Below are 56,585 nucleotides of genomic sequence, written 5' to 3'. Positions count from 1 at the left end.
GTGCGGGTGTCGGGCGACCGTTTCGTGTTCGAGACCGACGTGCTGTTCAGTTCCGGCTCGGCCGAACTGTCGGAAGAAGGCCGTACGGCGCTGACGCCCATCGCCGATGCGATTTTGCAGCTGATCGGCGAATTGCCGTCCGATCTCGACTGGGTCCTGCGTGTGGACGGCCACACCGACCGGGTGCCGCTGGGGCCCAACGCGCCCTTCCGGTCGAACTGGGAGCTGTCCACAGCGCGCGCCCTGTCGGTGATCAATTATCTGGAATCGCGCGGTGTGCCGTCGCGGCGTCTGCTGGCGGCCGGCTTTGGCGAACACCACCCCATCGCCCAGGGCCGGACCGCCGAAGCCTATGCGCGCAATCGCCGTATCGAGTTGAAACTGGACGCGCGCTGAGGCGCAAACTCGTCCGAATGCGGATATCCACAGGAAGTTTTTTCGCCCCGTTTGGCTAAGTCCTTGAGCGGCCACACGGCGCCTTTTGTGGGTTGAAGTGCGCGTGCGCCGGGTATATACACGGCCGCTCAATTTCGGCAGGATTGCAATGGCAAGGTTAATCGCCTTGCAAGCAGAACGGTCCGAAGAGTTCGACACAGAAAATCATGGCGACAGCCTTCGGGTGTCGCGGATCACAGGGGCCGGAGCGGCGCAATGAAACAGGATATTCACCCCGACTACCACTTCATCGAGGTGGTGATGACGGACGGAACCCGCTTCAAGACCCGTTCCACCTACGGCAAGGAAGGCGATGTCCTCAATCTGGACATCGACCCGCGCACCCACCCGGCCTGGACCGGCGGGTCGCAAACCCTGGTGGACCGCGCCGGCCGCGTGTCGCGCTTCAAGGACAAGTTCAAAGGCTTTGGTGTCTAAGCGTCCATCCCCCCTCGATCGGACGAGAGCTCAGCTCCATCAGGGTCTTTAGAAGAACGCCCGCAGCCTCCCCTCGGCTGCGGGCGTTTTCTTTTCCGGTGATCAGTGCGCTGCGCCTGCGGCGCCGTGGCGCTTTTCTGACGGCGGCGCTGCGTTATGCTTGTCTCCATGAGCAATCGTTTTTTCTCCGGCGATGTTGTGGTGTCCGGCGGCGGTCTGGCCGGGCTGACCCTGGCGCTGGCACTGCACCGGGCGGGCCTCAGCGTGGCGATCATCGATGCCATGGCCCTGGACGCGCGCACCGCGCCGGCCTTTGACGGGCGCGCCTCGGCGCTGGCCTATACCAGCTGGCGCATGCTCGAAGCCGTCGGCGCCGCCGCCCATCTCGAACCCCACGCCCAGCGCATCGAAGACATTCTGGTGGTGGATTCCCGGCCCCTCGACGGGCTCAAGCGCGGCGGGCCGGGACCCGACCAGCTGCATTTTGACCGGCGCGAAATTCATCCCGGCTCTCACGGCGAACCGCTGGGCTGGATGGCGGAGAACCGCCACACCCGGCTCGCTCTGGCGCGCGCGGCTGAAGAGGCGGGCCTGACCATGATCGCGCCGGCGCGCGTCACCGGCATGAGCGAGGCGCGCGGGCGCGCCATTGTCACGCTGGAAGACGGGCGCGAACTGGAAGCCGGCATCGTCGCCGCCTGCGACGGCAAGGCCTCGCCCCTGCGCGAACAGGCCGGCATCCGCAATTTCGGACACGCCTATGGCCAGTCGGCGCTGGTGCTGACGGTGGAACACGAGCGCGCCCATGAGGGCGTGGCCTATGAAGTTTTCATGCCGTCCGGCCCGTTCGCCATCCTGCCCCTGCCGGGCGACCGGTCGAGCCTGGTCTGGACCGAACGGACGCAGGCCGCGCAGGCGCTCCACGCCATGGACGATGCGGGCTTCCAGGAGGCGCTGGAGGCGCGGTTCGGCGATTTTCTGGGCGCCGTGCGTCCGGTGAGCCAGCGGTGGTGCTATCCGCTGGGGCTGGTGCTGGCCGAGCGCTTCACCGGGCCGCGCCTGGCGCTGGTGGGCGATTCCGCCCGGTCCATCCACCCCATCGCCGGTCAGGGCTTCAATCTGGGTGTGCGCGATGCAGCGGCTCTGGCCGAAGTGCTCATCGAGGCCAAGCGCGCCGGGCTGGATCTGGGCGCCGCCGCCACCCTGACGCGCTATGACCGCTGGCGGCGCACAGACTCAGCGGCGCTGGTGCTCGGCACCCATGGCGTCAATGCGCTGTTCTCCAATGATCATGCCCTGGTGCGCAGCGTGCGCGGCCTCGGCCTGTCGCTGGTGGACCAAATCCCCGCCGCGCGGCGCTTCTTCATGCGCACCGCCGGCGGCGAGATCGGCGATCTGCCCGCCTTCCTGCGCGGCGAAACGCTGAGCTTGTAAACCTTTAAGTCGGATCGGATTCGGCCGGCTCCGGTTCGCGGCCCGTGCGGCGCGTTCCGCCCAGCCTGGCCGGCCCCAGAAACACCGCGCCGCCCTGCAGGCGGAAGGGCAGGGCGATGCCGTCCTGACGCGGCGGGGCCATCAGGGCCGCCAGACGCAGCGCCTGGCCCTGTTCTTCATTGACCAGACCCGCCGCCACCAGGGCGCTGGCGAGCCGCTCCGGGTTCGACACCACCACGCTGAGGCGCCCTTCCGGCATCAGGGTCTCGTCCAGCGTGAGCTGGCCGGACCCGCTGGCCTGCGCCGGGCCCCAGTCGAGCAGCGCCTGATTAACCTCCAGCGCCCCGCCGCTGCGGGTCCAGGCCAGCGGATCGGCGCTGCCGGCCAGCGCGCTCCACCCAGTCAGGTCGGCATGCAGGCGGACGGCTTCGGCGCGCGCGCCGAACGCGCCGAGGATCCGGCCTGGCAGGACGCCCGCGCCCGTCTCGGCGCCAGACAGATCGACGCGCAGGCGCAGAACGTCCGTGTCCGAGAGCAGGCCGGTCAGCGCCAGCCGCTCGATCCGGGCAAACACGGGCTCAGGCCCCTCCAGGGCTGTGACCACAAGGGCTTCGGCTTCGGCGCCCAGGCGCGTATTGGCGCCGTTCTCGCCGGTCAGGGACAGGCGCAGCGATGTGGCCTCAATCGCGTAGCGGGCGGGCCTGTCGTCGATGTCCGTCGCAAGCTCGCCTTGGCCGTCCAGCACCAGAATCCAGTGATTGAGATTGTAGAACTGCGCACTGGCCGCCACGCGGTCCCAGGCGATGGACCATCCGCCGGCCTCCGCCGGAGCGGCGAGGGCGGGCGCCACCGCCCGCACCGAAAAGCGGAACGGATAGCCCGAAACGGTGAGGCCCTCATGGGACACGGCATAGCCTGCCGCTTCCTGCTCGGCGATCCAGGCGTCCGCTGTCGTGCGGATCTGACCCGACATGAAAGCCCAGTAGGCGCCGTGCAGCGCGATGATCACCGCCAAAAGGGCGAACGGGGCCAGCAGCGTCAGGCGCGAGGGCGGTTTGCGGCTCATGGGTCTTCAGCGCTTTCCTGTTTCAGCCAGCAGGGCGCTGGAACCGGTCTCGATACGTGTTTCAAGTTCGGCCATGAAGGCGTCCCTTGGCAGGCCCGGTTCGATGGCAGGCAAGAACTCGACCACGATGGTTCCGGGCTGGCGCACCATGCCATGGGCTGGCCAGTAAAGGCCTGAATTGAGCGCCACGGGCACGCACGGGACCTTCATGGCGCTGTAGAGCCCCGCCACCCCCGGCTTGTAGGTGTCGGCCTCGCCCGGCTCAAGGCGGGTGCCCTGTGGGAAGATCACCACCTGGCGGTCTTCGCCGGCCCGGTCACGGGCCTGCTTGAGCATGTCGCGCAGCGCCTTGGCGCCCGCCGAGCGATCCACCTTGATGTTTTTGAGCTTCATGGCGTACCAGCCGAAGACCGGCAGGAAGGCGAGCTCCTTTTTCAGGATGATCGCCGGATCGGGCAGGATCGCCCAGAAGGCCAGCGTCTCGAACATGGACTGGTGCTTGGACGCGACGAGCGCCCCGCCCGTTGGCATGTGCTCGCGCCCGCGCACCTCGTAGCGGATGCCGCACAACACCTGCAGGCCGCCAAACACCAGAGCGAGATAGACGCGGAAGGCCCAGCGCGTCCAGCTGCGCGGACCCAGCAGGGTGGGGGCGAACAGGATGCCCAGCACTGCCATCAGGCCGTACATCCAGACGACAAACACGATTGAACCGATCCAGGCCATGGGGCGTCCTTGCGTGGGGTCAGGCGGGCGGGGCGTCAGCGGCCGCACGGTCTGCGCGGGTGCGCCCGGCCGCGCGTTCGCGTACGAACACCGCGATATATTTGAAGTATTCCTGCAGCCAGCGGCGCCCCTGACCCGGGCTGCTCAGCGGGCCGGGCGCACGCACGCCGTGGGCGATCAGCGCCAGCTCCGGCGCGGCGGCCTGCAGCTCCAGCAAGGCGCGCGGCATGTGATAATCGCTGGTCACCACCAGGATGGCGCCATAGCCGCGCTGGCGCGCCCAGGCGGTGATCTCCAACGCATTGCCGGCCGTGTTGGAGGCTTCCACGCCGATATCCACGCAGCATTCGAAAATACCGGCCGGCGCGCCTGCCGCGGCGGCGATATCGGCGGGCGGGCTGCCGGGATTGGAGCCGGAAATGAGCAGGCGCTCGGCCCGGCCGGCCTGCAAGAGCTCCACGCCCGTCGCTACGCGCCCGCCCCCGCCGGTGAGCACCACCACGCCCGCCGCCTCTGCCGCCGGGTCCGGGCCCAGGCTGCGCGCCTCGCGCACGAACAGGGCGAAGCCCGCCGCCAGCGTGAACAGCGCCACGAAGGCGAGAAAACGGGCCAGGCTCAGCACGCCGCTCATGGCCAGCGCGCCTTCAGCTCGCCCGTCACTGCCAGACGCGCGGCGCCCGCGGCGATCAGGGCGGACGCCAGAGCGGCCCCCGGCGCAATCGCCGCTGCGCTCCAGCCCAGCGCCGGGACCGGCAGAAAGAATACGGCGCCCGCCGCGCCCGCCCCGTGGGCGAGGCCATAACCGGCTAGCGCCGCGAGCCCTGCGCCCGCAAGGCCGGCCTTCAGGCCCAGGAAGAAGAACCGCCGCTGGAAAATCCCGGTGACGTACCGGTCCGGCGCGCCCACCAGGTGCAGGGCCTCGGCCACATCCCAGCGCGCCGCCAGCGAGGCGCGTGCGGCGAACGCGATGACGGCCGCAGCGGCCAGCGCCAGGATCGCCACCAGGCCCAGCGCGAAATACCGCACGGCGCCCGCCGTACGCTGCACCGCCGCTTCCCAGCGCGCGTGATCATCCACCACGACTTCGTAGGGGTTATCGCGCAGCAGCGCCTCAATGGCGCCGGGCGCGGGCGGGGCTTCGGGATCGACACGCACGGCGATAAGGCGCGGGACAGGCAGATCATCGGGCAGGCCCGCCCCGCCCAGCCAGGGCCGCAGCAGCGCCTCGGCGTCCGCCCGGCTGCGGGCGGTCGCCGAAATCACGCCGGGCAGGCGCGCGATCTGCGTCGCGGCGTCCACCGCGTCGGCATCGGCGTCGCGCGCGCCTTCGGCGATCAGTTGTACGGTGAGTTCGCTGGACAACTGGGCGGTCCAGCCCTCCGCGGCCTGCCAGGCCCCCGCCGCGCCGAAACCCGCCAGGCTCGCCAGAAACACCAGGATCGCCGCCACGGCGAACAGCGGCCGGTCCCGGGCGTGATCGGGCGGCAGCAGCGGCGCCGGGCGCCGGGGTTTATCAGGCTGGGTCATGCCGCCCTCGGCCGGCTGACCAGGCGCCCGTCCGCCAGCTCCAACACCGGCGCGTCCAGTGCGCGCACCAGGGTGATGTCATGGGTGGCGATGAGCACCGTGGCGCCCAGCCGGTTCAATTCGACGAACAGGCGCAGCAGGCGCCGGCCCATGGCCGGGTCCACATTGCCGGTGGGCTCGTCAGCGATCAGCAGTTCCGGCTTGGTGATCACTGCGCGGGCGATGGCGGCGCGCTGCTGTTCACCGCCGGACAGGCTCGCCGGGTGGGCATGCATGCGTTCGCCAAGGCCCACCCAGGCCAGAAGGTCGGCCACATCATCGGCATAGCTGGCGCGCGCCTGACCGGCGACGCGCAAGGGCAGGGCGACATTGTCGAAGACGCTAAGGTGCTCGAGCAAGCGGAAATCCTGGAACACTACACCGATCCGGCGGCGCAGACCCGGCAGCGCGTCCCGCGGCATCAGGGAGGTCTCCCGTCCGAACAGGCTGATCAGCCCGCGCGAGGGCTGGCGCGCGCGGTAGATAAGCCGCAGCAGCGAGCTTTTGCCGGCCCCGGACGGTCCGGTGAGGAAATGGAAACTTCCGCTTGGTAGATCAAAGCTGAGATCGCTGAGAATCTCCGGGCCCCGCCCATATCGAAGGCCCACCGAATCAAAGCGCACCGCCGCATCGCGGTCGTGCATCAGGTCCGGTGCGGGGCGGGGGTTCAGGGTCATCGCTCTGCGGTCCGGGAACAAGTCCGAGTGGCGGGATTCGCCATCAACTATGCAGGAAAAGCGAGCGCTGCGTCCATGATCGTCACCTGTCCCAGCTGTGATGCGAAATACCGCGTCGAGCCCGCCGCCCTCGAGGCGCGGGGCGGGCGGGTGCGCTGCGCATCCTGCGGTCATGGCTGGCAGGTGGAGGCCGAGGCGCTGACCCTGTCCGAACCCGCTGAGCACCCGGCGCCCGCCGCGCCTGAGCCTGTCCCGGCGCCCAGCCTGCGCGACAAGCCCGCCGCCGCCATCCGCGCCCGATCCGAAGCGCGCCGCCGCAAGGCCCGTGTGGCGGTTGAAGGCGCGGGCTGGATCGGCGTCGCTGCCGCCTTCGTGGTGGTGATCGGCGGCGCGGTGCTGATGCGCGCCGATATCGTATCGGCCTTCCCGCGCGCCTCCGGCGCCTATGCCGCGGTGGGGCTTGAAACCCATCCGCTGGGTCTCGCGGTGGAAGAGCTGGTGGCCAGTTTCGAGGATGCCGACGGCGCCCCGGCCCTGGTGGTCGAGGGTGTGGTGCGCAACACCACCGGACGCATGCGCCGCACTGCCCCGCTCAAGGCGATGGCGCTGGATCACGAGGGCCAGGTGCTTGCCGAATGGGTGGTCATGCTGGAATCGACCGCCCTGCCCGGCGGCGGGGCTGAACGCTTCCGCACGCTGATGACAGCGCCCCCCGACGCGGCGGTCCGCGTCGAGGTCGTGGTCGAGGGCTGACGCGTTCTTACTCGCTCTTGACGGGTTCCAGCGCGCCCGGCTTACCCGGACCGCGCGGACGCAGTCCTCCCTGACCGATCAGTCCCTGGGCGAACTCGCTGACAAGCGACGCGAACCGGTCGGCGCGCGCGGCGATATAGATCATCGGCCCGTCGGGATTGCGCCGGAAGTTGGAATCCACCGCCACCACATGCCAGCGCCCGTCTTCCTGGATCAGGAAGGGCGAACCGGAATCGCCGCGCGTGGTGTCGCAATCATGCGACATGGTGTTGTCGTCCACGGCGGCCAGGATGCGGCAGGCCTCATTGCCCGACAGGTTATTGCCGGTATCCCAGGAATAACCCGCCTGGCTCAGCTGGACCTCACGCGCGCGCGCCTCGCCGCGCGTGTCGACCAGCGCCAGCGGATGCAGATAGCCCAGCTCGTCGCCGAGCGGCGTGTCGATGCGCAAAAGCGCCCAGTCGGTGCCGTCCAGATCGTCGCCGGCGCTGAACTGGGCTTCGTCCCACTCGGGATCCAGCAATACGTCGACCACGCGCGCGGTGCGGGTGCCGCCGGGCAGGCCGTCGCCGGTCTCGAACAGGCCGGCGGGCCGTATGCGGCCTTCGTCGCTCACGCAATGCGCGGCGGTGGCCAGCACGTTGGGGGCCACCAGCGAGGCGGTGCACTGGCTGCCGGTTTCAAAGCGGACCCGGCCGACCACCGACCAGGGAAACACGCCGGTGTCCATCAGGACCCGGTCGTCATTGCCGAAGAAGTGATCATTGATGGTCAGCGGACGGGTGCGCCCGGCGCAGTCGGCGCGGTCGGTGCGCGCCTCGCAGCGGCCCGTGCCGATCTCCGGCTCGTCGCACACGCCGTCAAAGGCGCGGGTGCAGCTGTCGCTACGGAAGCGCAGCCCGGTCATGTCGCCGCAATCGGCACGGTCTGTGCCCTGGGTGCAGGCGCCGGTGCCGATGCCCGGCTCGTCGCATTCGCCGTCATTGGCCCACTGGCAGGAATCGTCCTCCAGCCCGGTGATGATGCGCCAGCAATCAGAATAGTCGGTTCCCGCCGAGCAGGCGCCGGTGCCGATGCCCGGCTCGTCGCACTCGCCGTCATTGGCCCAGCGGCAGCTGTCATTGCCGGCATGGGTCCCCAGGGGTCCCGTGGCGCTGGGCCGGCCAGCCGCGGCCGGGGCGGGTTTGGAGGGGCGCTGCACTGTCTGCAACAGGCGCGCATAGTCGCGCGATCCGGGCTGGCTGGAAAAGCCGGCCGGCAGGACCAGCGCGTCGGCGCTGGCGGGCGCTTCAGCCGTCAGCAGCGCGGCGGCGGCGATCGCCGCCAGGCCGCTCGCGAGCCCGGACAGGCGCAGGAAATGTCTCATGATGTTGGTCCCCCCTCAAACTGCGCGCCAAGCTAGCGCGTTCGCGGCGCTTGGCAAACGGGATTTGAAGGCGGTGAGGCGGATCAGGTCGGGCCGGGCCGTTCGCCATCCCGGGTCGCCAGACCCAGCTCCGGGACGGCGGCGCCGGCTTCGGCGATGAGCGGCAGGTGACAGGTTACCCGCGTGCCCTCGCCCGGTGCGCTTTCCAGCGCCACCCAGCCGCCATGCAGGCGGACGATGTCGTTGACCAGCGCCAGACCCAGGCCGGCGCCGCCGCCCTCCCCGCGCTCAAAGCGCTCGAACACATGGGCCTGACGCTCGGCGGCGATTCCGGCGCCATCGTCGGAGACCCACAGCGTGATCTCGCCATCCTCTACGCCCGCGCCGATCTCCACCTGACCGCCCGGCTCGATATGGTCGAGGGCATTGGTCAGCAGATTGTACAGCACCTGCTTGAGCCGCTTGGCGTCGGCGCGCGCCACGGGAAGGTCCTCGGGCGCGGCCTGGGTGATGCGCACGCCGGCATGTTCAGACCGGGTCAGGATCAGCTCGGCGGTTTCCGAAATCAGCGCGTCCAGGCGCACATCGCCCAGCTCCAGCTCCAGCTGGCCTGCATCGATGGCCGCGATGTCGAGAATATCGTCAATCAGCTTGCCCAGCTGGCCTGAAGCCTGCTGGATCGCCGACATGTGTTCGGCCTGACGCTCGGACAGGGGCCCGGCGAACCCGCCGGCCAACAGATCGGCATAGCCGTGGATCGTGGTGAGCGGCGTACGCAGCTGATAGCTCACATGCTCCACAAAGCCGGTCTTGATCTTTTCCGATTCCTGCAAAGCCTCGGCCCGGTCGCGCAGGGCGGCCTCCACCCGGCGGCTGTCGGTGATGTCGTCCCAGGCGATCAGCGTGGCGCCGTCGGGCAAAGGCCGGGTCAGCCAGGTCAGGGTGGACTGGTCGGTGCGCCGGATCTCGCCCGCCACCGGCGTGCGTGCATCGGGGCTCGGATCGGTGATGCGCGCTTTGAGCGCCCGCCAGGCGTCCGCATTGGGATAAAGCCCCATGCAGGTCTCGGCCACCACGTCGAAGGGCGCATCGTCCAGACTGCCGGGGTCCAGCGCCCACAGGGTCTCAAACGCGGCGTTGCGCAGTTTCAGCCTGCCGTCGGAGCCGAACACCGCCACCGCCTCGTGCAGCTTGTCGAGCGTGGCGCGCTGGACCTTGATCAGCGTGTTATAGCGCGCCTGCAGGGCCAGCTGGTCGGTCATGTCCTCGAAGATGACCAGCAAGCCCCCCATCAGATGACGCTGGCGCGCCACGCGCAGCATGCGCCCGTCGGGCAGGGCCCAGAGCTCGTCGGGCATGTCGGCGTCGGGCGCGGCCTCGTACAGGGCCAGCTCGGCGGCTTTCCAGCGGCCATAATCCTCTTGCTCGGGCAGGCGCCGCTTTTCGCGCAGCCGGTCGAGAAGGGCCGAATGGGCGGGACGCTCGTTGAGCATCGCCTCTTCCAGCGCGAACAGGCGCACAAAGGCCTGATTATAGAATACCAGCCGCTTGGCCCGGTCGAAGATCGCCACCGCCTCGGCCATGTGGTTGAGCGTCTGGTCGTGAGCCTGACGGAAGCGTTTGAGCGCCGCGCGCGCCTCTTCGGCCTCGGTGACGTCCACGGCGAAACCGGCCGCGCCCCCGCTGACCGGATAGACATGAAAGGCCATGATGCGCCGCTGGCCGCCGGCCACGGCGCCGCGCACGCTCAGGCGCGGGGACCCGGAGCGCAGCGCATCCAGCGTCTGCTCGGCCAGGGTCGGCTCCAGCAGCACCTGCTCATCCACCGCGTCGGCGGGGCTTTGCGCCTCGACGGCGCGGGCATAGGCCTCATTGACCCAGATCAGGCGTCCGGCGGCGTTCATGCGCCAGGCCGGGGCCGGGTTGCGCGCCGCCATGTCGTGACTGGCGGCGGGATCGGAATCCACCAGCTTGCGGGTTTCCGCCACCCGCCCTGTCGCGCCGGCGTCCTCCATCTGGCGGATGGACGCATCGGTCAGCCACACCGCCAGCTGGCGGCCCGCCGCGCGTCCGTCGACTTCCAGCGTGCGCCCCGAAGGACCGGCGATGGTCAGCGAAAAGGCCTGTCCGGTGTCCATCAGGCGGCGCAGGCGCTGGCGCAGCGTGGTGGCATCGCCGCGCGCGCTGCGCGCTTCGAAATCGGCGATGCCGTCAAGAATCTCGCGCCCTGCGTCCCCGCTGGCCGCCGCGCCCTGACCCAGATCGGCGAACTGCACCATGGCGGCGAGCGCTGCGGGCGAGCCGAAAATGCCCGGCTGGCCCCAGTCTCTGGAATCGGGATCAGGCGGGGTTTCCCAGACGAGGATGAGGCCGGGATGGGCGCCCAGCACGCCGCCCGCGCGCTCCAGCCGGTCTTCCAGCTGCGCCATGCGGGCGCGCCAGTCGGCCCGCGCGGCCCGTGCCCCGGCGGTCATGCGATAGGCCCACACGCCTGCGGACAGGGCGAAGGCCACCGCGCCTCCGGTGACGATCAGTGTGGCGAGCTGGATCGGCCCGGCATCCGTCATGCGGTCTTGCGCCCCGACATCTGGCCAGCCCTGCGCCCATCGCGGGCGAGGCTTTGCGAATCACATCTTACCGGAAGGCGAATCGCGACGCGACACGCCACGCTCCGAGCCCGTCAGGGTTCGCACCCGGCTACGCTGGAGCGAAGCCCCGGCTTCGCCGAGGCGACAGCGCGCCCGCAGCGTCAGCGAGGATCGCGAAGCCCCTGACGGGGCTGAGGACCAAGGGGACCTCCCCTTACCTCACCCGCACCAGACCTTGCGTGAACTCAAACAGCACCACGCATCCGGTCAGCCTTGCGCCCGGCTCCAGCTGGGCGAAGCGCCAGCCGCGCACGGCCCTTTCGGCCTCTGTGTCGAAGCTGCCTCCCGGTACGCCGCGCGCCACGCGGACCTGGTCGGTCGCGCCCGCTTCGGTCACGTCGAACTGCACCACAGTCCAACCCTGCAAACCGCGCGACCAGCCCCGGGCGGGATAGTCGGGCAGGCGCGCTTCCACGGCGCTGAGCTGCGCGCCCGAACAGCCCGAGGCGTCGGCGGCCCGCTCCACATTGGGCGGCGTGGGCATGTCGGACAGAACCCGAAATGGCTGATCGCGCGGATCGGACAGCGGATTGACCGAGCCGCAGGCGCTCAAGGACAGCGCGGCGAGCAGGGCGGGCGTGAGGCGGAGCGCGTTCATGGCCGGACTGTGCCGTCCGATGCGCCGCGCTTCAAGCGGACACGGCGCCCGCGCGCGAAAGATGCTGAGATTGTCATGTGCCAATAGCGCGCCGAGCCACTACTTTACTTCGCATGACCCGCGCCGAGCGCCGCCTCGCGGCCCAGATTGTCCGTGCCCGCGCCGCGCTCCTGTGGGAGCGTGCGGCGCCGGTGATGGCGCCGGCTCTGGCGGCCTTGGCCGTGTATCTGATGCTGGCCTTGTTCGGCGTGTTCGAGCGCTTTGGCGATCCGTGGCGGCTCATCGCGCTCCTGACGCTGGCCCTGGCCGGCGGCTGGGGCGTGGTGCGGGCGCTGGCTGGCTGGCGCGCGCCGTCGCGCAGCGAGGCCGAACGGCGGGTGGAGGATGATTCCGGTCTGGTTGGGCGGCCGTTCGAGGCCCTGCGCGACGCGCCGGCCTCGGGCTCGGGCGACTGGTGGGCGGCGCACCGGGCGCGCATGGCGGCCCGGTTGACAGGCGCCCGCGCCCGCCGCCCCAAAGCCGCCTGGGCGGCGATGGACCCGCTGGGCCTGCGCGTCTTCGCCCTGATCGTAATCGCCTGCGGCGCCTTTCTGGCGGGCGATCTGGCCGCGCCGCGCCTGGGCGACGCCTTCGCGCCGCGCCTGATGGCGGGCGGGTCTGTGGCCGGGACCAGCGTCGAGATGTGGGTCGAGCCGCCGGCCTATACCGGGCGGCCCGTAATCTATCTGCGCGACCGGCGTGAGGCGCGGGCGCCCGCCGGCTCGGTGCTGGCGGTGCGGCTGGCCGGAACCGGGCGGACGCCGTCGGTCCATGGCGCGCGTGCCGAGATCGAGACCCTGCCGGGCGATGTGCGCCTCCTGCGAATCGCCCCCGAAGCCGATGGCGAGATCCTGATCCGCGCAGGCGGCTGGCGTGAGCGGGTGACTCTCGAGCTGATTGAAGACCAGCCGCCGCAAGTGCGCCTGGCGGCCGAACCGTCCGGCGACGCGCAAGGACGCCTCGTGCTGGAGCTCTATGCCGAGGATGATTATGGGGTTGAAGCGCTGGTGTTCGCCTTCGCGGCGGAAGCGGGCGGCGCGGACGAAGAGATCGAAATCCCTGCCGGCTCGGTCACCTTGGCGGGCGAGGACGGGTTGCAGACCGTGCGTCTGGACCTGTCGCGCCACCGGCTGGCGGGCGATCGGGTTGAGGCGCGCCTCATCGCCGTGGACGCGCTGGGCCAGCGCGGCGCCTCGGGCGACATCGCGCTGACCCTGCCCCAGCGCGTGTTTCTGGATCCGCTGGCGCGCGCCGTGGCGTCAGAGCGCCGGCGCTTTCTGACCGACGAGGCGGAGTACGCGCCCATGCCCGATCTCGCCTCGGTGATCACGCTGGCCGGGGCCTTTCTGGACGATGAACCCGAGCGCCGGATCGAGCGCGCGCCGCCGGGCGTGCAGCGTCTGGCGCTGGCGCTGGATGCGGTCAGCGACGCGCCACACGGCTATTTCGATGACCCAGTGGTGTGGATGGGCCTGCGCACTGCGCTTCAACAGGTGCGCCGGGCGCGCGAGCGTGAGGCGCTGGGTCATCTGGACGAGGATCTATGGCAGATCGCCCTGCGCGCGGAGCTGGGCAGCCTGGCCGACGCCGAGGAAGCCCTGCGCGCCGCCGAGCAGGCGCTGATGGACGCGCTGGCGCGCGGCGCAGACCCTATCGAGCTGGCGGCCCTGTTCGATGCGTTCGAGCGCGCGGTGCAGGTTTATATGCAGGCGCTGGCCCGCGAGGCCGCCGAGGCCGGGCGCTTCGCAGAGGGCGGGCCGTCGGGCGGCGGCATGAGCGGCATGGACGCCGACGGGCTGCAGGCGCTGCTGGATGCGATCCGCGAGGCGGCCGAGCTGGGTGACGAGACCGGCTCGCGCCGGGCGCTGGCCCAGCTGACCGAGATGCTGCGCAATATGCAAATCACCCTGTCCCAAGGCGGGCGCGGCGAGGGTCAGGACAGCCCCATGGCGCGCGCCCTGCGCGAAGCCCTCGAAGAGCTCTCTGAAGCCATTGGCGAGCAGCGCGCCCTGACCGAGGACACGTTCAGTCGTGATCGCCAGTCCGGCGGCGGCGGCGGCGCGCCGCGCCCGCCGGGCGCCGACGCAATGCCCGGCGATGAAGAGGCGGGAGATGCGGACGAGGGCGAAGGTGCAGGCGGTGAGGAACAAGAGGACGCACAAGGCGCGGGTCCCGGCTTCCGCGACCTAGCCGAGCGCCAGCGGGCGCTGGAAGAGGGTCTGGATGCGGCGCAGAACGCTCTGGACGGCGCTGCGGCGGGCGGCGAAGCGCGCGCAGCGCTCGATGAAGCCCGGCGCGCCATGGAAGAGGCGGCGCGCGCCCTGGGCGAGGGAGATGGCGAAGGCGCGCTGAGCCAGCAGGATGACGCCCTGCGCGCCCTGCGCGAAGCGTCACGGGAAGCCGCCGAGGCGCTGGAGCGGGAAGCAGCGGGAGACGCCGAAGGAGCCGACCCGCTGGGCCGCGGCGCCGCCGGGGGCACGAATGGCGAGACGACCGTGCCCAGCGAGGCCGAACGTCAGCGCGCGCGTGAAATTCTGGAAGAATTGCGCCGCCGCGCCGCCGAACGCGGACGCCCCCAGGAAGAGCTCGACTATATCGACCGGCTGCTGGAGCGCTTCCGCCGGTAAGCCGGCAAGCCGTGAGCCCTCAGCGCACCGCCGCTTTCAGGATCGCGCCGACAATGGCCAGCGCAGCGCGGTATTGCTCCATGGTCTCGGGCTTGCGCACCGAAGAAACCACGTTGGGGAAGCTGGAGGAGGCGCGCTGCAGGCGCGCCACATCGCCTGAAAACACGATCACCGGAATGCGCGCCAGCGCCTCGTCGTCCAGCAGACGGTCCAGCAGCCAGAGCCCGTCCTCGCCGGTCAGGTTGAGGTCCAGCACAATGCAGTCGGGCGCCGGGCCGGACTGCAGCTGGGCCAGCGCCCCGGCGCCTTCCAGCGCCCGGTCGATGCGCGCTGCGCCGGCCTCCTCGCGCAGCATTTTGGAGAACAGAAACGCGTCCTGCTCGTCATCTTCGACCAGGAGCACGCGGGCTCCGGCTGCGTCCTTGGTCATGGCATGCCCATCACGTGTTGGCGTCGGGGCGCGATGCTAGGGCGTCACGCGGCGCGCGCAAAGGTGCAATTCCACTGTCCGCCGGGGCGGCGATCACGCGCCATCCGGCGAGGTCAGGCGATCTGCGCGCCCAGCCGGGCCATATCATCAAAGAAACCCGGATAGCTGGTGGCGATCATCGCCACATCATCCACCGTGACGGCTTCACGGGCGCCAAGGCCCATCACAAGCCCGCTCATGGCCAGGCGATGGTCGTGACGGGTCTCCACAAGGCCGCCGCCGGGCACGCCGTCTGCGCCGCAGCCATGGACCACCAGATAATCCTCGCCCAGCTCGAACTTGACGACATTGGCGGCGAGCAGGGCGGCGGACGCGGCGAGGCGGTCGCTTTCCTTGGCGCGCAGCTCGGCCAGCCCTTTCATCACCGTGACGCCTTCAGCGAAGGCGGCGATCACGGCCAGGATGGGATATTCGTCGATCATGGAGGGCGCGCGGCTCTCATCGATCTCGATGCCTGTCAGCATGCCCGAGCGCGCCGACATATCCACCAAGCGCTCCCCGGCGCACGCGCCGGCCGGCGTGATGGTCAGGTCTGCGCCCATGTCCTGCAGCACCGCGTAGAGGCCAGAACGCGCCGGATTATCCATGACGCCGGTAAGCGTCACCGCGCTGCCTTGGGTCACCAGCGCCGCCGCGATGGCGAAAGCAGCCGAGGACGGATCGCCCGGCACGGCCAGATCATGAGGCGTCAGCACCCGTCCCCCGCGCACCCGCACGGTCAGGCCGGCCCCGTTGCGGGCGGCGTCCATATCGGCCCCGTACAGTAGCCCCATGGTCTCGGTATGGCCGCGCGTGGCGTGGGCCTCGCGTACAATGGTCTCGCCGTGTGCGCCGAGCCCGGCCAGTAGGATGGCGCTCTTGACCTGGGCCGAGGCCACGGGCGGCGCGTAATCGATGGGTTTCAGCTGGCTGGAGCCGAACAGGCGCGCGGGCAGGCGGCCATTGTGTGATTCGCTGCGCGCCCCCATGGCCGCCAGCGGGTCCAGCACGCGGGCCATGGGCCGCGCTGACAGGCTGGCGTCTCCGGTGAACACCGCTTCCAGATCAAAGCGCGCCGCCGCGCCCATGAGCAGGCGCACGCCTGTGCCCGCATTGCCCAGATCCAGCGGCGCTTGCGGGCTGGACCAGCGGCCATGACCCGTGACCGTCCAGGCGCCGGGGCCGTCCTGGCGCACGTCTGCGCCGAGGGCGGCGACCGCGCGGGCTGTGGCCATGACGTCGGCGCTCTCCAGAAGGTTGGTGATGCGGCTGGTCCCGGCGGCCAGTGCGGAAAACATCAGTGCGCGGTGCGACACCGATTTGTCCGGCGCAGCGGACAGTTTTCCGGTCAAGCGCTTGGCGGGACGGGCGGTTCTCGGTCCGGCGGGAGGCGGGGAGGCGGCTGTCATGGGGGCGATTGCGGTCCGGGTGCGAAAAAAGCTCAATTCGGGTTTTGACAGCGCGCGTTTAACGTGGCAACTGGCGCGCCGATTTAAAGACGCCAACCAGCGCTGAAGGACAATGCCAGTGCCCAAAACCGATCTCGGCGTGAAGCGCACCTGCCCGGAGACAGGCAAGAAATTCTACGATCTGGGCAAGGACCCGATCGTATCGCCCTTCACCGGCAAGGAATATCCGGTGGCGTATTTCGAGGAGGTGATCGCCAAGACACCCCCGAAAAAGGCCGCCCGCCCGAAGCCTGAGCCCAAGGAAGAGGTTGAGGACGAAGACGAGGACGAGGACGTCGAAGACGCCGTCGAGGCTGATGAGGACGAAGACGAGGCCGAAGACGACGAGCCCGAGCTGGACGAGGAGCCCATTGATCTGGGCGAGGACGAGGAGGATGACGACGTCGCCGCCCCGGCCAAGAAGGCCAAGGCCGCGCCCGTGGACGAAGACCTGGACGGCTTCTCCGAAGGCGAGGCCGACCTGGACGACGAGGATGATGACGACACCGGCATCCTCCTGGACGATGACGATGATGATCTCGACGATGTGGTCGTCGGCGACGACGATGATGACGACGATCTCTAAAGCCTGATCTTCATGGCCGTATCCGGCCCGCCCGGGGGTGCTGCACAAGGCGCTGCAGAGGGCGGCGCCGGGCAGGCTTGATCGGCGTGCGGCGCGCGACTAATGTCCGCGCTCTCGATCCGGCGGGGGTCCCTCCCCGCCCGCCTTCACGGGCGTTTCGGGGCCATAGCTCAGTTGGTAGAGCGCTTGAATGGCATTCAAGAGGTCGGCGGTTCGATTCCGCCTGGCTCCACCATATCAAAACCCCCGCAGCCAGCCGGCGCGGGGGTTTTTTGTTTTGGGGCTCGCGCCTGATTCAGCTCAAGCAGGCGCGGGCGCCCCTGCGGCCGCGTGGATTTCCGCCACGAGCGATGCCTCCAGGCCCAGCCGCGCCGCCAGCAGTTTGAGATAGGCCGCTTCGGCGGGCGTCTCGCATTCGATGGCCACCAGCGAGGCGGCGTAGATTTCGGCGGCCATTTCCGGCGTGGCGGCGCCCGCGACGACGGCATTCAGGTCCAGCGGGGCGTTCAGCTCGTCAAAGACAAAGGCCTTGGCGTCGGAATCCAGCTGCATCGCCGACAGGCGTTCGAAAATGCGTGTCTTCTCGGCCGGATCGATCTTTCCGTCCGCCTTGGCCGCTGCGATCATGGCGCGCACCAAGGCCTGGCCCAGCGCCTCCTGAGCGGCGGCATCGTCCGGCGCGGGCAGGAAGGCGGTTCCGGCGGGCGCGGCTTCATAGTCGACGATAGCGTGCGTTGGCGCCAAGGTTGCCGCGCCCGGGGCCGATGCCGCTGCCGACGCAGCAGAGTTGCGCTGGTGGTTCTGCCAGGCGTGATAGGCCAGCCCGCCCACGGCGGCGATAGCGCCGTATTTGGCGGCTTTGCCAAGGAATTTGCGGCCCGAGCCGCCCATCAGCATCGAGGTGGCGAGGCCGGCGGCGAACCCGCCTCCGCCCGCCAGGGTGGCGTTGCGCGCGGCAGGGTCGTTCTGCAGGGCGTCGACGATGCGATTGAAGTCGATCAAGGGGGGTCTCCATGAAGCGAGAAGCGCGATTGGGTCAGGCCGCGCGGGATATGGGCAGGGGGCTGGCGAAGGTCAACACCCGCCCCCGCCCCTTGACCCTCCACCTCACGCCCCCCACCTTTAAATCAACACTGAAGAGGCCCTCGAGAAGGAGCGCGCCATGAATGTTTCGACAGATGAAGCGACCCGCGACGATGCGCCGACGGTCTATGTGCGCGCCATCGCCGGCGCCGAGGTGATGGAGGCGGCGGCCGCCAGCGATATCCGCATCGCGGCGGACGACACGCTTTACGCCATCCATGATGCGACCGGTCAGCGCATGGCGGTGTTCTCCGACCGTGACGCGGCCTTCGCCGCCGCGCGCTGGCACGGGGCCGAGCCGGTGAGCGTGCACTGAGCGTTCTGATTCTATGTCGCCGACTGAACTGCGCCCCGGTCGTTCAAGGCCGGGGCGCTTTTCGTTGTGGCTTGAGCCGCGCCTTCAGGCGGCGATGACCTGACCGTTCTCGACGCGCACCGGGGCCGGGGTCAGCACCGATTTGCCCGCCGGTCCGCCCACGCACGCGCCGGTCTCCAGATCAAAGCTGGCGCCATGGAACGGGCAAACGATGAAACGGCCCTCGCTCACGAGAGTTCGCCCCGATGGAAGGCAGAGCGGGCGGCCCTGATGGGGGCAGACATTCACATAGGCGCGCACGGTATCTCCTGAGCGCACGATCAGGATCGGGACGGCGTCATAATCGGCGGGCGCGCCACCGGGATCGGGGATGGCGTCCAGCGCCTTGAGCACTGTGCCCGGCGCGGGCAGCGTCACACTCACGCCAGCGACCTCACGTCAGGCCCTCGGGCGCTTTCAGCGTCCATTTGAACGGCATCCACACCACGTCGGCGAACAGATCCGCTCTGGCGTAGGGGTCGTCTTTCAGGATGGCGCGCAGCTGCTCGCCGTCCTCGGCTTCCACGATCAGCAGCGAGCCGGCGGGCTGGCCTTCGCCGTCCAGCAGTGGCCCACCCATTTTCACCGGCGAATGCGCGGCGCCCGCCCAGGCCAGATGGGCCGCGCGATGCTCCAGGCGCACGCTCAGCGCGCCAGCTCGATCTGTGCAGGTGACGGCGAACAGCATGGCCAGACCCTCCGTACGGGAACCGATGCCCGCTTGGTTACCGCGCCCGGCTACGCTCTGCCAAGCCCGGGCTGCGGCGGACGCTGGGCAGGGCGCGGCGCCGGCGCTAGCACTCGCGTCCATGACGCTTGCCTCGCTCGCCGCCTTCGCCGGCGCCATCCTCATCCTGTTCTTCACACCGGGGCCGGGCAATCTGGCCATGGTGGCGCGCACGCTGGACGCGGGGTCCGTGCATGGCTGGGTCTATGGCGCGGGCATTATCACCGGCGACATTATCTGGCTGACCGTGGCGGTGTTCGGGCTGGCTGCCGCCGCGGAACTGGCGTCGGGACAGCCCGCCCTGTTTCTGGCGGCGCGCCTGATCGGGGCGGCGATCCTCATCTGGTTCGCCTGGGGGGCCTTGCGCGGATTTCTCAAACCCAAGCCTGCCGGCGCGACCCTGCCGCGCGTGACCGGGGCGGGGCTTGCCGCAACGTATGTGGCGGGCGTGGCCATGCCCATGACCAACCCCAAGCCCATCGTTTTCTATCTGTCTCTGCTGCCAGCCTTTTTCGACCTCAGCCTTGTGGATGCCGTCAGCTATGGCGCCATGGTGGCGATCATGCTGGCCATGTATGCCCTCACGGCGGCGGTGCATGTGGGACTGGCCGAACGGGCGCGCGGCTGGATGGCCTCGCGCGGGGTGAAGCGCTGGGCGGATCTGGTCACGGCGGTGATCCTGGCGGGTGTGGCGGTGCTGCTTCTGGCGGGCTGAAGCCCTCGCGTGCGTGCGCGCGCAAAACCGGTTACCAAAGCGTAGCAAAAGCCTTTAAAAGAAGACCATGTCAGAAAACACGAATCAGGAATACGGCGCAGACTCCATCAAGGTCCTCAAGGGCCTCGACGCGGTGCGCAAACGGCCCGGCATGTATATCGGGGATACCGATGACGGTTCGGGCCTGCATCACATGGTCTATGAGGTGGTGGACAACGCCATCGACGAGGCCCTGGCCGGTCATTGCAGCCAGATCGTTGTGACGCTTCACGCCGACGGCTCGGCCAGCGTCACCGATGACGGGCGCGGCGTGCCGACCCAGATCCACACCGGCGAGGGTGTGTCGGCCGCGCAGGTCATCATGACCCAGCTGCACGCGGGCGGTAAGTTCGACCAGAATTCCTACAAGGTGTCCGGCGGCCTGCACGGCGTGGGCGTCTCGGTGGTCAACGCCCTGTCCGACTGGCTGGACCTGACCATCTGGCGCGAGGGCAAGGAGCACTTCATGCGCTTCCGGCTGGGCGAGCCGGAAAATGGCCAGGACTTGCAGGTCGTGGGCGACGCCAATGGCCGCAAGGGCACGTCCGTGCGCTTTCTGCCCAGCGAGGCGACCTTCTCCGAGATCGTGTTCGACCGTGCCCGCCTGCATCACCGCCTGCGCGAGCTGGCGTTCCTCAATTCCGGCGTACGCATCCTGCTGCGTGACGAGCGCGAGGCCGAGCCGGTCGAGGAAGTGCTGCAATATGATGGCGGCGTGGCCGCTTTCGTGAAGCATCTCGATCGCAACCGCACGCCGCTCTTCCCCGAGCCGGTGCTGATCGCAGGCGAGCGTGACGGCGTCACCGTGGAAGCTGCGCTGCAGTGGAATGACGGCTATCACGAGACCATGCTGTGCTTCACCAACACCATCCCCCAGCGCGATGGCGGCACACACCTGGCTGGTTTCCGCGGCGCCCTGACCCGGGTGATCAACCAGTATGCCGCCACCTCCGGCGCGGCGACCAAAGCCAAGGTGGCGATCACCGGCGATGATGCGCGCGAAGGGCTGACCTGCGTGCTGTCTGTGAAAGTCCCCGACCCGAAATTCTCAAGCCAGACCAAGGACAAGCTGGTCTCCAGCGAAGTGCGCCCCGCCGTTGAGGGCGCGGTGTTCGACACGCTGTCGGAATGGCTCGAAGAGCATCCGGGCGAGGCCAAGGCCATTGTCGCCAAGGTGGTCGAGGCCGCCGCCGCCCGCGAAGCGGCGCGCAAGGCGCGCGAGCTGACAAGGCGCAAGAGCGCGCTCGACATCTCCTCCCTGCCCGGCAAGCTCGCCGATTGTCAGGAAAAGGACCCGGCCAAGTCCGAACTGTTCATCGTGGAGGGTGATTCGGCCGGCGGCTCGGCCAAGCAGGGCCGCAATCGCGAGAACCAGGCCGTGCTGCCCCTGCGCGGCAAAATCCTCAACGTGGAGCGCGCCCGCTTTGACAAGATGCTGGGCTCGGACCAGGTCGGCACGCTGATCACGGCGCTGGGCGCGGGCATTGGCCGCGACCAGCTCGATCTGGACAAGCTGCGCTACCACAAGGTCGTGATCATGACCGACGCCGACGTGGACGGCGCGCATATCCGCACGCTGCTTCTGACCTTCTTCTACCGCCAGATGCCCGAGCTCATCGAGCGCGGCCATCTCTATATCGCCCAGCCGCCGCTCTACAAGGTCGCGCGGGGCAAGTCGGAACGCTACCTCACCGACCAGGCCGAAATGGACGCCTTCCTGATCGAGGAAGGCGCGCAGGACGCCGTGCTCGCGTTCGCCAGCGGCGAAAGCATCACCGGCGCCGATCTCGCCGCCCGGGTGAAAGCCGCCCGCGGCGTGCTCCTGTCGCTGGAGCGTCTGGCCGCGCGCGCGCCCATTTTCGCGCTGGAAGCCGCCGCCCTGTCCGGCGCCCTGTCCACCGAAGCCGAGCCCGACGCCATCGACCGGGCGGCCCGCCGCCTGGCGGCCATGGCCGATGAGGGCGAGGATGGCTGGACCGGCCGGCGCGCGCCCGAAGGCGCCATCGTGTTTGAACGCGAAGTGCGCGGCGTCACCGAGACGCTGATCCTCGATGACCGGGTGCTGGCCAGCCCCGACGCACGGCGCCTGGCCGAGCGGGCGGCGGCGGTGGCCGAGGACTATGACGGCCCGGCCGTGTTCCGCCAGCGCGGCAATGAAACCATCATCCACTCCCCCGCCCAACTGGTCCACGCGGTCCAGGCCTCGGGCGCCAAGGGGCTGAAAATCCAGCGCTACAAGGGTCTGGGCGAGATGAATCCCGGCCAGCTGTGGGAAACCACGCTGGACCCGGATGCGCGCTCCTTCCTCCAGGTCACCATCGAGGAAGCCGACACCGCCGACGAGCTGTTCTCCAAGCTCATGGGCGACGTGGTCGAACCCCGCCGCGACTTCATCCAGGAGTTTGCGCTGGAAGCGGAGGTGGATGCTTAGGGGGGGGCTTTCCTGCCAAGCTGGCAGGTTGGGACGCCTTGCACCTCAGCTGCTTTCCCGGACGGCGTAGCCGATCCGGGATCCATCTCTGATCATCTCCACCGCTGCGCGGGCTGATGGGATTGGTGGATGGGTCCCGGCGCTCCCTGCGGTCGGCCGGGAAGGCAGGATCGGTTTCCTTTCCCTGGATGGAGGCAGGATAATCACCCCCTACCCCCCCATCGCCGCCAACACCGCCCGCGCCAGCGCGTCCAGGTTCTCCCCATCCAGCCTCTGCGCCTCGAACCGCCCGCGCACATGGGGCTCGAACCGTTCGCGCTGGCGGGCGTAGCGCGGGTCGTAGTGCTCTTCCATCAGACTGGCGGCGAGGGCTTCCAGCGCGCCGTCTGCGGCGAGGGTGCGCCATTCACTGATCAGCGCCTTGGCGTGGAAGGGTTGCAGGCGGGAGATGAGATCGTCGAGCCGCGCGGGATCATCGGCGATATCGCCATAGGCGCGGGCGAGATAGGCGGCGCGGGCCTCCAGCGGGGCGCTGATGACGAGGCGCGGCGCATCGGCCATGGCGCTCCACAGGGCGGGGGGCAGGATGCGCGCGCCGATCTTGCTGGATTCGGCTTCCACCAGCACGGGCCGGGCCGGGTCCAGCGCGTCGATGGCGGCGGCGAGCGCGCTTTCAAAGGCTTTCTGGCTCGGCTGGGGCGCGGTGAGGGCGCCGAACAGCGAGCCGCGATGATGGGCGAGGCCCTCCAGATCAATCACCTGCCCGCCCAGCGCCCGCACCCGATCCAGCACCGCTGTCTTGGCCGCGCCGGTATCGCCGTCGATGAGGATCAGCGGCGCCGGGAAGGGCGCGTCATAGACGCGCTGGCGGACGGCGCGGCGATAGCGCTGATACCCGCCGTCGAGCACGCTGACCCGCCAGCCGATCTCCGACAATATGGTCGCGAAGGCGCGCGAGCGCTGGCCGCCGCGCCAGCAATAGACCAGCGGGCGCCAGCCGCCGGGACGGTATGACAACACGTTTTCGATATGGTCCGCCGTATTGCGCGCCACCAGCGCCGCGCCGATCTTGCGCGCCAGGAACGGGTCTTCCTGCACATAAATCGTGCCCACCCGAGCCCGCTCGGCATCGTCCAGCACCGGCAGGCTCAGCGCGCCGGGCATGTGATCTTCGGCAAACTCGCCCGGCGAGCGCACATCGATGATCTCGTCGCAGCCCAGCGCCTTGAACTCGCCGAGGGTCTCCGGCGCCACGCGCGTCACTGGCGTGCATCCAGGATCGCGGCCTGAACGTCCAGCGCCTGGACCGTCTCGCGCACATCATGGACGCGTACCATGGCCACCCCGGCGCGCGCCGCGTGCAGCGCCACCGCCAGCGATCCGCCCAGCCGGTCGGCGGGTTCGGTCGCAGTCGGATCAATGCCGGCGATGAAGCGCTTGCGCGAGGCGCCCACCAGGATGGGCAAGCCCAGCCCGGCGAAATGCTCCAGCGCGCCCAAGAGCGCCAGATTATGCGCCAGCGTCTTGCCGAACCCGATGCCGGGATCGAGCAGGATATGCTCGCGCGCCACGCCGGCCGCCATGGCCGCGCCTGCGCGCTGGCCCAGAAACCGCGCCACATCGGTGACCACATCGTCATAGCGCGGCGCATCCTGCATGGTGCGCGGTTCGCCCTGCATGTGCATGAGGCAGACCGGGCGCCCGAGGCCCGCCGCCATCTCCAGCGCACCGTCCGTGCGAAGCGCGCTGACATCATTCCACAGGGAGGCGCCCGCTCCGATGGCCGCGCCGGCTACGCCGGGCTTGATGGTGTCGATGGAGATCAGGGCGCCCGGCCGCGCGGCGCGGACCGCCTCGATGACGGGCAGGACCCGGTCCATCTCCTCGGTCTCGCTGACGGGCTGCGCGCCGGGCCGTGTGCTCTCGCCGCCAATATCCAGCCAGTCGGCGCCCTGATCCATGAGGGTGAGGGCGTGCTCGCACGCCGCATCCGGGCCCGCAAAGCGCCCGCCATCGGAAAAGCTGTCCGGCGTCACATTGACCACGCCCATCACCAGAGGGCGGGCGGGGGAGCGGGGGGCGAAGGGGGTGATCATGGGTGCGTTTGAAGCGCGATCAGGGCTGTGTGGCAATGAAAAAGGCCCGCGCCGTGCGGGGCGCGGGCCTTGTGCGTTGGACGTCGCCGCGCCTCAGGCGAGGCCGGGCTTGGGTCCCAGACCGCCGGGGGCGGCGACATCGTCCTCGTCATCGGCGACTTCCGGCACCGCGCCCGAGGGCGGCTCGCTGGCGTCGGTTTTGGGCGGCACGGTCGTGTCGCGCACCGGCGGCTCGCCCTTGAGCAGATTGGTGATCTCCGCCCCGGTCAGGGTTTCGTATTCCAGAAGGCCCTGGGCCAGGCGCTCCCAGTCCTCGCGCTTGTCTTCCAGGATCTGCACCGCACGGACATAGGCGTCTTCGATGAGGCGCTTGACCTCTTCCTCGATCACCCGCTTGGTTTCGGCAGACACCGAGAAGCCGCCCGTGTGGCCGGTATAGCCTTCATGGGCTTCGGAATAGTCGATATTGCCGATCTTCTCCGACATGCCCCAGCGCAGCACCATGGCGCGGGCCAGAGCGCTCGCCTGCTGGATATCGCCCGCCGGCCCGTTGGAGACGTGTTCTGCGCCGTATTTCAGAACCTCGGCGGCCTTGCCGGCCATGGTCATGGCCAGCTTCTGCTCGCACTCGTCCTTGTGCCAGTTGAGCCGGTCCATTTCAGGCAGGGACACCACCATGCCCAGCGCGCCGCCGCGCGGGATGATCGTGGCCTTGTAGACAGGATCGCACAGCGGCAGATTCAGGCCGACTATGGCGTGGCCGGCCTCGTGATAGGCGGTCTTTTCCTTCTGGTCGTCGGTGAGCACCATGGAGCGGCGCTCAGGGCCCATCATGACCTTGTCCTTGGCGTCTTCCAGCTCGGCCATGCCCACGACGCGCTTGTTGCGCCGGGCCGCCAGCAGGGCGGCTTCGTTGACCAGATTGGCCAGATCCGCGCCGGAAAAGCCCGGCGTGCCGCGCGCAATGGTCTTGGCGTCCACATCGGCGGCCAGCGGCACTTCGCGCATGTGCACTTTCAGGATTTTCTCCCGGCCCGTCACGTCCGGGTTGGGCACGTGGACCTGGCGGTCGAAACGGCCCGGGCGCAGCAGCGCCTTGTCCAGCACGTCGGCCCGGTTGGTCGCGGCGATGATGATGATGCCTTCATTGGCCTCGAACCCGTCCATCTCCACCAGAAGCTGGTTGAGGGTCTGTTCGCGCTCGTCGTTGCCGCCGCCCATGCCGCCGCCACGCGACCGGCCCACAGCGTCGATCTCGTCGATGAAGATGATGCACGGAGCGTTCTTCTTGGCCTGCTCGAACATGTCGCGCACGCGGCTCGCGCCGACGCCGACAAACATCTCCACAAAGTCCGAGCCTGAAATGCTGAAGAACGGCACGCCAGCCTCGCCCGCGACGGCGCGCGCGATCAGCGTCTTGCCGGTGCCCGGAGGGCCGACCAGCAAAGCGCCCTTGGGAATCTTGCCGCCCAGGCGCTGGAATTTCGAGGGGTCCTTGAGGAATTCCACGACTTCGCGCAGTTCTTCCTTGGCTTCGTCCACGCCGGCCACATCGTCAAACGTGACCCGGCCGGATTTCTCGGTCAGCAGCTTGGCCTTGGATTTGCCGAACCCCATGGCGCCGCGGCCGCCGCCCTGCATCTGGCGCATGAAGAAAATCCACACCGCGATCAGAAGCAGCATCGGGAACCAGCCCAGGATCAGGCCCCAGAAGCCCATGCCGCCGTCACTGGCCGAGCGCGCGGTGATCTCCACATTGGAGGCTCGCAACGCATCGGACACCCGCGCATCGCCCGGGATCACTGTCCGGAACTCGCCGCCATTGGTGGTCTCGCCATTGATCACATCGCCCTGAATGGTCACGGACTGGATCTGGCCGGCTTCAACCTGATCCAGGAAATCGGAATAATTGACCTCGGTAGCGGCAGGCTCGCGCGCCGGGCCCTGCAGCATATTGAACAGAGCCAGAAGCAGGATGAGCAGAACCGCCCAGACGAGAATATTGCGCATGTTCATGACGTTGCTTGTGTCCTTCGCGCGTCGTGTCCGCCAGTCGAGCCGGCTCGGACAGGCTCGGCGGCGAACCGCCTTAAGCTTCAGATATGGGTCTGCACAGGCCCGATCTCCAGTGCGGCGTCTGCGCGCGCCTGTGCGTCTCTTGCATCAAACCACGCCGGGAGCGCGGGCGGAAGCGTCAGACTGCGCTCCCGTTCGCGTAGCAGCCATCGTCCCACGCCCTCAGCGCCCGCCAGAACCGGGCCTGCGGCGGTCTCGGTCAGGATCAATCCCGGGCGCAGAACGCCCGGCGCCGCCGCTTCGCCAAGCCCGGGCCGGCGCGCGCCCAGAAGCTCCAGGCGGATGGGACAGGCCGCTGTCACCTCGTACCGGCCGTCGAACACACCTGTCTCGCCGGGCGCAAGCTGCAGGGGCGCGACACGGGGCGCGCCGTCCGCCCGTCCCGCCGCGCCGGGGTCGCGGCCCATGACGCCCGACGGCGTGAGATGGACGCCTGCCCCGGTCATGGCGCGCTGATTGTCCAGCGCCGCCAGAAAGCGCCGCACCAGTTCCGGTCCGGGCTCCGCCGCGGCGCCGGACACAGCCGTCAGGATGGCCGACACGGCGCGCAGGCGCACAGCGGCGTCCCCGTCTGACAGTGCGCCGGGAGACATCCGGACGCCGCCCCATGGGGTGTCCTCGCAGGCCCGGTCAATCAGGGACGCCGCAGCGGCCCCTCTCTGCGCCGCCAGCGCGAGCGCCGCTTCGCCGACGTCCAGCAGGGCGACCTCTTCTGCTGGGCTGAGCGGGGACTGGCGCACCCTTACCCGCTCATGGCGGCGGTCGGCGTTGGAGGGGTCCTCGATCCAGTCCGCCTTCAGCCGCTGCAGCGCCGTGCGCAAGCCGCTGCGGCGCAGCGCCAGCAGCGGCCGCACGATCGTCAGGTCCCGTCCCTCCGGCCACACCGGCGAGGCGCTGACCGGTCCCATGGCGGCGAGGGTGCGCCCGCCGCCATCGCGCGCCGCGCGCATGCGCAAGGTCTCGATCCGGTCGTCGAGCGTATGGCCCAGGCACAGGACGCGCGCGCCCAGGCGCCGGCAGGCCAGCGCCATCAGCCGGTGACGGGCCATGCGGGCTGCACCCTGACCCGGCCGGGGTGCATCCCAGACGAGAATATGGGGGGTCGCGCCGAGCGCCTGTGCGCGCCGGGCGGCAAGCCCGGCCTCGGCGGCGCTGTCCGGGCGCAGGCGGTGATCGACGATGAGGGCGTGCAGGATGGCATCCGGCCACGCCGCCCGAAGGGCAATCAGCAGCGCGGTGGAATCCCCGCCTCCGGAAAATCCCGCCGCCAGGACAAGCCCGTCCCGGCCCCCGGCCTTGCGCTGAGCATAGCTCGTCACCGGCCTGTCAGCCCCTTGCGGTCAGCAGCCGGTGCGCGACCGTTCCCGCTCGGCGCGGCGGCGCGCATCCTCGCTGGCGTCGGGATACTCGCGCGCGAACGAGCCCAGAAGCTGGCAGGCGCGGCCGGTCTGGCCCAGACCGGCGAAAGAGGCGGCCAGCCGCACCAGCGCATCCGGCGCGCGTTCGCCGCGCTGGTCGGCGCGCAGCGAGGCGATATAGGCGTCGGCGGCGTCCTGCAGATCGCCGTTCACGAAATGGGTTTCACCCAGCCAGTACCAGGCTTCGCTGGCGCGCGGATGGTCGCCGTGCTGGTTGGTGAAGGCCTGGAACCCGTCGCGGGCGCCGGCGAAGTCGCCGTCCAGCAGCCGGGTGCGGGCGCGGGCGAAGACCTGATCCGGGTCGCCCGCGGACCGGGGCGCGGCAGCTTCACCGGCGAGAGAGTTCTGCTCCGGCAGACGCAGCGGCTGGACGGTTTCGGCCCGCACATCGCCGAACGGATCGTCCGGATCAATCTCGTCAGCGCCGAGCACCCCGGCCTCATCGGCGGGCATCGGCGCCGGGGCGCGCTGAAGCTCTTCCAGTGTCTGGCGCAGCTGGCGATTTTCATAGTTGAGCCGCTCGATTTCGCCGGTCAGCACGCGCTGTTCGCGCTCCAGTGCGTCGAGACGCGATAACAACCTCTCCGCCAGCGGATCGCCCGCTTCCGCGCCGGTTTCAAGCTGGGCCAGGCGCGCCTCGAGATTATCGAGCCGCATTTGCAATTCGCGCCGGCTCTGGGCCTCCGCAGGCGCGGCGAGCGCAATGGACAGGAGCACAAAGAGGGCAGGCAGGGCGGCGCGCAGCATGGCGGTCTCCGAATTCGGCAGGGCGGCAGGCGGTCAGGCGCGACAGTGTCCGCGCTGGCGCGGCGAAATCAAGGCGCCGCCGGATCCCGGACAGCACAGCGCCCGCAAGCGGTCGCTTGCGGGCGCGTTGCAGGCGTCGAAAACCGGTGCGGAGCTTAGGAAACCGCGCCGGCCTGGATCACCGTGGTGGCGTTCCGGTTGACCGACCAGCACTGTTCGGTGGACTGGCGGCAGGTCGGCCGCTCCTTGCCATACGAGACGGTCTGGATGCGCGACGGGTCCACGCCCTGGGCGACCAGGAAGTCGCGCGCGGCGTTGGCCCGGCGGGCGCCGAGGGCCAGGTTGTATTCACGCGTGCCGCGCTCGTCGGCATTGCCGGCGATCAGGACGCGGGTGTTCGGGTAGCTGGCCAGCCACGCGGCCTGGCGGCGAAGCGTTTCGCGCGCTTCATTGGTCAGGTCGTGACGGTCATAGCCGTAGAAAACCCGGTCGCCCGCGGTCGCCTCGAAGTGAGCGGTGCTGCCCGGCGTCGGGCCGTCCGGCTCGACGTCGCGGGTGTCAGGCGTGACAATGTCCCGCTCGACCGGGCGCGGGTCGGGGTCGGGTTCAGGACGGCTGGCGCAAGCCGAGGCCAGAAGGCCAAGGGCGGCGACGGCGGCGAAGGTGAGGCGTATCATGTTTGTTATCCCTCTCGAAGCCTGCAGGCCGAGGCAGCAAGGCGCGCGCTTGTATCCGAAATCCGGGCCTGCGCGCAATTCCCCTCGACAACGCCCAAGCCCAAAAACAGTTGCATGCAAACCCTATTCGATCAAGGGCGACCAGGCCGGATCGGACGCCGCGCCCTGGGTGGGCAGGCGGCGCAGGTTGAAGCCGGCCAGATCCACGCTCCAGATGGAATATTGCGTGCCGTCGCGGTCGAAATCGCCCCGGGTGAAAGCCAGAATGCGTCCATTGGGCGCCCAGGTCGGGCTGTCCACGAAATAGCCCTCATAAAGGATGCGTTCGCCGCCAGAGCCATCGGCCCGCACCACGCCCAGCGCGAAGCGCCCGCCCGATTGCTGGCGCACGAAGGCGACCAGATCGCCGCGCGGCGACCAGGCCGGAGCGTAATACTGGCCTTCGCCAAACGTGATCCGGCGCACATTCGCGCCATCGGCGTCCATGACATAGAGCTGGGAGCGGCCAGAGCGGTTGGAGGAGAACACGATCTGCGTACCGTCCGGAGCGGGCGAGGGCGAGACATCGTCGGCGGGGTGGCTGGTGATCTGGCGCAGGATGCGGCTGCGCAGGTCATAGCGGAAGATATGGTGCGAGCCATGACGCTCGGCCGCCACCAGCAACGAGCGCCCGTCCGGCGCGAAGCGCGGCGCCAGGGATTGGCCCCCGGCGCTGATCGACGGCCCGCCGCCTTCAAACAGGGATTCGCGCCGGCCCGTCGCCAGATCGTAGAGATAGCTCATATTGCGCCCGTCTTCGCGCTGGGCGACGAAGGTGATCTGCTGGGCGCCGGGCGAGTAATTGGGCAAAAGCGCCATGAAGGAGCGGTCGGTCAGAAGCGACGGATTGGCCCCGTCCTGATCCATCACCGCCAGCCGGCGCAGGGTCTGGCCGTCCGAGCCGGTGGATTCGGCGACATAGACGATGCGCGAGTCAAAATAGCCCTGCTCGCCGGTCAGGCGCTCATAGACCGCGTCGGAGACCTTGTGCGCAATGCGCCGCCAGTTGTCCGGCGTGGTGGCGAATTGAAGCCCCAGTAATTGCTGCTCGGTGGCGGTGTCCCACAGGCGGAAGGCGATCTGCATGCGGTCTTCACCGTCAATGGTGACGCGCCCGGTGAGCAGGGCCTGGGCGTTGATCACCCGCCAGTCGCCAAAGCGCGGGCGCAGATCGATGTTTTCGATGGTCTCGATGAAGGCGTCTGAATCCACCGGCGTGAACAGGCCCGTATTGCCCAGATTATTATTGATCACCCGCGCGATCTGCGCGCCGGCGTCCGCCGCCCGCCCGTCTGCGCCGATGAAGTCAGGGATCGCCACCGGCATGGGATCGAGGTGGCCGTCCGTGACATCCACCCGCAGCGGGCCCTGGGCGAAGGCGGGTGCACCCAGCAAGGCGAGGGCGGCCAGCAGGGCCGCGAAGCGGGCAAGGAGGGCGATGATCATGAGGCGGCTCCGGACTTGAGGACGGGGAAGCATGCGCTATCGGATACCCTGGGTGTCAACATTGACTTCAAGAAGGCGCCACTGCGAATAGGCTTCAGGCGGCAGGCGATAGGGCTGGCAATCGATAACGGCGCGCACGGCGCGCTCGCCGGCCACCCGCAGGAACGGGTTGGACGAGTTCATTACGCGCGATTCATCGCGCAGGCGCGGCGGGCTCGACAGGGACCCGTCGCGCTCCAGGCGCAGCTCCACCACCACGCGCAGATCCATGTTGGACGGCGCATCGGCATTGGAGCGGGTGCAGCGTGCAATCTGGCTGCGCAGCATGTCCTGCAAAGTGGCGGTCATGGCCGTGCCCTCGCCGGCGCCGCGCCGGGTCTCGCCCTCCTCGGCAGCGCCCGCCCGGCTCTCCTGGCGTGAACGGTCCACAAGGCGCGACAGATCATCCAGATCCAGCCCCCGCTCGGGCTCGGGGTCAGGCTGGCGCGCAGGCGGCTGCACGGGCTCCGGTTCAGGTTCCGGCTCCGGCTCTGGCTGAACAGGCTCGGGTTCAGGCTCCGGCTCCGGCTCGGGCGGCAGCGGCACGGGTTCGGACTGGGTTTCCGGTTCAGGTTGCGCCTCCGGCTCCGGCGCGACCGGTTCGGGTTCCGGCTCCGGTTCAGGCAGGACCGGCTCGGGCTCGGGGCGCGCAGCGCGCACATTGGTCACATCGGCCAGCGTCACCAGCTCGACGGGCAGGATCACCGAGTCCGAGGCATAGCGCGCCGCTTGCGGAAAATAGATGAAGCCCGTCGCCACCAGGGCCACGTGAAGCAAGGCCGACACGATGAATCCGAGGGCCTGGCGCATGGTGCGCTCCTAGTCGCGGACCGGGTCTGTGACGAGCCCGATATTCGGGTAGCCGGACGCCGACACCCGGGCCATCACCCGCACCACCTCGCCATAGGCCACGCCCTGATCGGCGCGGATATAAACGCGCGTCTGCGCGCCCGCGCCCGCGATCGCCCGGAGACGCGGGCCGAGCTCGTCATAGCTCACCGCAGTCTCCATCAGGAAAATCGTGCCGTCGGGCTGGATGGTGATGGTCAGCGGCTCTTCCGACGTGGTCATAGCGCGTGCTTCGGTGTCGGGCAGGTCCACCTCGATGCCCACGGTGAGTAGCGGCGCCGAGATCATGAACACGATCAGCAGCACCAGCATCACGTCCACGAACGGCGTGACGTTGATCTCTGCGTTCGGCTTCCAGCGCCGCCGCCCGGCGCCGGAGCGCCCGCCTGAGTCCATACGCGCGCCCATGCTCTAGCCCTCCCGGCTGGCGAGCGCGGTCAGATCGTCGACAAAGCCTTCGAGCCTGGCGGCGTACTTGCCCAGATTGGAGCTCAGCGCGTTGAAGAAGATCACCGCCGGGATCGCCGCAATCAGGCCGAGCGCTGTAGCGAACAGCGCCTCGGCGATGCCGGGCGCCACCACGGCCAGCGAAGTATTCTCGGCCGTCGCGATCGCGCGGAAGGCGTTCATGATGCCCCACACCGTGCCGAACAGACCGATGAACGGCGCTGACGACCCGATGGAGGCCAGAATGCCCAGGCCCTTTTCCATCCTGGACAATTCGCGGTTAGCTTCCGCCCCGCCGCTCTTGGCCACCGAGAAGCCGTCCCAGTCGCGCAAGGCCGCCGCCAGCACCCGGCCGAACGGCTCCTTGGGATCGCGGGCATAGCGCTTGGCCAGATCATCCAGCGACGCGCCGGACCAGAAATCGTTCTCGAACTTGACCGCGCGGCCGTGGGCGCGATTGAGCTCCATGGCCTTTTCAATGGCGATGGCCCAGGACCAGATCGACATGAAGACCAGAATGCCCATCACGATTTTCACGATGATGTCGGCGCGCATGAACAGGTAGAGAATGGTGAGCTCGCCCTGCGGGCTGGCCAGTTCGACGGCGACGCTTTCCATGATGATCGACCAGACCCCTGTTTGGCGCGCCGGACGCGGCGCGTATTGGCGATGGCGGCGGCGCCCCCCGGCGGCGCCGTCAAGCTGTGTAACCGCGTGCAAGCCGCGCGCCAAGCTGCAGGCTTGCGATTGGCCCGCATGAACGCGTCTGAATGCGGCGATTTAAGGGAAAAAGGCTTAACGCTGCTGCGCTTGGGCGCGGGCTCAGGCGCCTAGCGGCGTGCCGATCAGCCGCGCCAGTGAATCCCGTGTGGCGGCGGGCAGGCGCTTTGGCCGTCCGGCGAGATCGATGCAGGCGGCTTCGACCTGCGCGGTGATGAGGACGGCGCCCTCTTTGAGGATGCGCTGGGAGACCGCCAGCCGGGCGCCGCGGGCTTCAGTGAACCGGGTCTCCACCACCAGCGCGTCATCGATGCGCGCCGGGGCGATATAGTCCACGGTGATGCGCCGCACCGCGAAACCCAGCGGCGTGTCCAGCTCCAGAAGATCGCTATGGGACACCCCGGCGGTGCGCAGGGCGTCGGTGCGGCCGCGCTCCAGAAATTTGAGATAATTGGCGTAATACACCACGCCGGTAAAATCCGTGTCCTCGTAATAGACCCGAACCGGCAGGCGGTGCGCGCCCTCGCGCCACTGGCCGGCGTCCGGGGTCACGGCGCGTCTCCAAACAGATCAGGCCCGGTACGCGGCGGCTCCAGCCCCAGATGGCGCCAGGCGCGTGCGGCGGCGACCCGGCCTCTGGGTGTGCGCTGGATGAAGCCCTGCTGGATCAGGAAGGGTTCGACCACATCCTCCAGCGCATCGCGCGCCTCGGCGCAGGCGGCGGCCAGCGTCTCCACGCCCGCCGGTCCGCCTGCAAAGCTCTCGATCAGCACCCGCAAATAGCGCCGGTCCAGGCTGTCGAGGCCCAGCACATCCACTTCCAGACGCGCCAGCGCCGCGTCGGCCACAGCGCGGTCGATGACCGGTGATCCATCGGATTCGGCAAAGTCACGCACCCGGCGCAGCAGCCGGCCCGCCACGCGCGGCGTGCCGCGCGCGCGCCGGGCGATCTCCATGGCGCCGTCCTGGGTCATGGCCGCGCCCAGCTTGCCGGCGCCGCGCGCCACGATATGGGCGAGCTCTGCGGCGTCATAAAACTCCAGCCGCACCGGCACGCCGAACCGGTCGCGCAGGGGCGTGGCCAAGAGGCCGGCCCGCGTGGTGGCGCCGATCAGGGTGAAGGGCGGCAGGTCGATGCGCACCGTGCGCGCGCTGGGTCCCTCGCCGATCACCAGATCCAGCGCGAAATCCTCCATGGCCGGGTAGAGAATTTCCTCCACAATGGGCTGCAGGCGGTGGATCTCGTCGATGAACAGGACGTCGCGTGGCTCCAGATTGGTCAGGATGGCCGCCAGATCGCCGGCGCGCGCAATCACCGGCCCCGAGGTGGCGCGAAAACCCACGCCCAGCTCGCGCGCGACGATCTGGGCCAGCGTGGTCTTGCCCAGACCCGGCGGGCCGGACAGGAGCACATGGTCCAGCGCCTCGCCGCGCCGGCCGGCGGCGTCGACAAACACTTTGAGATTCGAAATCGCCGCCGTCTGGCCCACGAAATCGCCAAATGACAAAGGCCGCAACGCCTTGTCCCGCCCGTCCCCGGCCTGATCCTCGGGCGAGATGATGCGGTCGGGTTCGCTCATCGCGCCAGCTCCTTCAGAGCAGCTTTGATCAGCGCCCCTTCGCCGGCCTCATCGCCCAGATCGCGCAGGGCCTGGGCGGCGGCGCGGCGGGCGTCGCTTTCGCCATAGCCCAGATTGATCAGGGCCGAGACCGCCGCTTCGCGCGCGGCGCTGGCGGCGGGGGCGGCGGGCGCGGACGGCGCGGTTGAACCGGCAGACGCCGCCAGCGCCGCGCCCCCGCCCAGCGTACGGCCCGCCGGGGGCGCCTTGTCTTTCAGCTCCGCCGCGATGCGCTGGGCGAGCTTGGGGCCGACGCCCTTGGCGCGGGAGAACGCCGAGGTGTCGCCCAGCGCCGCGGCGCTTTCAATCTCGCCCGGCGCAATCGCGTCGAGGATGGCCAGCGCATGGCGCGCGCCCACGCCCTGCACCGATTGCAATCGCACGAACCAGGCCCGCTCGGCATCGGTGAGGAAGGCGAAGAGTTTCAGCGCGTCTTCGCGCACATAGGTCTCCACATGCACGCTCACCGCCGCGCCGGGGCTGAGACGCGAAAGCGTCCGCGCTCCGGCATGGATGAGATAGCCCACCCCGGCCACATCGATGACGGCCTCTTCCTCGCCGACCGCGTCCACCATGCCTTTGAGCTTGCCGATCATGACGCTGCCCTTGCTGAAACCATCCCGGCCGAGCGCCGGTGATGGGCATGACAGATCGCGACGGCCAGCGCGTCGGCGGCGTCGGCTTCGGCTTTGGCGCCGGGCAGGATGATCGACACCATGGCCGCCACCTGGGCCTTGTCCGCCGCGCCGGTGCCCACCACCGCCTTCTTGACCAGGCGCGGCGCGTATTCGGCCACGGTCAGTCCGGCCCGCGCGGGCGCCAGCATGGCCGCGGCGCGCGCTTGCCCGAGTTTCAGGGCGCTTGCCGGATTGACGTGGACGAACTGGTCCTCGACGGCGGCTTCATGGGGACCATGTTCGGCGATCAGGGCGTCCAGCGCGTCGTAGATGGCGCACAGCCGCTGCGCCATGGGCGCGCGCGACGGCGCGCGGATCACACCATAGGCCACAAGGGTCAGCCGCGACCCGGACTGATCAATCAGCCCCCAGCCCGTGGCGTTGAGACCGGGATCGACGCCGAGAATGCGAATCGCTGCGCTCATATCCACAGCATAGCCCGGCTTGTTCACTCCTGCGCGTGCGGTTTCAGACACCAGGGATGGAAGGCGCTCACCGGCAATTTTTTCACTCGCCAGACCGCAAACCGCGCCGTAAAGTCAGCATGTTGCAGCTTGGGGGGCCAGCATGGGAAAGTTCCGACCACTGACGCGGCGCTCGTTTCTGGCGCGCGTTGCCGGCGGCGGTGTTGCGCTCGGCGCAGCCGGACTGACCGGATGCGCCACGGGTCCCTATACGGGCGTCACCGATTCCGATCCCTTTGACGCTGTCGGCCATGGCCGGTCGGGCGGATACAGCGCCGCTCCCGGTTACGGTTCAAGCTGCACCGACGCCGATAGCGGGACGTATGCCGATCCGGGCGGTCAGGGCCGCCGCTGCGGACAGTATGCGCCGGGCTATACCGGCTTCACCGATAACGATAGCGGCGCCTATGCTGATCGCGCCAATTACGGTCACGGACGCGGCTCCGGCGGCGGACGGGCCTGTTCTGACGCTGATAGCGGGCGCTACGCCGATCCGGGCGGGCAGGGCGTGCGCTGCGGCGGGTATGAGCCGGGCTATACCGGCATCACCGATAATGACAGCGGGTCCTATGCCGACCGCGCCAATTATGGCCGGGGCGGATCGCGGTCCTGTTCGGACTCTGATTCCGGCCCCTGGGCCGATCCGGGTGGTCAGGGGCGGCGCTGCTGATCATGGACGCCGCGTCCGGCCCGTTCGGGCTTGCCGGGTTGATCGCGCCGCAGGATGCGGCGGGTTTCCTTGATGCGATCTACGAGCAGCGCGCGCTGCACGTGCCCGGGCGCGATCCGGGCCGGTTCCGCGCCCTGATTTCCACCGCCGACATTGACCGCCGCCTGGCCGACGAGGTGTTTCGCGAGGGCGAGGCCTCCATGGCCCGCGCCGAGCCCAAGCTGGCTGAAAGCGCCTATATCAACCGCCAGGGCGTGCTGGACCGGGGGCAGGCCGCGCGTCTGTTCCAGCAGGGCGCGACCCTGATCCTGCCCCAGCTGCACACCCGCGTGCGCGCGCTGGCCGATCTGTGCCGGGCGCTCGAGGCGGATCTGTCCGCCCATGTGCAGACCAATATCTACCTCACCCCGCCCAACGCCCAGGGGTTCCAGACCCATTATGACAATCATTGCGTGTTCGTCCTCCAGGTGGAGGGCGAGAAACGCTGGCGGCTGTATGACTCGCCGGTGGGCGCGCCCTATCGCGGCGAACGCTTCACCCCGGGCCAGTATGCCGCCGGGGAGCCGAGCCGGGAGCTGATCCTGAAGCCCGGCGACGTGCTCTACGTGCCGCGCGGGCTGATGCATGACGCGGTGAATGAGGGCTCGGAGGGGCCGTCTTTGCACATCACCACCGGCGTGATCACCCGCACCTGGGCGGACTTCCTGCTCGAAGCGGTGTCGGAGGCTGCCCTGCGCCTGCCGGAATTGCGCCGCGCCTTGCCGCCAGGCTTTCACCGCGATGCTGATCCGAAGGCGTTTCACATCCGCTTTTCCAAGGCGCTGCGCCAGGTCGAGGCCGAGGCTGACATCGCCTCGGTGATCGCCCTGTTCGCCGATGAATTCGTAACCAGCCGCACGCCCGACACCAGCGGCGCCCTTGCCGGCGGCGCGGTCAAGGATTCGACGCAAGTGCGCCGGCGTCCGCTGATCGCGCTGCATCTGGCGGAAGACGACGGCCATATCGCGGTCACAGGACCCGGCGGGCCGGTGATGATTGATCTGGCCGCCGGTCCGGCGCTGGAGCGTTTTGTGGCGGGGGAGACTGTCAGCGCCGCCGATTTCGCCCTGCTGGGCGAGGACAAGGCCCGCGACGCCATCGCCCGTCTCCTCGCCTTCGGCCACGCGCAGCGGGTTTAGGTCTGTTCAATAAAAACAATGGCTTGAAGCGTCACAACCTCGCAAATCGAACATGAAATGTTAGATTTGCGAGGATAACAGCCCGGATCAGAACAGAATCGCCGTGGCGATGGAGAAGTAGACCAGTATGCCCATTACGTCGGCGATGGTGGCGATCAGCGGCGCGCTGGCGGTCGCCGGATCGACCTTCAGGCGGCTGAGCAAGAAGGGCAGGCTCATCCCGATCAGGCTGCCGACCAGCACCACGATCACCATAGAGATCGACACCACGAGCGCGATTCCCATGTCGCCGCGCGCATAGCCGATCGGCGCCACAGCCAGCGCCATGGTCCCGCCCAGCATGGCCGCCACCAGCAATTCGCGGCCCAGCAGCACGCCCCAGTCCTTCATCACGACGTCGCCCGTGGCCAGGGCGCGCACCATCAGCGTTGCGCCTTGCGCCCCGGCATTGCCGCCTGAACCGATGATCAGCGGCATGAAAATCACCAGCGTCACATAGGCGGCGATAGTGTCTTCAAACACCGCGATGCCGGCGCCGGAGAACAGATTGGCGAAAACCAGGATGACCAGCCAGACGATGCGCTTGCGGTAGAGGGTGAAGATCGGCGCATCGCGCACGCTTTCCCCGATGGCGCCGGCGGCGGCGAATTTGTGGAAGTCCTCGGTGGCCTCCGCCTCGACCACGTCGATCGCGTCGTCATGGGTGACGATGCCGACCAGCTCTCCGGACTCGTTGATGACCGGGATGGCCAGCACGTCATAGCGCGCGATCTTGCGGGCCACTTCCTCCTGAGGCTCTTCCAGACGCACCACCAGCGCGCCGCGCTCCATCAGGTCGGCGATCGGGGTGTCCGGCGAGGCGAGGATCAGCGCCTGAAGGCGCACCGAACCCAAAAGCTTGCGCTCGTCGTCCACCACATAGGCGCGGTAGATGGTTTCCTTGTCCGGCGCTTCCTTGCGCAGGGAATCGATGGCTTCGCCCGCCGTCAGTTCCAGACCCAGCGTGGCGTAGTCCGAGGTCATGATCGCGCCGGCCGTGCCCTCTTCGTGAGAGGCCAGGCGGCGGATATCTTCACGTTCGGCGCGCGCCAGCCCGGGCATCAGCGCCGCGCGCTGGTCTTCGGTCAGGCGGTTGTAAAGGTCGGCCCGGTCGTCGGAGTTCATCTCGCTGACGATTTCGACCAGCTTGGCGCGCTCCAGGATCAGCGCCAGCGCCTCCTGGGTGTCGCCATAGAGATAGCCGAATATCTCGGTCTGATGATCCAGCGTCTGGGCCATCAGAAGATCGCGCGCCTGTTCCGGCTCCAGCTCGTCCAGCAGCGCCGCCGCATCCACCGGGTGGGCGTCGGCCACGAAGGCGATCAGCGCTTCGGTGTCATTCAGGTCGAGGCCGTCCTCGGCCATGGCTTCGAGCACGCTCATGAGCGATCCGTGTTTGCTGCGGGCGGCGGTATGCGCTTATACCCGCTTGAGGGCCTCAGCCGCCACAGCCTGCGCTGTAATGGCGAAATGATCGTAAAGCGCCTCGGCCGGCGCCGACGCGCCAAAGCCGGTCATGCCGACAAATCCGCCCGCGCGTCCGATCAGCGCGTCCCAGCCCCAGCGTATCCCGGCCTCCACCGCCACGGCGGGCAGAGCCGGATCGACCACGCTGTCGCGATACCCCTTGTCCTGGGCCAGGAAGGTCTCGACGCTGGGCGCGGACACCACGCGGGCGTCCACGCCGCGCTCTTTCAGGAGGCATTGGGCTTCCAGCGCCAGCGCGGTCTCTGTGCCGGTGCCGATCAGGGTTACCTGAGCCGTCCCGTCCGCCTCGCTCAGCACATAGGCGCCGCGCGCGCTGAGATTCTTCGAGCCGTCACCCGTGCGCAAATGCGGCGTCTTCTGGCGTGACAGGATCAGGCAGGTCGGCCCGTCCCGGCGCTCCAGCGCCACACGCCAGGCTTCCGCCGCCTCCACCGCGTCGGCAGGGCGGAACACCGCCAGATTGGGGATGGCGCGCAGGGCGGAGAGATGCTCAACCGGCTGGTGGGTGGGGCCGTCTTCGCCCAGCCCGATGGAATCGTGGGTGAAGACATAGATCACCGGCTGGTTCATCAGCGCCGACAGGCGCACCGCCGGACGGCAATAGTCGGAGAACACCAGGAAGGTCCCGGCATAGGGACGGACCCCACCATGCAGCGCCATGCCGTTCATGGCGGCGGCCATGCCATGCTCGCGCACGCCGTAATGGATGTATTGGCCAGCATAATTGCCGGCGCTGAGCGGGCTTTGCCCCTTCACCAGCGTATTGACCGAACCGGTGAGGTCCGCCGATCCGCCGGTCAGGCCGGGGATTTTGTCCCAGAAGCTTTCAATCGCCTTGCCCGACGCGGCGCGGGTGGCCAGCGCCGGCTTGTCGGTCATGAGTTTGGCGATATGGGCGTCCAGCGCGTCCAGCGCGGCTTTGGGCGTGTCACCGGACAGCTGCGCGTCAAACTCGGCCCGCGACGCGGCTTTCGCATGGCGCGCGGTCCACGCCGCGCGGGCCTGCGCGCCGCGCTCGCCCACCGTCCGCCAGCCGTCATAGACGGCGTCCGGAATATCGAACGCGCCATGGGTCCAGCCCATGGCCTTGCGGGCGCCGGCGATCTCGTCCGCGCCCAGCGGTGAACCGTGGGATCCGGCTGTGCCCGCCTTGGTGGGGGCGCCCTTGCCGATAATGGTCTTGCACGCGATCAGCACCGGATTGTCGCTGGCGCGCGCCTTTGTCAGCGCCGCATCCACCGCCGTCGCGTCATGGCCGTCCACGTGCATCACGGTCCAGCCCGCGCTTTCAAAGCGCGCGCCGTGGTCAGTGGTGTCGGATAGATCGGTGGAGCCATCGATGGAGATGGAGTTGTCGTCCCACAAGACCACCAGGCGGTTCAGCTTCCAGTGACCGGCCAGCGCAATGGCTTCCTGGCTGACGCCTTCCTGCAGATCGCCGTCGGACGCGATGACGAAAGTGTGGTGGTCGACCAGATCATCGCCATAGCGCGCGTTCAGCATACGCTCTGCCAGCGCCATGCCCACGGCGGTGGAGATGCCCTGGCCCAGCGGGCCGGTGGTGGTCTCCACGCCCGGCGTATGGCCGTATTCGGGATGGCCCGGCGTTTTGGAGCCGAGCTGGCGGAAGTTTTTCAGCTCCTCCATCGTCACACCCTCCACCCCGATCAGGTTCAGGATGGAATAGACCAGCATGGAGCCGTGACCGGCTGACAAGACGAACCGGTCCCGGTCCGGCCAGGCCGGATCGGCGGGGTCGAATTTGATGTGGCGCGTCCACAGGACCGCGGCGGCGTCCGCCATCCCCATGGGCATGCCCGGGTGGCCGGATTTGGCGGCTTCCACCGCGTCCATGGCGAGGGCGCGGATGGCGTCGGCCAGCGGCTGGATCGCGGCATTGTCCAGAGGGGGGAGAGCGGGCGTGCGTGTCATGGGCGAGCCTTCGTCAAGAGCCGGTCTTGAGCGCGCTTATAAGCGGATTCGCGCCGAGGAAGCGAACGCCTAGGAGGCGTCCAGCCCCAGACGGCGGGCGAGGTCCAGCGCAACGGGATCGAAGCCGCCCGTGTCGCCGGAAAGCAGGTCACGGGCAAGCGCCTTGCCCAGCTCCACCCCCCACTGGTCAAACGGGTTCAGACCGTAAAGCGTGGCTTCCACTGCGACTTTATGCTCATGCAGAGCGACCAGCGCGCCCAGGCTCTCCGGGCTCAGGCCGGGCAGGAGGATCGTGCTGCTCGCCCGCCCGCCGGCGATGGCCTTGTGAGCGGCCAGTGCGCCCTCGCCGGAGCGTCCGGTGGTCAGCGCCGCGCCCTGGGCGGCCAGATTGGCGTTGAGGGCGCGGGCGCGCGGGTCTTCCATGAAGACCGCGTCCTTGAGGGCGATGAAATCCACCGGCGCCTCGTCCTGACCCTGATGCAGCCACTGAAAGACCGAGTGTTGCAGGTCCGAGCCGCGCCCGCCCCAGACCAGCGCGCCGGAATGGGCCGGGGCGAGGGCTTCGCCGCCGTGCGTCACCGACTTGCCCAGACTTTCCATCTCCAGCTGCTGCAGATAGGCAGGCAGGCGCTCCAGCCGAGAGGAATACGCCGTGACGCAGCGCGAGGGGAGCCTGCGCGCGGCCCGGTTCCACGCGTCCACCAGGCCTTTGGCGATGGCCATATTGGCGCCGGGCGGCGCGTCAATCACATGGTCGTCCATCACCCGTGCGCCGTGCAGCAGGCGCGTATAGACCCGCGAGCCCACCGCCAGCTCGATGGCGATCCCCGCCGGCGACCACAGCGAATAGCGACCGCCCACCCCGTCCTCGAACGGGAAGATGCGCGCCTTGTCCACGCCGAATGCCGCCGCCTTGTCTGGCGCCGCGGTGGCGGCGCACAGGCGCGCATTGGCGCCCGCCTCGCCCAGCCGTGCGGCGAGCCAGTCGCGCGCGGCCTGGCCGTTCATCAGGGTTTCCTGGGTGGTGAAGGATTTCGACACGATGACCACCAGCGTGGTCTCGGCCTCAGCGCCCTCCAGCGCATCGTCCAGATCGGCCGGGTCGAGATTGGACACGAAGCGCGCTTCGACCCCCTCGCGCCGCCAGGCTTTCAGCGCGTCATAGATGAAGCGCGGCCCCAGATCCGACCCGCCAATGCCGATATTGATGATGCGCCGCAAGGGATGACCGTCCATCGCATCAGGCGCTTCAGTCGCATCCGTAAAGGCGGCGGTGCGCGCGCGGGCGTCGCGCAGCCGGTCCGCCAGCGCCTTGTCCGCGAGCCGGTCCGGATTGCGGCAGGCGGCGTGCAAAGACGGGCGGCCTTCCGTGGTGTTGACGATGTCGCCGCGCATCATGGCCGCGAAGGCGTCCGGGATTCGGGCCTCGGCGGCGGCGCCCAGCAGGCCGGCCCAGGCCTCCAGATCGATCCGCTGGCGGCGGGCGTCAAACACCAGTCCGGCGGCCTCCACCACCAGCGCGTCATCGCGGCCCGGCTGCGCGATCAGGCCGCTCATGTCCGCGCTGGCGAGGCGGTCAGCGTGGGCGGTCAGAGTAGCGAGGGTCATGGGCGGCGCTCCAGAATGTCAGTCCTGCCGGTGTTCGGCGGCCCAGATCAGTACGGTCAGCCCGCCCTTGATGCCTTCGGGCTCAAGCGTGACAAGCTGTTTGAGGTCGAGCCCGGCGCCGGTCAACCAGCCGGTGACCTGGGCGGGGGGGAAGCCGAGATGCCGGTGATGATGCTCCACGCGCAGGGCCTCGTGGCGGTGCTCGGCGAAATCCACGATCAGCAACACGCCGCCCGGCGCCAGCACGCGCGCGCATTCGCGCACCGCCTCGCGCGGGTCGGAGAGATAATGCAGCACCTGATGCACCGTGACGAGGTCGGCTGCGCCATCTTCCACCGGCAAGGCCGAGGCGTCCGCCTGGCGCACGAAGCGCGTGCTCAATCCGGCTTCGGACAGCTTGGCGCGCGCCACCGACAGCATTTCGCGCGACAGATCCACGCCCATGCCTTCATCGGCCTGGGCGCTGAACAGCTCCAGCATGCGGCCCGTGCCCGTGCCCACATCCACATGGCTTTTGAAGCGCCGCCCGGCGACCAGCCGCACCAGCTCGGTCTCCACCGCGCCTTCAGAGAAATGCATGGAGCGAATCTGCGCCCATTGCGCGGCGGCGGCCTCGAAAAACCGTTCGGCGCTCTGGGCGCGCAGGCGTTTGAGCTCGCTGAGGCGCTGGCGGTCACGCTGCACCTGGGGGTCGTCAGTATCGGTGAAATCCTCGATCAGCGCGGCCAGCCGCGAGACCGGTCCGGTGCGCACCAGCCGGTAGAACACCCAGCCGCCTTCGGGAAAGCGCTCGCACAATCCCGCGTCCGCGAGCAGCTTCAGGTGGCGCGACACGCGCGGCTGGCTCTGGCCCAGCACCTGGATGATTTCGCTCACCGTCATTTCGCCCTGGGACAGCAGCGACACGATGCGCAGGCGCGAGGGCTCGGCAAGCGCCTTCAGTTTCGCCAGCAGATCAGTCTGCATCCCGCCACCTCGCTCCGCGCCGGACCGGAGCGCACGCGCGGCCAGACCCTTATGGCTTAGCGGGGCCGGGGCGATTTGTCATCCGGGCGCACCCGCGCCCGTGATGAGACCAAGCGCGTCCAGCACGCGCGGAATCGCCTTCTTCAATCTGAAAAAGCCCTTGTCCGCGTACGGAAAGAAGGCGCTGTCCCAGTCCCGGCGCAATTCGCACAGGGTCAAACCGGCGGCCTCCAGCGCCGGCGCCGCCGAATCAAGCACGTCGCGGGCCGGGCCCTGACAGGGGCGCTGGGTGATGATCTGGCGCGCGCCCGCCTTGCGGGCGAGCGCAATGACCGCCTCCATGTCCGCCGCTTCGCTGACCGCAAAGCCGAACACGCTCGCAGCGCGCTGGCTTGCGTCCTCAAACGCGGCGCGGGTGAAGGCGTTGGCGGCCTCTCCGACAGGCAGCGGGCTGAGGGCGGCGGACGTATCCAGCGTCGCCGCGCCGCGCAAATCCAGCCCCTCCACGCCCCAGCTTTCCGGGTGAAGGTCTTCGCTGGTGATCAGGAGGAAGGCGGGCGCATCGGCATCGGGCTGCGCGCCCGGCGCCAGCGGGACGGGCGGGGGATGGCCCGGGTCCACGGCCAGAGGCGGCGCCTCGGCGGCGAGATCAGGCGCCCTCACTTTGAAGCGCTCACCGGTGAAGCGGGCGATATTGCCCGCGCGCGCCAGATAGGTCTTGCCCGGCGTGTGCAGTCCGCACACCCAGCGCCAGCTCAACGTGTTCGACGCCGGGTCGGCGTCGATGAGATGGCGCAGGAACCAGTCCGCGCCCAGGCGCCAGGGCAGGTCCAGCGTGTAGATCCAGATCGACGCCGCCCACATGCGCGCATGATTGTGCAGATAGCCGGTCTCGTTGAGCTCGTGCGCCCAGGCGTCAAAGCAGTCCAGCCCGGTGCGGCCTTCGATAGCGGCGGCGTAGCGCTGCGCCATCGCGCCATCGCGCTTCAGCACGTCCAGATCGCCCGCCAGCCCGGCGCGGTAGTCGGCCCACACGGAGGGCCGCATCTCCAGCCAGCCTTTCCAGTAGGTGCGCCAGCACACCTCCCCGATGAAGGCCTCGGCCGCCTCCAGCCCGTGGGCGTCGATGGCGGCGCGCACCAGCTCGTCTTCGCGGATGATCCGGCGGCGCACATGCGCGCTCAAGGCTGAGACGTTGGAGCGGTCGTGCGGTCCCCGGTCCTCATTTCGGTGCGCGGCGTAAACGCCCCCCATGGCGGGTGTGAACGCCTCCAGCCGCGCCAACCCGGCGGCGCGCGTCGGTGCGGGAAAGGCGAAGGCGGGCAGGGCCGTGTCAGCGTCAGGCTCCGGCGCCGTGACGTCGTCTGCGGGTGCGGCGACCTCTGGCGGAGCCGCTTCTTCAGCAAGATTGACCTGTGCCATCGGCGCAGCCTGCGGCGCGCGGGCCCAACCCGTTCCGCCAGCGCTGGCGCAGGCCGCCAGATGGGCGTCGAGATGGGCGCGCCGCGTGGTCGTGATCAGCACTGTGTCGACTTCCGCGCGCGCCAGCGCAGCGCGCACGCCCTCCACCGGAGCGACGCGGCCCCGGCCGGGGGTGGCGGGACGCAGGGCGCGCGCCAGCGCATACAGGTCCGCCGGCTGGCGGGGCATGCGCCGGGGCGGGGGCGTGTCGCCGGCGCTCTGGATCGCGATCACCGCCATGCCACGCGCCCGCGCCGACGCCAGACGCGCCTCCTCGCGCGCATTGATGAACGGGTGCACGGGCGTCATCATCAGATCAAACCGCCCCGACGCGATGGCTGCATCCAGCTCCGGCCCCAGACCGGTGACGCCCAGCGCCGCGAAGGCGCCCGCTGATTTCAGCGCGGCGAGCCGGGCGAACAGCTCATCCGTCAGCTCATACGGGTCCGGCCCGTGCAGGAACAGGGCGTCCACGCCCTCCACCCCCAGCCGCGACAGGCTGGCGTGCACGCTGGTTTCGATGCCGGCGGGCGAGAAATCCCGCAACCGCTCGGAGACACCCTCGCTGGCTATCCCCGCCTTTGTGCACACAAAGACCTGATCGCGAGGCAGGTCGCGCAAGGCCCGGCCCAGACGGCGTTCCGCCTCGCCCGCGCCATAGGCGGGCGCCGCGTCGAACACCCGCACGCCGCCCTCGAACGCGCGCGCGATCAGCCGGCGCGTGGTCTGCGCTGGTACCAGCGGCGTGCCGTGAGCGCCCGAGACGCCGAAGCCGAGACGGGAAAGACCGTGAATCATGGGGGCGAGGTTTACGGGCTTTGCGCGCTCACGGGAATGGATTTCGCCATTGTCCGGCGGCTTGGCTATCAGCGGCCCCGTCTGCAGCCCTCATGCTTCCTGGACGCAACTCAAGGAGACAGGCATGGACAGGTTCGAGACGGCGCTGGCGCACGTGTTTCATTGGGAGGGCGGATTTTCCGATCACCCGGCTGACCCCGGCGGCGCGACCAATTTCGGAATTACGCAGGGCACGCTGGCGGCCTCGCGCGGGACGCCGGTAAGCCGCGAGGATGTGCGCGCCCTGACGGTCGAGGAGGCCGGCGCCATTTATCGCGCGCGCTACTGGGACGCCTGCCGCTGCGATGAACTGCCCGCGGGCGTGGACACGATGGTGTTCGATGCGGCGGTCAATCACGGCCCCCGGCAGGCGGCGCTCTTCCTGCAAAGAGCGCTCAGCGTCGCCGATGACGGCGTGATCGGCCCCAAAACCCTCGCCGCCGCCGCGCGTCAGAACCCGGTGCAGACCCTGTGCGAGATCGCCGCGCGCCGGATGGTCTTCTACGCCCGGCTCAACACCTTCCCCAGCTTTGGCCTGGGATGGGCGCGACGGCTGATGAGCACGGTGATGGAGGCGGGGGCGCAGGCTGCGGGGTGAGGGCGTGCAGCTTGCCGGGGCGGGGCGGCCCTGATACACGGGCGCGGCTCTAGACAAACCCGCGCCGGGCCCGCCCGGACGCGCCGCATCCCAGGATCGCGCCTTCCATGAAAATCAACGGCAATGAAATCAAGCCCGGCATGGTGATCAAGCACCAGGAGACGCTGTGGACGGCGGTCAAGGCCGATCACGTGAAGCCCGGCAAGGGCGGCGCCTTCGCCCAGGTGGAGCTGAAAAACATTCTCGACGGGCGCAAGCTCAATGAGCGCTTCCGTTCGGCCGACAAGGTGGAGCGCGTGCGCCTGGAGCAGCGCGATTATCAGTATCTCTACCCCGAGGGCGAGATGCTGGTGTTCATGAACACCGAAACCTATGAGCAGATCTCCCTGCACATCGATTTCGTCAGCGAGGAGCGCGCCGCCTTCCTGTCCGACGGCATGAAGGTGATGGTCGAGCTCTACGAGGACAAGCCCATCGGCATCACCCTGCCCAACCATGTGGAGCTGGAAGTGGTCGAGACCGAGCCGGTGGTGAAGGGCCAGACGGCGGCCAATTCCTACAAGCCGGCCGTGCTGTCGGGCGGCGTCAAATCCGCCGTGCCGCCGTTTGTGGGCGTGGGCGAAAAGGTGGTCGTGTCCACCGAAGACGGCACATACGTGCGCCGGGCCGACTAGGCCCATGGGAAATGTCTCCGCCCTGATGCAGGTGATGACCGGCGCGGTCCGCAAGGCGGGCCGCAAGCTGGTGCGCGACTTCAACGAGGTCGAGCATTTGCAGGTCTCGCGCAAGGGCCCCGCCGATTTCGTCACCGCCGCCGATCTCAAATCGGAAGAGATCCTGTTCGCCGAGCTGTCGCGCGGCCGCCCCGGCTATGGCTTCCTGATGGAGGAGCGCGGCGCGGTGGACGGCACGGACCGCTCCCACCGCTGGATCGTCGATCCGCTGGACGGCACCACGAATTTCACCCACGCCCAGCCCCATTTCGCCATCTCCGTGGCGCTGGAGCGCGAGGGCGAGCTGATCGCGGGCGTGATCTATAATCCCGCCACTGACGATCTGTTCCACGCCGAAAAGGGCCGCGGCGCCTATGTCAATGATCGCCGCCTGCGCGTCGCCGAGCGCCGCCACTTCCAGGACTGCGTCATCGCCACCGGCCTGCCCTTTTTCGGCAAGACCGGCCATGCCCGCGCCCTGAAGGAACTGCACGCCATCATGCCCATGTGCGCCGGCATCCGCCGCTATGGCGCGGCCTCGCTGGATCTGGCCTGGACGGCGGCGGGCCGGTTTGACGGCTTCTGGGAGCGCGGGCTGAAGCCCTGGGACATCGCAGCCGGCATCGTCATGATGCGTGAAGCGGGCGGCTTCGCCGGCGCCATCGAGGAAACCGGCGACGTGCTGGAAACCGGCGACATCGCCGCAGGCAATGAATACGTGATGGCCGAGCTGCGCGAGCGGCTGAAGAAGGTGGCGGGGTAGGGGGAAATCCCCCCTCTCCCTTGACTCTCCCCCTATCTCCCCCTATCCCCCGCGGGTTCTCTGAAGCGACCGGCTTACCGCTCGTCATCACCGGCACACGGAGCCCGCAAAAGCGCGGGACACCCTCCTGGAGGCCGGCGAGACACCCAGGCTCGACGCGTTGCGTCCAGCGGGGTTGTTGCGGCGTGTGCGCTTGCCGGCGCGGCTTCAGGGACATGAGCGGCTATTGAAGGGCTTTGAATGTTCGACACGTTGACCGACCGCCTGTCCGGCGTTTTCGACCAGCTCACGGGGCGCGGCGCGCTCTCTGAGAAGGACGTGGACGCGGCCCTGCGCGAGATCCGTGTGGCGCTGCTGGAGGCCGATGTGGCCCTGCCGGCGGTGAAGGACTTCATGAGCCGGGTGCGCGCCGAGGCGGTGGGCGAGCGCGTCATCCGCGCCGTGGCGCCCGGCCAGCAAGTGGTCAAGATCGTCCATGACGAGCTGGTGGTGCTGCTGGGCGGCGAGGGCGAGCCCGAAGGCCTGTCGCTGGGCGGCGAGCCGCCTGTGGCGATCCTGATGGCGGGCCTTCAGGGCTCGGGCAAGACCACCACCACGGCCAAGCTCGCCCTACGCCTGACATCGCGCGAGAAGAAAAAGGTCCTGGTCGCCTCGCTCGATACGCGCCGTCCGGCGGCGATGGAGCAGCTGGCCCAGATGGCCGAAAAGGCGGGCGTCGCCTGCCTGCCCATCGTGAAGGGCCAGTCGGCAACCGAAATCGCCAAGCGCGCCATGAGCGCGGCGCGCCTTCAGGGCTTTGACGTGGTGATCCTGGATACGGCCGGGCGCACCTCCATCGATGAAGAAATGATGGCCGAGGCCGCGCGCATCGCCGACATCGCCCGCCCGCGCGAGACGCTGCTGGTGGCCGACGCCCTGACCGGTCAGGACGCGGTGGAGACGGCGCGCCGCTTTAACGAGCGCCTGCCGCTGACGGGTCTGGTGCTGACGCGGATGGATGGCGACGGGCGCGGCGGCGCGGCCCTGTCCATGCGCTGGGTCACCGGCCTGCCGATCAAGTTTCTCGGCGTCAGCGAGAAGGTCGACGGGCTCGACGCCTTTGATGCGCGCCGCCTGGCGGGCCGGATTCTGGGGCGCGGCGACATCGTCTCGCTGGTGGAAAAAGCCGCCGCCGAGGTGGACCAGGACCAGGCCGAGCGCCTCGCGCGCAAAATGGCCAAGGGCAAGTTCGATCTGGAGGATTTCCGCCAGCAACTGGCCCAGCTGAAGAAAATGGGCGGGCTCGCCTCGATCATGGGCATGATGCCCGGCATGAACAAGGCGGCCAAGGCGCAGGTCGCGGCGTCTGGCTTTGACGACAAGGCCATCTCGCGCCAGGAGGCGATCATCCTGTCGATGACGCCCGAAGAGCGCGCCAAGCCGGACATCCTCAAGGCCAGCCGCAAGCGCCGCATCGCCAAGGGCGCCGGCGTGGAGGTGCCCGAGGTCAACAAGCTGATCAAGATGCACCGCCAGATGGCGGACATGATGAAGAAGGCCGGCAAGGGCAAAGGCCTGCCCGGCATGCCGGGCGGCGGCAAGATGCCCCCGGGCATGGGCGGGCCGGGCATGGGTGGCGCAGGCCTCGACGCCGCCGCCGCCGATCTTCTCAAAGGACGCGCGCCTTCGGGCGCGGGTGGACTGCCAGGCCTGCCGGGCGCTGGCGGATCGTCACAGCCGCCGTCTTCCGGCGGCTTTCCGGGTCTGCCCGGCCTGCCCGGCGGCAAAACCAAACGCTGACATTCAACCAACCAAAGGACTTAAAATCTCATGGCCGTTAAAATCCGTCTCGCCCGTGGCGGCGCCAAGAAGCGCCCCTATTACCGCATCGTCGTCGCTGACAGCCGCAATCCGCGCGATGGCCGCTTCATCGAGAAGATCGGCACCTATAACCCCATGCTGCCCAAGGATCACGAGAACCGCGTGACCCTCGACACCGAGAAAGCCGCCGACTGGATCAAGAAGGGCGCCCAGCCCACCGACCGCGTCGCGCGCTTCCTCGCCGCTGCGGGCGTGATGGAGTGGAAGCCGGGCCAGAACCTGAAAAAGGGCGAGCCGGGCGCCAATGCCAAGGAACGCGCCGCCGAGCGCGCCGAGAAGGAAGAGGCCCGCGCCGCTGCCGCCGCCGAAGCCAAAGCCGCTGCCGAAGCTCCGGCTCCGGTGGAAGAGGCCCCGGTCGAGGAAGCCCCTGCTGAAGAAGCCCCGGCTGAAGCCGCCGCCGAAGAGGCGCCCGCCGCTGACGCCGCCGCTGAAGAAGCCCCGGCTGAAGAGGCTCCGGCTGAAGACACCAAGGCCTGATCATCGCGCCGGCCCTGCGCTTTTGGCGCAGGGCCGCACCGCGCTGAGCCTGCGTCATGACAAAAAAGACCGCCGATCCGTCACCGGAGCTGATCGTCATCGCCGCCCTGGCCGGCGCCCACGGGGTGCGCGGCGAGGCGAAGATCAAGGCGTTCGGCGATCCGGCGCTGGTGTGCAGCTATGGCGCGTTTCTGGACGCGTCGGGGAAACCCGTGCTCACCCCGGTCAAGGCCAAGCCCGGCGCAGGCGGTTTCGTGATTGCGAGCGTGCGCGGAAACCTCACCCGCGAACAGCTCATGGCCATGAAGGGCACGCTCCTGCACGTGCCGCGCGCCGTGCTGCCGCCGCCGGACGAGGACGAGTTCTACCACGCTGACCTCATTGGCCTTGAGGCCCGCGATGCGGACGGAACGCCCATGGGCCGGGTGCGCGCGGTGCAGGATTTCGGCGCCGGCGATGTGCTGGAAATAACCGGACCGGGCGGCCTCACCTACGCCCCCTTCACCCGCGAGGCCGTCCCCCATGTGGACCTGGCCGGCGGCTGGCTGACTGTGGTCATGCCTGATACGCTGGACGGGGATGCGCCTTAGGGCGCCCGGCTCACCGCGCCCGGACGCCTGCAAAATCGCCACTCACGCCGCCGATGCGCCAGGCCGGTTCGCCTGCTTCGTGCAGCGCGGCCAGCGCGGCGTCTGCGTGTTCAGCGGGCACAGCGGCCAGCAGACCGCCCGACGTCTGGGGATCGAAGAGCAGGTCGCGCAGGGGCCCTGAGGGTGCATCCACCGGCCCGGCGCCGGCCTGATTATCTTCAAACAGGGATGAGCGCACGCCTGCGCCCGCCAGCTCCAGCGCGCCGGACAGCACCGGCACAGCGTCCAGAACCAGATCCGCGCCCGGACCCTCAGGTCCCAGAAGGCTGGCCAGATGCCCGGCCAGGCCAAATCCCGTCACATCGGTCATGGCGCTGGCGGCTTGGGCGAGGATCGCGGCGGCGCGTCCCTGGGGCCGCGCCATCATGTCCAGCGCCGCCATCACATCGCGCCCGCGCGCTATGAGACGCATCTCGGCGGCCAGGATCACCCCGGTTCCAACAGGTTTGGTCAGGATCAGCACATCGCCGGCCTTCGCGCTGGTCTGGCGCACCGGCTTGTCCGCCAGCCCCGTGATCGTGAAGCCGATGGTCAGCTCGGCCCCGATACTGGTATGCCCGCCCGCCAGCTCGGCCCCGGCGGCGCGCAGCACGGCGCGCGCCTCGGCGAGGATTTCGGTGAGGGTGGAGGCCTGCAGGGCCGTGCTCATGGGCGGCAATATGATCTGGGCCAGCGCCGCCTGGGGCGCGGCGCCCATGGCCCACACATCGCCCAGCGCATGCACCGCGGCGATGCGCGTCAGAAGGCCGTGATCATCGGTGAAGGCGCGCACATGATCGGTGGTGATCACCTGAACGCCGCTCCCATGGACCAGCACCGCCGCGTCATCGCCCGGCCCGGCGAGCAGGTCTGCGCGGGTCGGCGCGGGCAGGGACGACAGGACGCTCGCCAAAGCCGCGCGCCCCGCCTTGGCGCCGCAGCCGCCGCACAAGGGCGGGGCGTCCGCGTCGCGTCCCGCCGCCGCCCGCGAGGGCAGGGCCGGGGGCGCCATGAGGGGCAGCTCGCTCAGACCCTCCATGAAGTCGCGGTCGATCCGGTCCTTCCAGCGCCAGACCCAGCCGCCGGAAAGGCTGAACCCGTTGCGCGCCGCCAGCGCGCGCTGGCCGCCGAGCGAAATGAGGCGCAGATAATCGCCCTGGGGCGCGAAGCGCTCCAGCTGTCCCGTCCCGCGCAAGACGGTTTCCAGATTGCGCGCCAGTACCGGCGCGGCGCGCACGGCATAGACGCCCGCCTTGGGCCGGGGCGCGTGGGTCAGGTGGGCGCAATCGCCGCTGGCGAACACATTCCGGTGGGAGGTGTTGCGCAAATGCGCATCCACCGCCACATAACCCTCATTGAGGGCCAGCCCGGTCTCACCCAGCCAGCCATGAGGCCGCGCCCCGGCGGCGGACAGGGTCAGGGCGGAGGGCAGGCGGGTTCCATCGGCGAGGGTGACGGCTTCGCCGCTGACCTGCGCGATGCGGGCGCCCGTGATCACGCGCACGCCTGCGCGCTCCAGCGCCCGCACCAAAGCGCGGCGCGGCCCGCCGGGCAGGTCTGCGACGATGCCAGACCGCGCCTCGACCAGCGAGACGGACATGTCCGGCGCGTCCAATGTTTTCAAACGGTGCATCGCCGCCAGCGCCAGCTCCACCCCGGCGGCGCCCGCGCCGATAACGCAGACCTCCGCACGGGCATGGCCCGCTTGCACCGCCCGGATGAACCCACCCCAGCGCGCTGCGAACACGTCCAGCGGCTTGGCGGCGAGGATGTGCTGCGCGCCGGGGGCATCGGGGATGGCGCCCGAAATGCCGATATCCAGCGACAACACGTCAAAGCGCACCGGCGCACGCCCCGTCACGTGCACCAACCCCGCGTCCGGATCGATGCCCTGCGCCATGCCCGACACCAGCCGCGCCCCGGCGAAGCGGGCGAGCCGCACCAGATCGATCTCCAGTTCATCGAGCGTGTAGCGCCCCGCTGCATGACCGGGCAGCATGCCGGTATAGGGCGCGGTGGCGCCGGGATGGATCAGCGTCACGCGCGCACCGGGCAGCGGCGCCATCCCCCAGCGTTTCAGCACCAGTGCATGGGCATGCCCGCCCCCGACAAGCACGAGATCACGCGTCAGGGTCGCGGGCGGGGCGGCGCGGGTCAGCATCGCGCCAACCTAGCCCTGCCCGGCCTGCCCGCGCCAGTGGGCTCCCCCGCCATTGACCGAACGCGCGTGCGCGCGCATCAAACGGGCATGAGCTCCGCCGCCCCGACCCCGACCGCTGATGTTACCATCCTGATCGTCGCCTATCGCAGCCGGGCGACCCTGCCGCTGGTGATTGAGACTCTGGCGGCCCAGACCCTGCGCCCGGCGCGGGTGCGGCTGCTCGAGAACGGCTCGCCGGAGGGAGAAAAGATCGAGGCCGCCAGCGTGCCGGACTGGGTGGAGCATATCGAGAGCGAAACCAATCTGGGGTTCGCGGGCGGCAATAATCTGTTGGCGCGCGGCGCGCAGACGCGCTGGCTGCTCCTGCTCAATCCCGACGCCTATCCCGATCCGGACTGGCTGGAACAGATGATGGCCGCCGCGGCGCGCTGGCCGGAGGCGGCGCTGTTTGGCTGCACCCAGCGCGCCCACGGCTCGCCGGGCAAGCTGGACGGGTGCGGGGATGTGTATCACTGCAGCGGCCTGCCCTACCGTGCCGGCTATGGCCGGGCGATCCAGCCGCCGCCCGAGGGTGAGGTGTTCGGACCTTGCGGGGCTGCGGCATTGATCCGGCGCGATGTGTTCGAGGCGCTGGGCGGGTTCGACGAGGCCTATTTCTGCTATGTGGAGGACGTGGATTTCGCCGCGCGTGCGCAGCTTCTGGGCCACACGGCGGTTCAGGTGCGTGATGCGGCGGTCAGCCATGTGGGGTATTCCTCCACCGGTCGCCGGTCGCCCTTCGCCACTTTTCACGGCGCGCGCAACCGGCTGTGGACGTTCTTCAAGGTCACGCCCGGCTGGCTGGTCTGGGTGCTGGCGCCGGGTCATATCGCGATGACCGCCCTGCTCTGGTTGTCCGCGCTGCGCTTCGGCCAGTTCACCCTGTTCGGCCGGGCCTTGCGCGATGCGCTGGCCGGCTGGCCTGACCTGATGATCAAACGCCGCGCGCTGCAGGCCCGGCGCGTCGTCACGCCCCTGGGCTTTGCGCGCCGGCTCAACTGGAACCCGCTGAACCTGCTCACCCGGGCGCCGGATGTGCGTCCACGCCGGTAGTGCAGCGCGAAGGGGCTTTCCTTGCTGCGCCTGCGAGGCTAACACACCACAGTCACGGGATGACGGGGGGCTCATGAGCGATATCGCCAGCCAGATTCGCAGCTATGCCGCGCGCTTCACCGCGCCCCGGCCGCGCGAGCGCCCCTTGTCGCCGCATCTCGCCGCCCTGGAAGCTGAATCCATCCACATCATGCGTGAGGTGGCCGCCGAGTTCGAGCGCCCCGTCATGCTCTACTCCATCGGCAAGGATTCAGCGGTGATGCTGCATCTGGCGCTCAAAGCCTTCTATCCCTCGCGCCCGCCCTTCCCGCTGCAGCACGTGGACACCACCTGGAAGTTCCGCGACATGATCACCTATCGCGACGCCCTGGCCGATGCGCTGGGGCTGGAATTGCGTGTAGAGATCAATGAAGAGGGCTTGAAGCGCGGCATTAACCCGTTTGCATCCGGCTCCAACCTGCACACCCAGGTGATGAAGACCGAAGCGCTGCGCGCCGCGATGACCCGGCACCGCTATGACGCCGCCTTCGGCGGGGCGCGCCGCGATGAGGAGAAGAGCCGCGCCAAGGAGCGCATCTTCTCCTTCCGAGACGGCCATCATGGGTGGGACCCGCGCAATCAGCGCCCGGAGCTGTGGCGCACTTACAACACGCGCATCCGCCAGGGCGAGTCCATCCGGGTGTTCCCGCTGTCCAACTGGACCGAGCTGGATATCTGGCAATACATCCTGGAGGACGACATCCCGATCGTGCCGCTCTACCTCGCCGCCAAACGGCCGGTGGTGGAGCGTGACGGGCAAATTCTCATGGTCGATGACGACCGCTTCCCGCTTCAAGCCGGTGAAACCCCGCAAATGCGCCAGATTCGCTTCCGGACGCTCGGCTGCTATCCGCTCACCGGCGCCATCGAGTCCGGCGCCGACACCATAGAGGCCATCGTTCTGGAAATGCTCACCGCGCGCACCTCGGAGCGTTCGGGGCGGCTGATCGACCACGACGAGGCGGGCTCCATGGAGAAGAAAAAGCGTGAGGGGTATTTCTGATCATGGCCGCTATCTCCCCTGAACGCGCCGCCCTGCTGGACCGGCTCACGCGCGCGGGCGAGCGCGGCGTGCTGCGCTTTATCACCTGCGGCTCGGTGGATGACGGCAAGTCCACCCTGATCGGCCGGCTGCTGTACGATTCCAAGCTCCTGTTCGAAGACCAGATCCGGACGCTGGAAAAGGATTCGAAGAAGCACGGCACCACTGGCGAGAACGAGATTGATTTCGCCCTACTGCTCGACGGCCTGGAAGCCGAGCGCGAGCAGGGCATCACCATCGATGTCGCCTACCGCTTCTTCAACACCGAAAAGCGCAAATTTATCGTCGCCGACACGCCCGGCCACGAACAGTACACGCGCAACATGGCCACCGGCGCCTCGACGGCGGATCTGGCCATCATCCTGGTCGATGCGCGCCGCGGCGTGCTGACCCAGACCCGCCGGCACACCTATATCGCCGACATGATGGGCATCCGCCACGCAGTGGTGGCGATCAACAAGATGGATCTGGCCGGCTATTCGCGCGCGCGCTTCCACGAGATCGTGTCCGACTATCTGCGCATCGCCGAAGAGCTGGGTTTCGACACCATCACCCCGATCCCGATCTCGGCGCGCTATGGCGACAATATCTTCGCCCGCTCGGCCAACATGGCCTGGCATGACGGGCCGACCCTGATGGAGCATCTCGAAAGCGTCGAGACCGACGCCGCCGAGGCGGTGGATCACCCGTTCCGCATGCCGGTGCAGTGGGTCAACCGGCCCAATCTGGATTTCCGCGGCTTCACCGGGTCCATCGCCGGCGGCCGCGTGGCGCCAGGCGACGAGATCGTGGCGGCCCAGAGCGGCAAGACCGCGAAGGTCGCGCGTATCGTCACCGCCGATGGCGATCTGGATCATGCCGAAGCGGGTCAGGCCGTGACGCTGGTGCTGGACCGCGAGATCGACATTGCGCGCGGCGACATGCTGGCGGACGCCAAGGGCCGGCCGGACGTGTCGGACCAGTTCGCCGCCGAGATTCTGTGGATGGCCGAGGAGGAGATGATCCCCGGCCGCACCTATCTGCTCAAGGCCGGCGGCCAGGTCACCCCGGTCTCGGTGACCACGCTGAAACACAAGCTCAACGTCAACACGTTCGAGCGCGAGCCGGGCGTGAGCCTGCAGCTCAACGAGATCGGCGTGTGCAACCTGTCCACCTCGCGCGCCATCGCTTTCGACCCCTATGCGGAGCTGCGCGAGACCGGCGCTTTCATCCTCATTGACCGCTTCACCCAGCAGACCGTGGCGGCGGGCATGATCGCCTTCTCCCTGCGCCGGGCGAGCAATGTGCATTCCCACGCCATGGACGTGACCAAGTCACGCCGGTCAGAGCTCAAGGGCCAGAAGCCGGCGGTGTTGTGGTTCACCGGCCTGTCGGGCGCGGGCAAGTCGACCATCGCCAATCTGGTGGAGCAGAAGCTGGCCGCCATCGGCCGCCACACCTATTCGCTGGACGGCGACAATATCCGCCATGGGCTGAACCGGGATCTGGGCTT

General features: G+C 69.0%; 51 protein-coding genes, 1 tRNA gene and 2 pseudogenes (2 of these 54 cut by a window edge). 21 read left to right on the top strand and 33 right to left on the bottom strand.

Annotated features, from left to right (window positions below; translation table 11 throughout):
* The 3 genes from L2D01_14885 to L2D01_14875 form a co-directional block, all read left to right on the top strand.
* On the top strand, positions 1-396 hold the 3' end of the coding sequence (locus L2D01_14885) for a peptidoglycan -binding protein (protein WBQ10151.1). It extends 621 nt beyond the left edge of the window; only the last 396 of its 1,017 coding nucleotides appear in the window; its start codon lies off the left edge, out of view; it ends in the stop codon at positions 394-396.
* A 255-nt stretch (positions 397-651) separates the two neighbouring features.
* Positions 652-873 carry a 50S ribosomal protein L31 gene (gene rpmE / locus L2D01_14880; GenBank protein ID WBQ10150.1) on the top strand — a complete coding sequence of 74 codons (222 nt, stop codon included), beginning with the start codon at positions 652-654 and terminating at the stop codon, positions 871-873.
* 168 nt (positions 874-1,041) lie between these two features.
* Positions 1,042-2,307 carry an FAD-dependent oxidoreductase gene (locus L2D01_14875; protein WBQ10149.1) on the top strand — a complete coding sequence of 422 codons (1,266 nt, stop codon included), beginning with the start codon at positions 1,042-1,044 and terminating at the stop codon, positions 2,305-2,307.
* A 4-nt stretch (positions 2,308-2,311) separates the two neighbouring features.
* Here the strand turns inward: L2D01_14875 and L2D01_14870 are convergent, their stop codons facing one another.
* Genes L2D01_14870 through ftsE form a run of 5 tightly spaced genes read right to left on the bottom strand, consistent with a single transcriptional unit; the run spans position 2,312 to position 6,342 of the window.
* Positions 2,312-3,373, bottom strand: coding sequence for a DUF2125 domain-containing protein (locus tag L2D01_14870; GenBank protein WBQ10148.1), 1,062 nt, complete (start codon positions 3,371-3,373; stop codon positions 2,312-2,314).
* A gap of 6 nt (positions 3,374-3,379) precedes the next feature.
* Positions 3,380-4,099: a 1-acyl-sn-glycerol-3-phosphate acyltransferase gene (locus L2D01_14865; GenBank protein ID WBQ10147.1), complete on the bottom strand. Its 720-nt coding sequence runs from the start codon at positions 4,097-4,099 to the stop codon at positions 3,380-3,382.
* Positions 4,100-4,118: 19 nt separating this feature from the next.
* A complete protein-coding gene (locus L2D01_14860; GenBank protein ID WBQ10146.1) occupies positions 4,119-4,730 on the bottom strand; it encodes a YdcF family protein in 612 nt (203 codons plus the stop codon).
* A complete protein-coding gene (locus L2D01_14855) occupies positions 4,727-5,626 on the bottom strand; it encodes a cell division protein FtsX (protein ID WBQ10145.1) in 900 nt (299 codons plus the stop codon). Before L2D01_14855 ends, L2D01_14860 begins: the two co-directional genes overlap by 4 nt.
* A complete protein-coding gene (ftsE, locus tag L2D01_14850; protein WBQ10144.1) occupies positions 5,623-6,342 on the bottom strand; it encodes a cell division ATP-binding protein FtsE in 720 nt (239 codons plus the stop codon). The genes L2D01_14855 and ftsE overlap by 4 nt, the downstream gene beginning before the upstream one ends.
* A 75-nt stretch (positions 6,343-6,417) precedes the next feature.
* Here ftsE and L2D01_14845 point away from each other — a divergent pair, with 75 nt between their 5' ends.
* Positions 6,418-7,095: a zinc-ribbon domain-containing protein gene (locus tag L2D01_14845; protein WBQ10143.1), complete on the top strand. Its 678-nt coding sequence runs from the start codon at positions 6,418-6,420 to the stop codon at positions 7,093-7,095.
* 7 nt (positions 7,096-7,102) lie between these two features.
* Here L2D01_14845 and L2D01_14840 read toward each other — a convergent pair whose 3' ends face one another.
* The 3 genes from L2D01_14840 to L2D01_14830 form a co-directional block, all read right to left on the bottom strand.
* Positions 7,103-8,461: a trypsin-like serine protease gene (locus L2D01_14840; GenBank protein WBQ10142.1), complete on the bottom strand. Its 1,359-nt coding sequence runs from the start codon at positions 8,459-8,461 to the stop codon at positions 7,103-7,105.
* An 83-nt stretch (positions 8,462-8,544) separates the two neighbouring features.
* Complete coding sequence (locus L2D01_14835; GenBank protein ID WBQ10141.1) at positions 8,545-11,028, bottom strand: PAS-domain containing protein; 2,484 nt, start codon at positions 11,026-11,028, stop codon at positions 8,545-8,547.
* A 235-nt stretch (positions 11,029-11,263) separates the two neighbouring features.
* Positions 11,264-11,707 carry a TonB family protein gene (locus L2D01_14830; protein WBQ10140.1) on the bottom strand — a complete coding sequence of 148 codons (444 nt, stop codon included), beginning with the start codon at positions 11,705-11,707 and terminating at the stop codon, positions 11,264-11,266.
* 113 nt (positions 11,708-11,820) lie between these two features.
* Between L2D01_14830 and L2D01_14825 the strand changes: the two genes are divergently transcribed.
* Positions 11,821-14,373 carry a DUF4175 domain-containing protein gene (locus tag L2D01_14825; protein ID WBQ10139.1) on the top strand — a complete coding sequence of 851 codons (2,553 nt, stop codon included), beginning with the start codon at positions 11,821-11,823 and terminating at the stop codon, positions 14,371-14,373.
* A 19-nt stretch (positions 14,374-14,392) separates the two neighbouring features.
* Here L2D01_14825 and L2D01_14820 read toward each other — a convergent pair whose 3' ends face one another.
* Together L2D01_14820 and aroA are read right to left on the bottom strand one after the other, a co-directional pair.
* A complete protein-coding gene (locus L2D01_14820; GenBank protein WBQ10138.1) occupies positions 14,393-14,803 on the bottom strand; it encodes a response regulator in 411 nt (136 codons plus the stop codon).
* Positions 14,804-14,916: 113 nt separating this feature from the next.
* Entirely contained in the window at positions 14,917-16,251 is a 1,335-nt protein-coding gene (gene aroA, locus L2D01_14815; protein ID WBQ10137.1) for a 3-phosphoshikimate 1-carboxyvinyltransferase, read from the bottom strand.
* Positions 16,252-16,369: 118 nt separating this feature from the next.
* Between aroA and L2D01_14810 the strand changes: the two genes are divergently transcribed.
* Together L2D01_14810 and L2D01_14805 are read left to right on the top strand one after the other, a co-directional pair.
* Positions 16,370-16,876, top strand: coding sequence for a TIGR02300 family protein (locus L2D01_14810; protein ID WBQ10136.1), 507 nt, complete (start codon positions 16,370-16,372; stop codon positions 16,874-16,876).
* 159 nt (positions 16,877-17,035) lie between these two features.
* Positions 17,036-17,111 (top strand) — tRNA-Ala (locus L2D01_14805).
* Positions 17,112-17,176: 65 nt separating this feature from the next.
* On the opposite strand, the gene L2D01_14800 is transcribed toward L2D01_14805, so the two are convergent.
* A complete protein-coding gene (locus tag L2D01_14800; GenBank protein WBQ10135.1) occupies positions 17,177-17,878 on the bottom strand; it encodes a tellurite resistance TerB family protein in 702 nt (233 codons plus the stop codon).
* Positions 17,879-18,038: 160 nt separating this feature from the next.
* Here L2D01_14800 and L2D01_14795 point away from each other — a divergent pair, with 160 nt between their 5' ends.
* Positions 18,039-18,275, top strand: a complete 237-nt coding sequence (locus L2D01_14795) for a DUF1150 domain-containing protein (GenBank protein ID WBQ10134.1) — start codon at positions 18,039-18,041, stop codon at positions 18,273-18,275.
* A gap of 84 nt (positions 18,276-18,359) precedes the next feature.
* On the opposite strand, the gene L2D01_14790 is transcribed toward L2D01_14795, so the two are convergent.
* Entirely contained in the window at positions 18,360-18,698 is a 339-nt protein-coding gene (locus tag L2D01_14790; protein WBQ10133.1) for a Rieske (2Fe-2S) protein, read from the bottom strand.
* Positions 18,699-18,708: 10 nt separating this feature from the next.
* Entirely contained in the window at positions 18,709-19,002 is a 294-nt protein-coding gene (locus tag L2D01_14785; GenBank protein WBQ10132.1) for a YciI family protein, read from the bottom strand.
* Between the two features lie 121 nt (positions 19,003-19,123).
* Here L2D01_14785 and L2D01_14780 point away from each other — a divergent pair, with 121 nt between their 5' ends.
* Together L2D01_14780 and gyrB are read left to right on the top strand one after the other, a co-directional pair.
* A complete protein-coding gene (locus tag L2D01_14780) occupies positions 19,124-19,756 on the top strand; it encodes a LysE family translocator (protein ID WBQ10131.1) in 633 nt (210 codons plus the stop codon).
* Between the two features lie 67 nt (positions 19,757-19,823).
* A complete protein-coding gene (gene gyrB, locus L2D01_14775; protein WBQ10130.1) occupies positions 19,824-22,226 on the top strand; it encodes a DNA topoisomerase (ATP-hydrolyzing) subunit B in 2,403 nt (800 codons plus the stop codon).
* A 210-nt stretch (positions 22,227-22,436) separates the two neighbouring features.
* On the opposite strand, the gene mnmH is transcribed toward gyrB, so the two are convergent.
* The 14 genes and pseudogenes from mnmH to ruvC all read right to left on the bottom strand — a co-directional run bounded on the left by mnmH (position 22,437) and on the right by ruvC (position 35,501).
* Complete coding sequence (mnmH, locus tag L2D01_14770; protein WBQ10129.1) at positions 22,437-23,489, bottom strand: tRNA 2-selenouridine(34) synthase MnmH; 1,053 nt, start codon at positions 23,487-23,489, stop codon at positions 22,437-22,439.
* Positions 23,486-24,322 (bottom strand): dihydropteroate synthase, encoded by an 837-nt coding sequence (folP, locus tag L2D01_14765; protein ID WBQ10128.1) that lies wholly within the window; start codon positions 24,320-24,322, stop codon positions 23,486-23,488. The genes mnmH and folP overlap by 4 nt, the downstream gene beginning before the upstream one ends.
* A gap of 216 nt (positions 24,323-24,538) precedes the next feature.
* A pseudogene (gene ftsH / locus L2D01_14760) lies at positions 24,539-26,338 on the bottom strand (ATP-dependent zinc metalloprotease FtsH).
* Between the two features lie 80 nt (positions 26,339-26,418).
* Positions 26,419-27,717, bottom strand: coding sequence for a tRNA lysidine(34) synthetase TilS (tilS, locus tag L2D01_14755; GenBank protein WBQ10127.1), 1,299 nt, complete (start codon positions 27,715-27,717; stop codon positions 26,419-26,421).
* Between the two features lie 21 nt (positions 27,718-27,738).
* Positions 27,739-28,563 carry a tol-pal system protein YbgF gene (ybgF, locus tag L2D01_14750; protein WBQ10126.1) on the bottom strand — a complete coding sequence of 275 codons (825 nt, stop codon included), beginning with the start codon at positions 28,561-28,563 and terminating at the stop codon, positions 27,739-27,741.
* A 155-nt stretch (positions 28,564-28,718) separates the two neighbouring features.
* Complete coding sequence (gene pal / locus L2D01_14745) at positions 28,719-29,240, bottom strand: peptidoglycan-associated lipoprotein Pal (GenBank protein ID WBQ10125.1); 522 nt, start codon at positions 29,238-29,240, stop codon at positions 28,719-28,721.
* Positions 29,241-29,363: 123 nt separating this feature from the next.
* Complete coding sequence (gene tolB / locus L2D01_14740) at positions 29,364-30,725, bottom strand: Tol-Pal system beta propeller repeat protein TolB (GenBank protein WBQ10124.1); 1,362 nt, start codon at positions 30,723-30,725, stop codon at positions 29,364-29,366.
* A 36-nt stretch (positions 30,726-30,761) separates the two neighbouring features.
* Positions 30,762-31,574, bottom strand: coding sequence for a hypothetical protein (locus L2D01_14735; GenBank protein WBQ10123.1), 813 nt, complete (start codon positions 31,572-31,574; stop codon positions 30,762-30,764).
* A 9-nt stretch (positions 31,575-31,583) separates the two neighbouring features.
* Entirely contained in the window at positions 31,584-32,021 is a 438-nt protein-coding gene (locus L2D01_14730) for a biopolymer transporter ExbD (protein ID WBQ10122.1), read from the bottom strand.
* A gap of 3 nt (positions 32,022-32,024) precedes the next feature.
* Entirely contained in the window at positions 32,025-32,678 is a 654-nt protein-coding gene (locus L2D01_14725) for a MotA/TolQ/ExbB proton channel family protein (GenBank protein ID WBQ10121.1), read from the bottom strand.
* A 204-nt stretch (positions 32,679-32,882) separates the two neighbouring features.
* Positions 32,883-33,332, bottom strand: a complete 450-nt coding sequence (ybgC, locus tag L2D01_14720) for a tol-pal system-associated acyl-CoA thioesterase (GenBank protein ID WBQ10120.1) — start codon at positions 33,330-33,332, stop codon at positions 32,883-32,885.
* Entirely contained in the window at positions 33,329-34,360 is a 1,032-nt protein-coding gene (ruvB, locus tag L2D01_14715) for a Holliday junction branch migration DNA helicase RuvB (protein WBQ10119.1), read from the bottom strand. The genes ybgC and ruvB overlap by 4 nt, the downstream gene beginning before the upstream one ends.
* A complete protein-coding gene (gene ruvA, locus L2D01_14710) occupies positions 34,357-34,995 on the bottom strand; it encodes a Holliday junction branch migration protein RuvA (protein ID WBQ10118.1) in 639 nt (212 codons plus the stop codon). Before ruvA ends, ruvB begins: the two co-directional genes overlap by 4 nt.
* Positions 34,992-35,501, bottom strand: a complete 510-nt coding sequence (ruvC, locus tag L2D01_14705) for a crossover junction endodeoxyribonuclease RuvC (protein ID WBQ10117.1) — start codon at positions 35,499-35,501, stop codon at positions 34,992-34,994. The genes ruvA and ruvC overlap by 4 nt, the downstream gene beginning before the upstream one ends.
* A 142-nt stretch (positions 35,502-35,643) precedes the next feature.
* Here ruvC and L2D01_14700 point away from each other — a divergent pair, with 142 nt between their 5' ends.
* Positions 35,644-36,210: a twin-arginine translocation signal domain-containing protein gene (locus L2D01_14700; GenBank protein WBQ10116.1), complete on the top strand. Its 567-nt coding sequence runs from the start codon at positions 35,644-35,646 to the stop codon at positions 36,208-36,210.
* A 2-nt stretch (positions 36,211-36,212) separates the two neighbouring features.
* Positions 36,213-37,388 carry a cupin domain-containing protein gene (locus L2D01_14695; GenBank protein WBQ10115.1) on the top strand — a complete coding sequence of 392 codons (1,176 nt, stop codon included), beginning with the start codon at positions 36,213-36,215 and terminating at the stop codon, positions 37,386-37,388.
* An 87-nt stretch (positions 37,389-37,475) separates the two neighbouring features.
* Here the strand turns inward: L2D01_14695 and mgtE are convergent, their stop codons facing one another.
* The 5 genes from mgtE to L2D01_14670 form a co-directional block, all read right to left on the bottom strand.
* The gene (gene mgtE / locus L2D01_14690; protein ID WBQ10114.1) at positions 37,476-38,810 is read right to left on the bottom strand and encodes a magnesium transporter; all 1,335 of its coding nucleotides are present in this window, start codon (positions 38,808-38,810) and stop codon (positions 37,476-37,478) included.
* Between the two features lie 36 nt (positions 38,811-38,846).
* On the bottom strand, positions 38,847-40,847 hold the full coding sequence (gene tkt, locus L2D01_14685; protein WBQ10113.1) for a transketolase: 2,001 nt from the start codon (positions 40,845-40,847) through the stop codon (positions 38,847-38,849).
* Positions 40,848-40,916: 69 nt separating this feature from the next.
* On the bottom strand, positions 40,917-42,455 hold the full coding sequence (gene pgi, locus L2D01_14680) for a glucose-6-phosphate isomerase (protein WBQ10112.1): 1,539 nt from the start codon (positions 42,453-42,455) through the stop codon (positions 40,917-40,919).
* Between the two features lie 18 nt (positions 42,456-42,473).
* Positions 42,474-43,421, bottom strand: a complete 948-nt coding sequence (locus tag L2D01_14675; protein ID WBQ10111.1) for a metalloregulator ArsR/SmtB family transcription factor — start codon at positions 43,419-43,421, stop codon at positions 42,474-42,476.
* Between the two features lie 78 nt (positions 43,422-43,499).
* Positions 43,500-45,680, bottom strand: coding sequence for an aldo/keto reductase (locus L2D01_14670; GenBank protein ID WBQ10110.1), 2,181 nt, complete (start codon positions 45,678-45,680; stop codon positions 43,500-43,502).
* Between the two features lie 124 nt (positions 45,681-45,804).
* On the opposite strand from L2D01_14670, the gene L2D01_14665 reads away from it, so the two are divergent.
* From L2D01_14665 to rimM, 6 genes and pseudogenes are all read left to right on the top strand, one after another.
* Positions 45,805-46,317 carry a hypothetical protein gene (locus L2D01_14665; GenBank protein WBQ10109.1) on the top strand — a complete coding sequence of 171 codons (513 nt, stop codon included), beginning with the start codon at positions 45,805-45,807 and terminating at the stop codon, positions 46,315-46,317.
* A gap of 107 nt (positions 46,318-46,424) precedes the next feature.
* Positions 46,425-46,991 (top strand): elongation factor P, encoded by a 567-nt coding sequence (gene efp / locus L2D01_14660; protein WBQ10108.1) that lies wholly within the window; start codon positions 46,425-46,427, stop codon positions 46,989-46,991.
* Between the two features lie 4 nt (positions 46,992-46,995).
* Complete coding sequence (locus tag L2D01_14655; protein ID WBQ10107.1) at positions 46,996-47,793, top strand: inositol monophosphatase; 798 nt, start codon at positions 46,996-46,998, stop codon at positions 47,791-47,793.
* Between the two features lie 240 nt (positions 47,794-48,033).
* On the top strand, positions 48,034-49,572 hold the full coding sequence (gene ffh / locus L2D01_14650) for a signal recognition particle protein (protein ID WBQ10106.1): 1,539 nt from the start codon (positions 48,034-48,036) through the stop codon (positions 49,570-49,572).
* A gap of 30 nt (positions 49,573-49,602) precedes the next feature.
* Positions 49,603-49,854, top strand: a pseudogene (gene rpsP, locus L2D01_14645) (30S ribosomal protein S16).
* Between the two features lie 332 nt (positions 49,855-50,186).
* Positions 50,187-50,720 (top strand): ribosome maturation factor RimM, encoded by a 534-nt coding sequence (gene rimM / locus L2D01_14640; GenBank protein ID WBQ10105.1) that lies wholly within the window; start codon positions 50,187-50,189, stop codon positions 50,718-50,720.
* Between the two features lie 10 nt (positions 50,721-50,730).
* On the opposite strand, the gene selD is transcribed toward rimM, so the two are convergent.
* A complete protein-coding gene (selD, locus tag L2D01_14635; protein ID WBQ10104.1) occupies positions 50,731-52,920 on the bottom strand; it encodes a selenide, water dikinase SelD in 2,190 nt (729 codons plus the stop codon).
* Positions 52,921-53,007: 87 nt separating this feature from the next.
* Between selD and L2D01_14630 the strand changes: the two genes are divergently transcribed.
* The 3 genes from L2D01_14630 to cysN form a co-directional block, all read left to right on the top strand.
* The gene (locus L2D01_14630) at positions 53,008-54,012 is read left to right on the top strand and encodes a glycosyltransferase family 2 protein (GenBank protein ID WBQ10103.1); all 1,005 of its coding nucleotides are present in this window, start codon (positions 53,008-53,010) and stop codon (positions 54,010-54,012) included.
* Between the two features lie 190 nt (positions 54,013-54,202).
* Positions 54,203-55,054, top strand: a complete 852-nt coding sequence (gene cysD / locus L2D01_14625) for a sulfate adenylyltransferase subunit CysD (GenBank protein ID WBQ11656.1) — start codon at positions 54,203-54,205, stop codon at positions 55,052-55,054.
* A 2-nt stretch (positions 55,055-55,056) separates the two neighbouring features.
* Positions 55,057-56,585 carry the 5' portion of a sulfate adenylyltransferase subunit CysN gene (cysN, locus tag L2D01_14620; GenBank protein ID WBQ10102.1) on the top strand. Its footprint extends 376 nt past the window's final position, so the window shows 1,529 of its 1,905 coding nt (coding positions 1-1,529); its start codon is at positions 55,057-55,059; its stop codon lies beyond the right edge, outside the window.

Source organism: Hyphomonadaceae bacterium ML37, assembly GCA_027627685.1.
Classification (GTDB): Bacteria; Pseudomonadota; Alphaproteobacteria; order Caulobacterales; family Maricaulaceae; genus Oceanicaulis.
The sequence above is the reverse complement of the archived record's forward strand: the minus strand, read 5'-3'. Positions and strand labels throughout refer to the sequence as shown.

Bases quoted from the DNA above. Each gene is read 5' to 3' on its own strand.
- rpmE (WBQ10150.1), top strand. From the start codon at position 652: ATGAAACAGGATATTCACCCCGACTACCACTTCATCGAGGTGGTGATG.
- L2D01_14875 (WBQ10149.1), top strand. From the start codon at position 1,042: ATGAGCAATCGTTTTTTCTCCGGCGATGTTGTGGTGTCCGGCGGCGGT.
- L2D01_14870 (WBQ10148.1), bottom strand. From the start codon at position 3,373: ATGAGCCGCAAACCGCCCTCGCGCCTGACGCTGCTGGCCCCGTTCGCC.
- L2D01_14865 (WBQ10147.1), bottom strand. From the start codon at position 4,099: ATGGCCTGGATCGGTTCAATCGTGTTTGTCGTCTGGATGTACGGCCTG.
- L2D01_14860 (WBQ10146.1), bottom strand. From the start codon at position 4,730: ATGAGCGGCGTGCTGAGCCTGGCCCGTTTTCTCGCCTTCGTGGCGCTG.
- L2D01_14855 (WBQ10145.1), bottom strand. From the start codon at position 5,626: ATGACCCAGCCTGATAAACCCCGGCGCCCGGCGCCGCTGCTGCCGCCC.
- ftsE (WBQ10144.1), bottom strand. From the start codon at position 6,342: ATGACCCTGAACCCCCGCCCCGCACCGGACCTGATGCACGACCGCGAT.
- L2D01_14845 (WBQ10143.1), top strand. From the start codon at position 6,418: ATGATCGTCACCTGTCCCAGCTGTGATGCGAAATACCGCGTCGAGCCC.
- L2D01_14840 (WBQ10142.1), bottom strand. From the start codon at position 8,461: ATGAGACATTTCCTGCGCCTGTCCGGGCTCGCGAGCGGCCTGGCGGCG.
- L2D01_14835 (WBQ10141.1), bottom strand. From the start codon at position 11,028: ATGACGGATGCCGGGCCGATCCAGCTCGCCACACTGATCGTCACCGGA.
- L2D01_14830 (WBQ10140.1), bottom strand. From the start codon at position 11,707: ATGAACGCGCTCCGCCTCACGCCCGCCCTGCTCGCCGCGCTGTCCTTG.
- L2D01_14825 (WBQ10139.1), top strand. From the start codon at position 11,821: ATGACCCGCGCCGAGCGCCGCCTCGCGGCCCAGATTGTCCGTGCCCGC.
- L2D01_14820 (WBQ10138.1), bottom strand. From the start codon at position 14,803: ATGACCAAGGACGCAGCCGGAGCCCGCGTGCTCCTGGTCGAAGATGAC.
- aroA (WBQ10137.1), bottom strand. From the start codon at position 16,251: ATGACAGCCGCCTCCCCGCCTCCCGCCGGACCGAGAACCGCCCGTCCC.
- L2D01_14795 (WBQ10134.1), top strand. From the start codon at position 18,039: ATGAATGTTTCGACAGATGAAGCGACCCGCGACGATGCGCCGACGGTC.
- L2D01_14785 (WBQ10132.1), bottom strand. From the start codon at position 19,002: ATGCTGTTCGCCGTCACCTGCACAGATCGAGCTGGCGCGCTGAGCGTG.
- L2D01_14780 (WBQ10131.1), top strand. From the start codon at position 19,124: ATGACGCTTGCCTCGCTCGCCGCCTTCGCCGGCGCCATCCTCATCCTG.
- gyrB (WBQ10130.1), top strand. From the start codon at position 19,824: ATGTCAGAAAACACGAATCAGGAATACGGCGCAGACTCCATCAAGGTC.
- folP (WBQ10128.1), bottom strand. From the start codon at position 24,322: ATGATCACCCCCTTCGCCCCCCGCTCCCCCGCCCGCCCTCTGGTGATG.
- ybgF (WBQ10126.1), bottom strand. From the start codon at position 28,563: ATGCTGCGCGCCGCCCTGCCTGCCCTCTTTGTGCTCCTGTCCATTGCG.
- pal (WBQ10125.1), bottom strand. From the start codon at position 29,240: ATGATACGCCTCACCTTCGCCGCCGTCGCCGCCCTTGGCCTTCTGGCC.
- tolB (WBQ10124.1), bottom strand. From the start codon at position 30,725: ATGATCATCGCCCTCCTTGCCCGCTTCGCGGCCCTGCTGGCCGCCCTC.
- L2D01_14735 (WBQ10123.1), bottom strand. From the start codon at position 31,574: ATGCGCCAGGCCCTCGGATTCATCGTGTCGGCCTTGCTTCACGTGGCC.
- L2D01_14730 (WBQ10122.1), bottom strand. From the start codon at position 32,021: ATGGGCGCGCGTATGGACTCAGGCGGGCGCTCCGGCGCCGGGCGGCGG.
- L2D01_14725 (WBQ10121.1), bottom strand. From the start codon at position 32,678: ATGGAAAGCGTCGCCGTCGAACTGGCCAGCCCGCAGGGCGAGCTCACC.
- ruvB (WBQ10119.1), bottom strand. From the start codon at position 34,360: ATGAGCGAACCCGACCGCATCATCTCGCCCGAGGATCAGGCCGGGGAC.
- ruvA (WBQ10118.1), bottom strand. From the start codon at position 34,995: ATGATCGGCAAGCTCAAAGGCATGGTGGACGCGGTCGGCGAGGAAGAG.
- ruvC (WBQ10117.1), bottom strand. From the start codon at position 35,501: ATGAGCGCAGCGATTCGCATTCTCGGCGTCGATCCCGGTCTCAACGCC.
- L2D01_14700 (WBQ10116.1), top strand. From the start codon at position 35,644: ATGGGAAAGTTCCGACCACTGACGCGGCGCTCGTTTCTGGCGCGCGTT.
- L2D01_14695 (WBQ10115.1), top strand. From the start codon at position 36,213: ATGGACGCCGCGTCCGGCCCGTTCGGGCTTGCCGGGTTGATCGCGCCG.
- mgtE (WBQ10114.1), bottom strand. From the start codon at position 38,810: ATGAGCGTGCTCGAAGCCATGGCCGAGGACGGCCTCGACCTGAATGAC.
- tkt (WBQ10113.1), bottom strand. From the start codon at position 40,847: ATGACACGCACGCCCGCTCTCCCCCCTCTGGACAATGCCGCGATCCAG.
- pgi (WBQ10112.1), bottom strand. From the start codon at position 42,455: ATGACCCTCGCTACTCTGACCGCCCACGCTGACCGCCTCGCCAGCGCG.
- L2D01_14675 (WBQ10111.1), bottom strand. From the start codon at position 43,421: ATGCAGACTGATCTGCTGGCGAAACTGAAGGCGCTTGCCGAGCCCTCG.
- L2D01_14670 (WBQ10110.1), bottom strand. From the start codon at position 45,680: ATGATTCACGGTCTTTCCCGTCTCGGCTTCGGCGTCTCGGGCGCTCAC.
- L2D01_14665 (WBQ10109.1), top strand. From the start codon at position 45,805: ATGGACAGGTTCGAGACGGCGCTGGCGCACGTGTTTCATTGGGAGGGC.
- efp (WBQ10108.1), top strand. From the start codon at position 46,425: ATGAAAATCAACGGCAATGAAATCAAGCCCGGCATGGTGATCAAGCAC.
- L2D01_14655 (WBQ10107.1), top strand. From the start codon at position 46,996: ATGGGAAATGTCTCCGCCCTGATGCAGGTGATGACCGGCGCGGTCCGC.
- ffh (WBQ10106.1), top strand. From the start codon at position 48,034: ATGTTCGACACGTTGACCGACCGCCTGTCCGGCGTTTTCGACCAGCTC.
- rimM (WBQ10105.1), top strand. From the start codon at position 50,187: ATGACAAAAAAGACCGCCGATCCGTCACCGGAGCTGATCGTCATCGCC.
- selD (WBQ10104.1), bottom strand. From the start codon at position 52,920: ATGCTGACCCGCGCCGCCCCGCCCGCGACCCTGACGCGTGATCTCGTG.
- L2D01_14630 (WBQ10103.1), top strand. From the start codon at position 53,008: ATGAGCTCCGCCGCCCCGACCCCGACCGCTGATGTTACCATCCTGATC.
- cysD (WBQ11656.1), top strand. From the start codon at position 54,203: ATGCGTGAGGTGGCCGCCGAGTTCGAGCGCCCCGTCATGCTCTACTCC.